The organism is Chryseobacterium sp. (assembly GCF_045629545.1).
Classification (GTDB): Bacteria; Bacteroidota; Bacteroidia; order Flavobacteriales; family Weeksellaceae; genus Chryseobacterium.
The window spans coordinates 1-57671 of the sequence record NZ_JAZQRK010000025.1 but is presented as its reverse complement, the minus strand read 5'-3'; the positions used below and the strand labels follow the sequence as shown (position 1 = coordinate 57671).

Annotated in this window: 53 protein-coding genes, 1 tRNA gene and 2 pseudogenes (1 of these 56 running past the window's edge); 25 read left to right on the top strand and 31 right to left on the bottom strand. The window is 34.3% G+C overall.

From position 1 onward, the window contains the following. The 11 genes from nuoH to ACKI42_RS05230 all read right to left on the bottom strand — a co-directional run. Positions 1 to 537, bottom strand: the 5' portion of a protein-coding gene (nuoH, locus tag ACKI42_RS05280) for an NADH-quinone oxidoreductase subunit NuoH (protein ID WP_407403187.1). Its footprint begins 525 nt before the window's first position; the window shows 537 of its 1062 coding nt (coding positions 1-537); it begins with the start codon at positions 535 to 537; its stop codon lies off the left edge, out of view. 96 nt (positions 538 to 633) lie between these two features. Then, on the bottom strand, positions 634 to 1632 hold the full coding sequence (locus ACKI42_RS05275; protein ID WP_407403185.1) for a 2Fe-2S iron-sulfur cluster-binding protein: 999 nt from the start codon (positions 1630 to 1632) through the stop codon (positions 634 to 636). 57 nt (positions 1633 to 1689) lie between these two features. Continuing rightward, positions 1690 to 2526 carry a hypothetical protein gene (locus ACKI42_RS05270; protein WP_407403183.1) on the bottom strand — a complete coding sequence of 279 codons (837 nt, stop codon included), beginning with the start codon at positions 2524 to 2526 and terminating at the stop codon, positions 1690 to 1692. A 15-nt stretch (positions 2527 to 2541) separates the two neighbouring features. Beyond that, complete coding sequence (gene nuoF / locus ACKI42_RS05265; protein ID WP_407403181.1) at positions 2542 to 3900, bottom strand: NADH-quinone oxidoreductase subunit NuoF; 1359 nt, start codon at positions 3898 to 3900, stop codon at positions 2542 to 2544. A gap of 12 nt (positions 3901 to 3912) precedes the next feature. Continuing rightward, the gene (nuoE, locus tag ACKI42_RS05260) at positions 3913 to 4422 is read right to left on the bottom strand and encodes an NADH-quinone oxidoreductase subunit NuoE (RefSeq protein ID WP_407403179.1); all 510 of its coding nucleotides are present in this window, start codon (positions 4420 to 4422) and stop codon (positions 3913 to 3915) included. Positions 4423 to 4513: 91 nt separating this feature from the next. Then, the gene (gene nuoD / locus ACKI42_RS05255) at positions 4514 to 5737 is read right to left on the bottom strand and encodes an NADH dehydrogenase (quinone) subunit D (protein ID WP_407403177.1); all 1224 of its coding nucleotides are present in this window, start codon (positions 5735 to 5737) and stop codon (positions 4514 to 4516) included. 77 nt (positions 5738 to 5814) lie between these two features. Further along, the gene (locus tag ACKI42_RS05250) at positions 5815 to 6309 is read right to left on the bottom strand and encodes an NADH-quinone oxidoreductase subunit C (RefSeq protein WP_407403175.1); all 495 of its coding nucleotides are present in this window, start codon (positions 6307 to 6309) and stop codon (positions 5815 to 5817) included. A 6-nt stretch (positions 6310 to 6315) separates the two neighbouring features. Next, the gene (locus ACKI42_RS05245) at positions 6316 to 6876 is read right to left on the bottom strand and encodes an NADH-quinone oxidoreductase subunit B (RefSeq protein ID WP_407403173.1); all 561 of its coding nucleotides are present in this window, start codon (positions 6874 to 6876) and stop codon (positions 6316 to 6318) included. 112 nt (positions 6877 to 6988) lie between these two features. Then, positions 6989 to 7360, bottom strand: coding sequence for an NADH-quinone oxidoreductase subunit A (locus ACKI42_RS05240; RefSeq protein WP_407403171.1), 372 nt, complete (start codon positions 7358 to 7360; stop codon positions 6989 to 6991). A gap of 120 nt (positions 7361 to 7480) precedes the next feature. Continuing rightward, a complete protein-coding gene (locus ACKI42_RS05235; RefSeq protein ID WP_407403169.1) occupies positions 7481 to 7657 on the bottom strand; it encodes a hypothetical protein in 177 nt (58 codons plus the stop codon). A gap of 1 nt (position 7658) precedes the next feature. Next, positions 7659 to 8783, bottom strand: coding sequence for a GNAT family N-acetyltransferase (locus ACKI42_RS05230; protein ID WP_407403166.1), 1125 nt, complete (start codon positions 8781 to 8783; stop codon positions 7659 to 7661). A 105-nt stretch (positions 8784 to 8888) separates the two neighbouring features. Here ACKI42_RS05230 and ACKI42_RS05225 point away from each other — a divergent pair, with 105 nt between their 5' ends. Next, positions 8889 to 9599, top strand: coding sequence for a zinc metallopeptidase (locus tag ACKI42_RS05225; RefSeq protein WP_407403164.1), 711 nt, complete (start codon positions 8889 to 8891; stop codon positions 9597 to 9599). Here the strand turns inward: ACKI42_RS05225 and ACKI42_RS05220 are convergent. The 7 genes from ACKI42_RS05220 to rbfA all read right to left on the bottom strand — a co-directional run bounded on the left by ACKI42_RS05220 (position 9596) and on the right by rbfA (position 17396). After that, positions 9596 to 10204 (bottom strand): IMPACT family protein, encoded by a 609-nt coding sequence (locus ACKI42_RS05220; RefSeq protein ID WP_407403162.1) that lies wholly within the window; start codon positions 10202 to 10204, stop codon positions 9596 to 9598. The genes ACKI42_RS05225 and ACKI42_RS05220 overlap by 4 nt on opposite strands. A 5-nt stretch (positions 10205 to 10209) precedes the next feature. Beyond that, positions 10210 to 11238 carry a bifunctional diaminohydroxyphosphoribosylaminopyrimidine deaminase/5-amino-6-(5-phosphoribosylamino)uracil reductase RibD gene (gene ribD / locus ACKI42_RS05215; RefSeq protein ID WP_407403160.1) on the bottom strand — a complete coding sequence of 343 codons (1029 nt, stop codon included), beginning with the start codon at positions 11236 to 11238 and terminating at the stop codon, positions 10210 to 10212. A 66-nt stretch (positions 11239 to 11304) separates the two neighbouring features. Next, a complete protein-coding gene (locus ACKI42_RS05210; protein WP_407403158.1) occupies positions 11305 to 13110 on the bottom strand; it encodes a DUF349 domain-containing protein in 1806 nt (601 codons plus the stop codon). Between the two features lie 71 nt (positions 13111 to 13181). Next, a complete protein-coding gene (locus ACKI42_RS05205; protein WP_407403156.1) occupies positions 13182 to 13919 on the bottom strand; it encodes a shikimate dehydrogenase family protein in 738 nt (245 codons plus the stop codon). A gap of 63 nt (positions 13920 to 13982) precedes the next feature. Then, positions 13983 to 15773: an endonuclease gene (locus tag ACKI42_RS05200; protein ID WP_407403154.1), complete on the bottom strand. Its 1791-nt coding sequence runs from the start codon at positions 15771 to 15773 to the stop codon at positions 13983 to 13985. 51 nt (positions 15774 to 15824) lie between these two features. Beyond that, positions 15825 to 17030 carry an ABC transporter permease gene (locus ACKI42_RS05195; RefSeq protein ID WP_407403152.1) on the bottom strand — a complete coding sequence of 402 codons (1206 nt, stop codon included), beginning with the start codon at positions 17028 to 17030 and terminating at the stop codon, positions 15825 to 15827. Positions 17031 to 17036: 6 nt separating this feature from the next. Beyond that, entirely contained in the window at positions 17037 to 17396 is a 360-nt protein-coding gene (rbfA, locus tag ACKI42_RS05190) for a 30S ribosome-binding factor RbfA (RefSeq protein ID WP_407403150.1), read from the bottom strand. A gap of 90 nt (positions 17397 to 17486) precedes the next feature. Here rbfA and mce point away from each other — a divergent pair, with 90 nt between their 5' ends. The 3 genes from mce to ACKI42_RS05175 all read left to right on the top strand — a co-directional run bounded on the left by mce (position 17487) and on the right by ACKI42_RS05175 (position 19200). Beyond that, a complete protein-coding gene (gene mce, locus ACKI42_RS05185; RefSeq protein WP_407403148.1) occupies positions 17487 to 17882 on the top strand; it encodes a methylmalonyl-CoA epimerase in 396 nt (131 codons plus the stop codon). 64 nt (positions 17883 to 17946) lie between these two features. After that, positions 17947 to 18020 (top strand) — tRNA-Ile (locus ACKI42_RS05180). 103 nt (positions 18021 to 18123) lie between these two features. Beyond that, positions 18124 to 19200: a hypothetical protein gene (locus tag ACKI42_RS05175; RefSeq protein ID WP_407403146.1), complete on the top strand. Its 1077-nt coding sequence runs from the start codon at positions 18124 to 18126 to the stop codon at positions 19198 to 19200. A 47-nt stretch (positions 19201 to 19247) separates the two neighbouring features. Here ACKI42_RS05175 and deoD read toward each other — a convergent pair whose 3' ends face one another. Then, positions 19248 to 19958, bottom strand: a complete 711-nt coding sequence (deoD, locus tag ACKI42_RS05170) for a purine-nucleoside phosphorylase (protein WP_407403144.1) — start codon at positions 19956 to 19958, stop codon at positions 19248 to 19250. 363 nt (positions 19959 to 20321) lie between these two features. On the opposite strand from deoD, the gene ACKI42_RS05165 reads away from it, so the two are divergent. The 12 genes from ACKI42_RS05165 to ACKI42_RS05110 all read left to right on the top strand — a co-directional run bounded on the left by ACKI42_RS05165 (position 20322) and on the right by ACKI42_RS05110 (position 31143). Then, positions 20322 to 21860, top strand: coding sequence for a SulP family inorganic anion transporter (locus ACKI42_RS05165; RefSeq protein ID WP_407403142.1), 1539 nt, complete (start codon positions 20322 to 20324; stop codon positions 21858 to 21860). Positions 21861 to 22070: 210 nt separating this feature from the next. Then, complete coding sequence (locus ACKI42_RS05160) at positions 22071 to 22742, top strand: HAD family hydrolase (protein ID WP_407403140.1); 672 nt, start codon at positions 22071 to 22073, stop codon at positions 22740 to 22742. A 3-nt stretch (positions 22743 to 22745) separates the two neighbouring features. After that, positions 22746 to 23570, top strand: coding sequence for a phosphoribosyltransferase family protein (locus ACKI42_RS05155; RefSeq protein ID WP_407403138.1), 825 nt, complete (start codon positions 22746 to 22748; stop codon positions 23568 to 23570). Continuing rightward, positions 23560 to 24114: a TerD family protein gene (locus tag ACKI42_RS05150; protein WP_407403136.1), complete on the top strand. Its 555-nt coding sequence runs from the start codon at positions 23560 to 23562 to the stop codon at positions 24112 to 24114. Before ACKI42_RS05155 ends, ACKI42_RS05150 begins: the two co-directional genes overlap by 11 nt. A gap of 8 nt (positions 24115 to 24122) precedes the next feature. Then, the gene (locus tag ACKI42_RS05145; RefSeq protein ID WP_407403134.1) at positions 24123 to 25211 is read left to right on the top strand and encodes a toxic anion resistance protein; all 1089 of its coding nucleotides are present in this window, start codon (positions 24123 to 24125) and stop codon (positions 25209 to 25211) included. 15 nt (positions 25212 to 25226) lie between these two features. Further along, entirely contained in the window at positions 25227 to 26171 is a 945-nt protein-coding gene (locus tag ACKI42_RS05140; protein ID WP_407403132.1) for a hypothetical protein, read from the top strand. Positions 26172 to 26184: 13 nt separating this feature from the next. After that, positions 26185 to 26793 (top strand): TerD family protein, encoded by a 609-nt coding sequence (locus ACKI42_RS05135; RefSeq protein ID WP_407403130.1) that lies wholly within the window; start codon positions 26185 to 26187, stop codon positions 26791 to 26793. Positions 26794 to 26904: 111 nt separating this feature from the next. Continuing rightward, positions 26905 to 27936, top strand: coding sequence for a TerC/Alx family metal homeostasis membrane protein (locus ACKI42_RS05130; protein WP_407403128.1), 1032 nt, complete (start codon positions 26905 to 26907; stop codon positions 27934 to 27936). A 397-nt stretch (positions 27937 to 28333) separates the two neighbouring features. After that, the gene (locus ACKI42_RS05125) at positions 28334 to 28795 is read left to right on the top strand and encodes a hypothetical protein (protein ID WP_407403126.1); all 462 of its coding nucleotides are present in this window, start codon (positions 28334 to 28336) and stop codon (positions 28793 to 28795) included. A 601-nt stretch (positions 28796 to 29396) separates the two neighbouring features. Next, positions 29397 to 29882: an FKBP-type peptidyl-prolyl cis-trans isomerase gene (locus tag ACKI42_RS05120; RefSeq protein WP_407403124.1), complete on the top strand. Its 486-nt coding sequence runs from the start codon at positions 29397 to 29399 to the stop codon at positions 29880 to 29882. A 134-nt stretch (positions 29883 to 30016) separates the two neighbouring features. Then, a complete protein-coding gene (locus ACKI42_RS05115; RefSeq protein ID WP_407403122.1) occupies positions 30017 to 30427 on the top strand; it encodes an Rrf2 family transcriptional regulator in 411 nt (136 codons plus the stop codon). 65 nt (positions 30428 to 30492) lie between these two features. Further along, complete coding sequence (locus ACKI42_RS05110) at positions 30493 to 31143, top strand: NAD(P)-dependent oxidoreductase (RefSeq protein WP_407403120.1); 651 nt, start codon at positions 30493 to 30495, stop codon at positions 31141 to 31143. A 55-nt stretch (positions 31144 to 31198) separates the two neighbouring features. On the opposite strand, the gene ACKI42_RS05105 is transcribed toward ACKI42_RS05110, so the two are convergent. Next, positions 31199 to 32227, bottom strand: coding sequence for a M23 family metallopeptidase (locus ACKI42_RS05105; RefSeq protein ID WP_407403118.1), 1029 nt, complete (start codon positions 32225 to 32227; stop codon positions 31199 to 31201). Positions 32228 to 32429: 202 nt separating this feature from the next. Here ACKI42_RS05105 and ACKI42_RS05100 point away from each other — a divergent pair, with 202 nt between their 5' ends. From ACKI42_RS05100 to ACKI42_RS05075, 6 genes and pseudogenes are all read left to right on the top strand, one after another. Further along, positions 32430 to 33470 (top strand): NAD(P)H-dependent glycerol-3-phosphate dehydrogenase, encoded by a 1041-nt coding sequence (locus ACKI42_RS05100; protein ID WP_407403116.1) that lies wholly within the window; start codon positions 32430 to 32432, stop codon positions 33468 to 33470. 244 nt (positions 33471 to 33714) lie between these two features. Next, the gene (gene mqo / locus ACKI42_RS05095) at positions 33715 to 35220 is read left to right on the top strand and encodes a malate dehydrogenase (quinone) (RefSeq protein ID WP_407403114.1); all 1506 of its coding nucleotides are present in this window, start codon (positions 33715 to 33717) and stop codon (positions 35218 to 35220) included. Between the two features lie 82 nt (positions 35221 to 35302). Then, entirely contained in the window at positions 35303 to 35698 is a 396-nt protein-coding gene (locus tag ACKI42_RS05090) for a hypothetical protein (RefSeq protein ID WP_407403112.1), read from the top strand. Between the two features lie 63 nt (positions 35699 to 35761). After that, positions 35762 to 36385 carry a DUF1684 domain-containing protein gene (locus ACKI42_RS05085; RefSeq protein WP_407403110.1) on the top strand — a complete coding sequence of 208 codons (624 nt, stop codon included), beginning with the start codon at positions 35762 to 35764 and terminating at the stop codon, positions 36383 to 36385. A gap of 97 nt (positions 36386 to 36482) precedes the next feature. After that, on the top strand, positions 36483 to 37292 hold the full coding sequence (locus ACKI42_RS05080; protein WP_407403108.1) for a glucose 1-dehydrogenase: 810 nt from the start codon (positions 36483 to 36485) through the stop codon (positions 37290 to 37292). A gap of 139 nt (positions 37293 to 37431) precedes the next feature. After that, positions 37432 to 40101, top strand: a pseudogene (locus ACKI42_RS05075) (MGH1-like glycoside hydrolase domain-containing protein). Positions 40102 to 40734: 633 nt separating this feature from the next. Here ACKI42_RS05075 and recO read toward each other — a convergent pair. The 4 genes from recO to ACKI42_RS05055 are packed head-to-tail and all read right to left on the bottom strand — an operon-like array spanning position 40735 to position 45420. Beyond that, on the bottom strand, positions 40735 to 41421 hold the full coding sequence (recO, locus tag ACKI42_RS05070; RefSeq protein WP_407403107.1) for a DNA repair protein RecO: 687 nt from the start codon (positions 41419 to 41421) through the stop codon (positions 40735 to 40737). After that, positions 41422 to 43713: a T9SS type A sorting domain-containing protein gene (locus ACKI42_RS05065; protein ID WP_407403105.1), complete on the bottom strand. Its 2292-nt coding sequence runs from the start codon at positions 43711 to 43713 to the stop codon at positions 41422 to 41424. It abuts the gene before it with no gap. A gap of 1 nt (position 43714) precedes the next feature. Beyond that, positions 43715 to 44665, bottom strand: coding sequence for a bifunctional metallophosphatase/5'-nucleotidase (locus ACKI42_RS05060; RefSeq protein WP_407403103.1), 951 nt, complete (start codon positions 44663 to 44665; stop codon positions 43715 to 43717). Then, the gene (locus ACKI42_RS05055; RefSeq protein ID WP_407403101.1) at positions 44665 to 45420 is read right to left on the bottom strand and encodes a 5'-nucleotidase C-terminal domain-containing protein; all 756 of its coding nucleotides are present in this window, start codon (positions 45418 to 45420) and stop codon (positions 44665 to 44667) included. The genes ACKI42_RS05060 and ACKI42_RS05055 overlap by 1 nt, the downstream gene beginning before the upstream one ends. Positions 45421 to 45527: 107 nt before the next feature. Here ACKI42_RS05055 and dapA point away from each other — a divergent pair, with 107 nt between their 5' ends. Together dapA and ACKI42_RS05045 are read left to right on the top strand one after the other, a co-directional pair. Next, entirely contained in the window at positions 45528 to 46400 is an 873-nt protein-coding gene (gene dapA, locus ACKI42_RS05050; protein WP_407403100.1) for a 4-hydroxy-tetrahydrodipicolinate synthase, read from the top strand. Between the two features lie 233 nt (positions 46401 to 46633). Further along, positions 46634 to 47131 carry a GNAT family N-acetyltransferase gene (locus tag ACKI42_RS05045; protein WP_407403098.1) on the top strand — a complete coding sequence of 166 codons (498 nt, stop codon included), beginning with the start codon at positions 46634 to 46636 and terminating at the stop codon, positions 47129 to 47131. A gap of 2 nt (positions 47132 to 47133) precedes the next feature. On the opposite strand, the gene recG is transcribed toward ACKI42_RS05045, so the two are convergent. The 6 genes from recG to ACKI42_RS05015 form a co-directional block, all read right to left on the bottom strand. Beyond that, complete coding sequence (gene recG, locus ACKI42_RS05040) at positions 47134 to 49218, bottom strand: ATP-dependent DNA helicase RecG (RefSeq protein WP_407403096.1); 2085 nt, start codon at positions 49216 to 49218, stop codon at positions 47134 to 47136. A gap of 96 nt (positions 49219 to 49314) precedes the next feature. Continuing rightward, positions 49315 to 49848 carry a thioredoxin family protein gene (locus ACKI42_RS05035; protein WP_407403094.1) on the bottom strand — a complete coding sequence of 178 codons (534 nt, stop codon included), beginning with the start codon at positions 49846 to 49848 and terminating at the stop codon, positions 49315 to 49317. Positions 49849 to 49881: 33 nt separating this feature from the next. Then, positions 49882 to 51393 carry a peptide MFS transporter gene (locus tag ACKI42_RS05030; RefSeq protein WP_407403092.1) on the bottom strand — a complete coding sequence of 504 codons (1512 nt, stop codon included), beginning with the start codon at positions 51391 to 51393 and terminating at the stop codon, positions 49882 to 49884. Between the two features lie 78 nt (positions 51394 to 51471). Next, a complete protein-coding gene (locus ACKI42_RS05025; RefSeq protein ID WP_407403090.1) occupies positions 51472 to 52860 on the bottom strand; it encodes a peptide MFS transporter in 1389 nt (462 codons plus the stop codon). 134 nt (positions 52861 to 52994) lie between these two features. Beyond that, on the bottom strand, positions 52995 to 54647 hold the full coding sequence (locus tag ACKI42_RS05020; protein WP_407403088.1) for a peptide MFS transporter: 1653 nt from the start codon (positions 54645 to 54647) through the stop codon (positions 52995 to 52997). Positions 54648 to 54788: 141 nt separating this feature from the next. Continuing rightward, positions 54789 to 56918 carry a DPP IV N-terminal domain-containing protein gene (locus ACKI42_RS05015; RefSeq protein WP_407403086.1) on the bottom strand — a complete coding sequence of 710 codons (2130 nt, stop codon included), beginning with the start codon at positions 56916 to 56918 and terminating at the stop codon, positions 54789 to 54791. Between the two features lie 120 nt (positions 56919 to 57038). On the opposite strand from ACKI42_RS05015, the gene ACKI42_RS05010 reads away from it, so the two are divergent. Beyond that, a complete protein-coding gene (locus ACKI42_RS05010) occupies positions 57039 to 57512 on the top strand; it encodes a hypothetical protein (RefSeq protein ID WP_407403084.1) in 474 nt (157 codons plus the stop codon). 35 nt (positions 57513 to 57547) lie between these two features. On the opposite strand, the pseudogene ACKI42_RS05005 reads toward ACKI42_RS05010, so the two are convergent. After that, positions 57548 to 57671, bottom strand: a pseudogene (locus ACKI42_RS05005) (IS1595 family transposase); the annotation flags it as partial.

Here is a 57671-nt window from a genome sequence, read left to right as displayed (position 1 = left end):
TTTTAGATCTAGACTTCCAGACATCATAATGATAGAAAGTAAAGCTAATCCCATTGCCAATTCGTAAGAAATCATCTGAGATGATGCACGGATAGCACCTAGAAGAGAATATTTGTTGTTAGACGCCCAACCACCTATCATAATACCGTATACGCCAATAGAAGCCATACCAATGATGAATAGTACACCAACATCTATATTGGCAACTTGTAGATCGTAAGAAATACCAGCAATATTCAAAGTTTTACCCCAAGGGATTACAGCTCCTGTAATCAAAGAGATAAACATTACTAATGCAGGCCCTAGTACGAATAAGAATTTTTCTGCGTTGGCAGGAGTAAAATCTTCTTTAAAGAAAAATTTTCCACCATCTGCAAGCGGTTGTAGCAAACCAAAAGGTCCTGCTCTGTTGGGCCCAATTCTATCTTGCATGATAGAAGCCACTTTTCTCTCTGCCCAAGTAGAGTAGGCTGCTATCGTAAGGGAAAGCAAGAAAAGTGCTAATACAAGTATTAATTTAAATGTAAGTAAATCCATTTTCTATAGTAAACATGTTAGATATGAGATGCCAGATACGAGATGTAAGATAAAATCTTGCTGTCTTGATTCTGAAATCTAAAGTCTTTAGATTAATTAATTTTCGTCTTTCTGGCTGATCTCTTTTGCCATAGGGTTATCCAAAACTCTAAGCTGATCTTCAGGTTTTTCGTAATGATTTAGAGAAATTACAGAGTGTCTATCGATATTTCTAGGACCTTCTATATTCCAACTAGATAATTCTTTTCTATCAAAACGGCAAGTATCACAAATAAATTCTTCTACTTCGCCCCATTGGTCTTTTCTAGCAGTTACTCTCACTATTTCTTCACCTTTCATCCAAACCACAGCTTTACCAGAACATTTGTCACACTTGCAAGAAGCGTTCATAGGGTTGGTAAACCAAACTCTACTAGAAAAACGTGCAGTTCTATCCGTAAGTGCACCTACAGGGCAAACATCAATGATATTCCCAATATAGTCATTATCTAATGCTTTGTTTAGGTAAGTTGAAATTTCAGCGTGATCTCCTCTGAAAAGAATACCATGTTCTCTAGATTCTGTAAGCTGATTTGCCGTTAGTACGCATCTTGCACATAAGATACAACGGTTCATATTAAGTTTAATGTTCGGACCTAAATCGTCTGCATCATACGTATTACGCTCAAACTCTGTTCTAGTTTCTAAGTTTCCGTGTTCGTAACCAAGATCTTGAAGGTGACATTCACCTGCTTGGTCGCACACTGGGCAATCTAATGGGTGATTTACCAACAAAAACTCGGTAACGGCTTTTCTACCCTCCTGAGCTTTTTCTGATGACAAGTTTTTCACTTCCATACCATCCATCACACCTGTTCTACAACTTGCTACCAATTTTGGCATTGGACGAGGATCTGCTTCAGAACCTTTAGAAACTTCTACTAGACAAGTTCTACATCTACCACCACTGGCTTCTAGTTTGCTGTAATAACACATTGCAGGAGGAACAGATTTTCCACCAATTTGCCTTGCAGCTTCCAAAATAGATGTTCCTGGCAAAACTTCAGTAGTTTGACCATCTATCGTTATTTTGAATTTTTTAACCTCTTCGCTCATATTTTTTCGCTTTATATGCGGTAAGCAATAGTTCTAATTTTATTAATTAAAATCAAATTACTTTGATTTTTTACTTGTATTAAATGTATATCCAATCCCGAAATTGAACTGTGCAAAAGTAAAGTCTTGCATCGCTTTATCTGGTTTGTTATTGAGTGTAGTTTTCACATCTGGCAAATTAATGTAACCAAGCTTGCCTTCTGCTTGTAGTACAATATGTTTAATGACTACAATGCTTAATGCGGCTCTTACGTCTGCTCCAAAACCAGCTAGATGAAAACGATCACTTCTCTCATTACCCATCAGTTGTACGTTAGACTTTGGTAATATTGCACCTACACCAGCACCATAACTTACAAAAATATCAATATATTTTTTATCCAAAATATTATGATACTTCTGTGCTCCAATGTTGATGTAGTTTAGGCCATCTGTATGTTCGTAGGTAAGAAAATCGTTCCCACTAAGATCTATCTGACCGTTATGTACCATTGCTGCGTACTGAGGATTATCAATATTTCCTTTAATTTCTACGGTTTGGTTTTGGTCCATCACATATTTCATGTGGTCCATTGCCAAAGTAATCCCTAAATTATCTTTTGGAAAATAGGTAATTCTATAATTCACCTGAGGTATTGTAATACTTCCAGGATTGAAATAAGTTCCCCAATCAAATTTGGTTTGTCTATCGTGAGCTACTACATCATTCAACTGAAAATCGTACCCTTCACCCTTAAAGTGAATATCTGATTTTGAGTATTTTGCATTATTCCATCCCCAGAAAATCATAAAGCTTCCTTTTTTGAAAACTTTAGCTTCCTTTTCTTGTTGTTGTCCCTTTACAGACATTATACTGAATCCTGCTATGAGTAATAGAATGGCTAACTTTTTCAATTCTTCAACTTTATTTTAGTTAGTTGGAGTAGCTACAGGAATTGGATCTGCATAGTTTGCCAAACCATAATTCTGCTTCTGAGATAATTCAGGATTTTTCACGTGCCATTCAAACTCATCTCTAAAATGACGAATTGCCGCTGCTACTGGCCATGCTGCTGCATCACCTAAAGGACAAATAGTGTTTCCTTCAATCTTTCTTTGGATATCCCAAAGTAGATCGATATCCTCCATTTTTCCTTCTCCTTTTTCTATTTTTTTTAAGATTTTGTGCATCCAACCCGTTCCTTCACGACAAGGAGTACATTGTCCACAACTTTCGTGGTGGTAAAATCTTGCTAAAGTCATTGTATGCTCTACAATACATTGGTCTTCATCCAACACAATAAAACCTCCAGAACCCATCATCGTACCCGTAGCAAAACCACCGTCAGATAAAGATTCGTAGTTCATGTATCTTGGCTCTCCGTTGATTGTTTTTAATAATAAATTAGCAGGAACAATTGGTACGGAGCTACCACCAGGAATACAAGCTTTAAGCTTTTTCCCATTGGCAATACCACCACAATATTCATCAGAATAGATAAATTCTTCAACTGTAATGGTCATATCAATTTCATAAACACCAGGTTTGTTGATATTACCACAAGCCGAAATCAATTTCGTACCTGTAGATCTACCCACACCAATTTTTGCATATTCTGCACCTCCCATATCAATAATAGGAACGATAGCAGCAATAGATTCTACGTTGTTTACTACTGTAGGTCTTTCCCAAAGTCCTTTCACAGCTGGGAATGGTGGTTTCAATCTTGGGTTTCCTCTTTTTCCTTCTAGAGATTCTAGCAAAGCAGTTTCTTCACCACAGATATAAGCTCCACCACCTCTTTGCACATAGATTTCCAAATCGTATCCTGTACCTAAAATGTTTTTACCTAAAAATCCTGCAGCTTTCGCCTCTTCAATAGCTTCTTCCAAAATATCTGGAATCCAAGAATATTCTCCACGGATGTAGATATAAGAAACATTAGCTCCTAGAGTGTAAGATGAAATAAGCATTCCCTCTATCAAAAGATGAGGAAGATACTCCATCAAATAACGGTCTTTGAAAGTTCCCGGCTCAGACTCATCAGCATTTACTACCAAGTGTCTTGGCACGCCTTCTGGTTTTGCCAAAAAGCTCCATTTTAATCCTGTAGGGAAACCAGCGCCACCACGACCACGAAGCCCAGAAGTTTTCACTTCTTCTAATACTTCATCAGTTGTCATTTTTAGGGCTTTTTCAGCTGCTGTGTAACCTCCTTGTTTGCGGTAAGTCTCAAAGTAGCGAATGCCTTCTATGTGGGCGTCTTTAAGTAAAAGTTTTTTACTCATTATATTTTTTAATTAATCCAAAGCGATTTGTCCTTGTCTGCAAAGATCTAGGATTTCATCTACTTTTTCTATCGTTAATTTTTCGTGAAAGAACTTTCCAAGCTGCAACATCGGAGCGTATCCGCAAGCACCAAGACATTCAGCCGGTTTTAGAGTAAACATACCATCGGCAGTAGTTTCTCCATCTTTAATATTAAGCTTGGTTCTGATGTGATCTAATATTTTTTCGCTTCCGCAGACCATACAAGGACCCGTTCTACATACTTCTAGAACATATTTTCCTACAGGCTTCATATTGAACATGGTATAGAAAGTTGCTACTTCATATACCTCAATTGGGGTAATACTAAGAAGGCTTGCAACATAATCCATTACCGGAACGTCTAACCAACCACCGAATTCCTTTTGTGCTAAATGTAAAACAGGAAGTAAAGCAGATTTTTGTCTGCCTTCAGGATATCTTGCAATAATCTTTTGCACCTGATCTAAACTTTCTTGTTTAAAAGCTATTGTTTCGCTCATTTTATTTTGTTGTAAAATGTACAATGCACTATGTACATCGTACTTTTATTTTTAATCTTTAATACAATTTTGCTTTGTACGAAGTACAAAATTATGCGTCTAGTTCTCCTGCAATAATGTTCATGCTACACATGGTAACAATTGCGTCAGAAATTACAGATCCTGTAATCATTTCAGGGTAAGCTTGATAATAGATAAAACATGGTCTTCTAAAGTGCAATCTGTATGGCGTTCTACCACCATCACTTACCAAATAGAATCCTAATTCTCCGTTTCCACCTTCTACAGGATGATAAACTTCGCCTTTAGGAATTTCTGTTTCTCCCATTACAATCTTGAAGTGGTAGATCAATGCTTCCATTTTTTGGTAAACATCAGCTTTTTCTGGTAAATAAAAATCAGGAACATCTGCATGGAAATCTCCTTCAGGTAGATTATTATAGGCTTGGTTGATGATTTTTAATGATTCCCAGATTTCTTGTTGACGAACCATGAAACGATCATAAGTGTCACCAGCCGTTCCTACAGGGATATTAAAATCGAAATCCTCATAAGAAGAGTAGGGTTGTGCCACTCTCACATCATAATCTACACCTGCTGCACGCAAGTTGGGACCCGTAAATCCATAACTTAAAGCTCGCTCTGCAGATATGGCTCCAGCTCCAATGGTTCTATCCATGAAAATTCTGTTTCTTTCTAGCAACTGTCCAAATTCTGCAAATCTTGCAGGGAAAGTTTTCAAGAAATCTTGTAATAATTCATGGAATTTTGGAGTGAAATCTCTTTCAAAACCTCCAATTCTACCCATATTAGTTGTCATCCTAGCTCCACAGATTTGCTCATACATATCATAAATACGTTCTCTTTCGATAAACATATACGTAAGACCTGTAATGGCACCTGCATCCATTCCTGTAACACCATTACAAATAAGGTGATCACCAATTCTAGCCAACTCCATTAGGATAACACGCATATAATCTACACGTTTTGGTACTTTTATGCCAATAAGTTTTTCTACCGTCATATGCCAACCAATATTATTGATGGGCGCCGAACAATAGTTCATACGATCTGTAAGTGTAGTGATCTGTGAATAATTTCTTCTTTCAGAAATTTTCTCAAAAGCTCTATGGATATATCCCACAGTTTGCTCTGCATGAAGAATTCTTTCTCCATCCATTGTCAAGACATTTTGGAAAATTCCATGAGTCGCAGGGTGAGTAGGACCCAAATTTAGGGTGTATAGCTGCCCATCTATTTGCTCCTTACTTTCGTGCTGGTTTAGTATATTAGATAATGAGTTATCTTTCATAATTTTAAATGCTTTAGGCTTTAGGCTTTAGGCTTTAAGCTTATCGCTTACTGCTTACTGCTTATTGCATTATATTTTTATCTTCCGAACATGCTATCGTTCTTATCTGTTCTAGTACCGTCTTCCAATCGATACTCTTTCAACATAGGATGATATCCAAGGTCTTCCATATTCAGGATGGCTCTAAGATCTGGGTGACCAATAAACTTGATTCCGTAGAAATCAAAAGTCTCTCTCTCCATCCAATTGGCTCCCGCATAAAGCTCAGTTAGAGAATCTACTTCCATATTTTCTCTAGACATAAATACCTTAAGACGAACTCTAAAATTAGCGACCATGTTTTGTAAATGATACACTACACCAATTTCTTTTTCCGGAAATTCCGGGTAATGTATCCCACAGATATCCGTTAAAAATTTTATTTCTAGAGAAGAATCTCTAAGGTAATGTATTACTTTTTTTATATCTTCTTTTTTAATCTCGATTGTCAGCATCCCATAAGGTTCTGAACTAGAAATTACAGTATCTGGAAATTCTCTTGAGATGGCTTCTAGTACAAATTCGTTTGTCATTTCCTATTAGTTGCTAATGTTGTAAGAATCTAGTAAATGCTGATATTCTGGCATATCTCTTCTTCTGATGCTTTCGCTTTCAGCTAAAGCCTGCACCTGCATTACACCTTCTATGATTTGTTCTGGTCTAGGAGGACAACCTGGCACATAGACGTCTACAGGAATTATTTTGTCTATCCCTTGAAGTACAGAATAAGTATCAAAAATACCTCCACTAGATGCACAGGCACCCACAGCAACAACCCATTTCGGTTCTGCCATTTGGGTATAAACTTCTTTTAGTACAGGACCTAATTTCTTTGATATAGTACCACAAACCATAAGCATATCTGCTTGTCTTGGTGAGAAAGAGTTTCTTTCCATCCCAAATCGTGAAGCATCATAGGTGGGATTTAGTGTTGCCATAAATTCGATACCACAACAAGATGTCGCAAATGGCAATGGCCAAAGAGAAAATTTCCTTGCCATCCCTATTACACTACTTAGCTTTGTTGCGAAAAATCCTTCTCCTTCAAATCCTTCTGGAGCCGGAGCATCTGTTTTTATTACTGGTTTTTGATCTGACATTTGGTAGATTTTACGATTTAGAATAATAATTTCATTTAAAGTTAATTCAAATTATGATAATTAAAAAAAAATGAATCTAAATACTGACAATTAAATTAAAAAAAAATGGTGATTATTTATCCCAATCTAGTGCTCCACGCTTCCAAACATAGAAAAATGCTAGGAAAAATATCGCTACGAACGTTAGTACAGCAAAGAATCCTTCCATACCAAATTCTCTAAAGTTTACTGCATATGGATAAAAAAATACGATCTCTATATCGAAAAGTACAAATAGTACAGCGGTCAAGAAATATTTAATAGAAAAAGGAGTTCTCGCATTTCCTTCTGAAGGGACACCACATTCCCAACTTTGATTTTTAACCGAATTTCCTTTTTTTTGTTTTGGACCCAAAAAATGAGCACCTAATAAAGAAACAGCCACAAACGCAATTGCCACAGCTGCTTGTAAAAGAATCGGAATATAACTTTCTGGTAAATTCATTTTTACATTATTATATCAACATGCAAATTTACGGAATAAAGAATAAAGCATGAAATTTATCATCTTAAAAGTCTGATGAAATTGGGATTAATGCATAATTTAGAATCAATAAAAATAATATTACTTTTTCATCTTTTTTAGTACAGAAAATGCCATAAAAGAGATATAACCGAATATTAAACTCGCATATACGATGTTGATAATGGTATTGATTTTATCATCGGCTACTTTGAAAAACAAATTATAACCAATATATCCTACAATGAGGATGGCGAAAACAACTAAATGAGGTTTCATATTAGAATTTTAGGGTATAAGTTCGTCTTCTTTTATGGTTCACAGGATTGTAGTCTTGCCACAAAACTTGTACGCTTTTATTTTCTTCCAGTTCTGGATTGGTCTCTGCAAATTCTATCCCCATGCTTGTAAAGCGCTCGTAGATTTCCTTAAAAATGATCGCGGTAACGCCACGCCTTTGGTATTCTGGATGAATCCCGATAAGGTAAAAATTGGCTCTATCGTTCTTTTTTTCTGCTTGTAAAAAATGCCACCATCCAAAAGGCAATAATTTTCCTTTGGATTTTTGCAAGGCTCTAGAATAAGAAGGCATCGTGATAGCGAAAGATACTAACTGGTTGTTTTCGTCTACTACGCAAATTACATAGTTTTTGGCAATGAGTGGGAAAAACTTTTCTTTATACGTTTTTATTTGTTCTGTAGAAATTGGGGTGTAGGTAGAAAGGTGCTTATAAGTCTCATCCAACAATTCGAACATTGGGTTGATATATGGTAAAATTTCTTCTTTATTTTTAAATTTTAAAACCCTTAGTTTGTACTTCTCAGCAATCAACTTGCTGAATTTTTCTACTTTGGGAGGTAAAACTTTTGGAAAATTCATTTCAAACTCTACCCATTCTTTTTCTTTCACAAGTCCTAGTTTTTCAATATGTTGTGGGTAATATTCGTGATTGTAAATACCAATCATCGTGGCAATTTTATCAAATCCGAAAGTAAGCATTCCAGCCTTATCTAAATTTGTAAAACCCATTGGCCCTTCTATATTATCTATGTTTTGACTTTTTGCAAACTGAATTACGGTGTCGATAAGTGCTTTAGAAACTTCTTCATCATCCACAAAATCTATCCAGCCAAAACGTACTTTCTTAATATTAGATTCTTTTTCTTCTTTTCGATTAATTATTGCAGCAATTCTTCCTACAATTTTATTGTTTTTGTATGCCAAAAATTGCTTCGCTTCAGAATAACTCAGTGCAGGATTTTCTTTAGGACTCCATACATTTATTTCGTCTTTGATAAAAGAAGGTACATAGTAGGGATTGTTTTTGTATAATTCCATAGGAAATTTTACAAAATGCTTTAATTCTTCAGGTTTTTTTACTTCAACAATCGAAACTTTAGACATAGTATTTAAGGGTATTTCAGCACAAATATAATTAATAATAATTAATAGTTTGGCACAATATTTATATCTACTAATTTTAATATTATTTATTAAATTTAATAAAAAATGAGTGGTTATTATCTAATTATAGGGATTTCAATGTTGGTGAGTTGGTTTGTGTCATCCAGGCTGAAATCCAAATTTGAATTTTATTCAAACGTACACCTTAGAAACGGAATGTCGGGAAAGGAAGTAGCAGAAAAAATGCTTAGAGATAATGGTATCAATGATGTACAAGTAATTTCGGTTCCCGGACAATTGACTGATCATTATAATCCTGCAAATAAAACTGTGAATCTTTCGGAAGGTGTTTATATGCAAAGAAATGCAGCAGCCGCAGCTGTTGCCGCACACGAATGCGGTCACGCTGTACAACACGCAGTTGGATATTCTATGTTGCAACTCAGATCCAAATTGGTTCCAGTGGTGCAAATAAGTTCAAATTTAATGCAATTTGTTTTGATTGCTGGTATTGGAATAATGGCGGCTACAAGATCTATAGAAAACCCTACGGGTAACACGATAGTTCTTGCTATAGGTGTTATTATGTTCGCATTTACTACCATTTTTGCTTTCGTTACGCTTCCAGTAGAATATGACGCGAGTAATAGAGCAATGAAATGGCTGAAAGATACAAATACAGTAACAGCAGATGAATTTGTAGGCGTACAAGACAGTTTGAAATGGGCTGCACGTACCTACTTGGTTGCTGCACTAGGTTCTTTAGCTCAACTTTTATACTGGGCAAGTATGCTAATGGGTAGTAGAAGAAGCTAATTTTCATTTATTTTAAAAGAAATATATTGCATCTCAGATAATTTTTCTGAGATGTTTTCTGTTTTAGAAGATTTGATAAAGGCCTTTACAACACAATTTTCATGAGCATCGAATTGCAATACTTTGGCGTCAAATTTTGATAAGAGCGTAAATATTATATTTTGTTGATTAAAATTAAAAGTAATTTCAATCTCAGATTCTAATTCCTTAGTAATAATTAGGCTTTCTTCCAATGTCAATTTGGCAGATTCTTTATAAGCTCTTACCAAACCTGGAACGCCTAATTTTGTTCCTCCGTAATATCGAACTACTATTACCAAGACGTTGGTAATTTCGTGAGCTAGAAGTTGGTTGTAGATCGGCAATCCTGCACTTCCAGAAGGTTCCCCATCATCGTTAGCGCGATAATTTTCTCCATTAATGCCAAGTCTGAAAGCATAACAATGGTGAGTGGCTTTCGGATGTTCTCCACGCACTTTTTCTAAAACAGCTCTTAGTTCTTTTTCATTATTTACCTGATAAGCGAACCCAACAAATTTGCTTCCTTTTTCTTTAATAATGATATTTTCTACCTCGTTACTGATTGTTTTATATTCGTGCAACATAATTTTTACCTCGAAGAATTTTTGTAAAACTCAATATGATTATCTCTAATGATTTCGATGTTTGATGGTTTTTTATTTAAATTGGGAGCTTTGGTTCCGTGGATTAAAATTAAATTCTCGTTTTTAATCACGATTGCTTCATCCCATAGTTCTGCTTCGATAAATTGTTTTAGGATATAGCTTCCTCCTTCAATAATGACCGATTGAATTTGCATGTTGTGTAACGTCTTCATTAATTCGGGAAGGAAGTTTTCTTTATCAATTTGAATGAAAGTTAAATGTCCTTCCACTTTATTTTTAACAGAGTTTACAATAATGGTTTCAGCATCTGTATTGTAAATGTTAGAATCAGTTGCAACCTTCAAATCAAAATCAATCAAAACTCTAATTGGGTTTTTGCCCACTACTTTTCGTACTGTTAAACTTGGATTGTCATTTAATGCAGTGTTTGTACCCACTAAAATAGAATGTTCATTTGCTCTCAATTGATGTACAAACTGATTGACCAAGCTATTGGAAATAAAGTAAGGCTTGAAATCTTTATCCATAAAATGATCTCCAGACTGCGCCCATTTCAATAGAATATAAGGTCTGTGCTTTTGATGGAAGGTGAAAAAACGTTTGTTGAGATCCGTACATTCTTTTTCCAAAACTCCAGAAATCACCTCAATACCTGCATCTTGGATGATTTTTTTGCCTTTCCCATTCACTTTATTATGAGAGTCCATCGCTCCAATAACCACTTTTTTGAAACCAGTTTCAACAATTTTTAAAGCGCAAGGTGGCGTTTTACCATAATGAGCGCAAGGTTCTAGAGATACATAGATGGTAGAATTTGGTAATAAGCTTTTGTTCTTTACAGATTGGATCGCGTTAATTTCTGCATGGTTTTCTCCAGCTTTATGGTGATATCCTTCACCAATTATGATGTCGTTATGTACAATGACACTTCCTACCATAGGATTGGGATAAGTGTTTCCTAATGCCTTCTTAGCTAGATGTATACATCTTCGGATGTAAAATTCGTCTGTCATTTGATAAAAAAGGCGAAGACAAATTTCTTTGCTTCGCCGTACATTTTTAAATTAAAAAAATACCAATTACTCTCCTGCGATAATATGATGAAGACTTTGCTTCAAGTTTTCCAGTTGAGCTTTCTTCGTTTCGATACTAATGTAAGTTTCCTTCAGAAGAGGGTTGTCTTTAGATGGGTTTTTGAAGAACGATAAGTTGTTCTCTAATTTCACAATTTCAGATTCTAGATCAGAAATTTGGCTCTTTATCTTTCTCGCTTTATCCGTCAGTTGATTTTCTGTAAGTCCTTGCTCTTTAAGATCAAACTCATTGATTTTATTCAATTTTAATTTTTCTCTTAAGGTTTTGTTGAACTCAGCGTTGATAGAAATTTTATCTCTCGGTACCTTTCCAATATTGTTCCAAGCTGTTTTTATAGCCTCTATCTTTTCTATACTTCCGTCTTCGTCAGTGATTGTTTTTAGATTTTCTAAAATCTCTTTTTTCTGTTTATAGTTTTCCTTCCAATTATCATTAGATGCATTACTTTTCTCTCTGAAGTTATTAAAGAAAGTATTACACGCCTCACGAAATTCCTCCCATATTTTGTTGGTCATACTTTTAGGTACATGACCGACGTTTTTCCAATCGTCTTGAAGTTTTTTAAACAAGGCCACTGTAACATCCCAATCTTCAGACAACATATTATCTTTAGCAGTTTGTATTAGTTTTAGCTTTTCTTCAAGGTTAGTTTGCTGAGACCCTTTTAAGGATTTGTAGTAATTATTTTTTATGGTATTAAAAGTTCTTAATGTAGATTTGAAATCATTCCAATTGCTATTGGATAATTTTCTTGGTACACTTCCCGTTTTTAAGAATTCTGCACGCAGATCTTCCACTCTTTTAATAGAGTTTTGCCAATAACTATGATTGGTGGCGTCTTTTCCTTCAGATAGGGTTTTTATTTCAGCAATAATTTCATTTTTCTTAGCGAGATTAGCGGTTTGCTCAGATTCTATTGCTGCAGAAAGTTCAGATTTTCTTTCGTGTATTTTATTTGAAATTTCTTTAAACTCGTCCCAAGTTTTCTCACGAAATTCTTCTGCTACAGGCTCTGCTTCTTCCTTCCAAAGTTTATGTAGGTATTGCAATTCATTCAGTGCTTTTTGTACAACGGGTTCGTTTTCCAACTCCTTAGCACGCGCAATAATGTGTTGTCTTTTCTCTAGATTATGATTGAATTCTTGTTCTAGAAATTCCTTATTTAGATCCAACATTTGGTAAAATTGATTCAAATGATGGAAATAATTATTATTTAAAATTTTAAATTCTGATTTTGCAACTTGTCCTGCTTTAGCCCATTCTTCTTTTATTTCTCTGATAGATTTAAAAAGATTCGTGCCTTGTTCAGAATTGGTGTATAGATTTTTTAGCCTATCAATAATGCTTTGGCGCTGATCTAGATTTTTCTTTTGCTCTTCATCTTGCTCTTTCTGGTAAGAATCGTATTTCTCTCTGAAAATATGAACTAATCCGGATAACTTGGATTGCGAGGGATGCTCGTAACTAAAGTTCTCAATCGCATTCCCAGCTTCACTCAATTCGTGCTTTTTATCCTCAATTTCATGATGTATCGCATGATTTGCTGTTTCTTTCAGTGCATTGAATTTTTTGGAATGTTCACCAGCATTGGGCGCATTAATGATGTTTTCCATTTCCTTTAGAACATCCGCTAGAGAAATATCTGTATCGATATGGTCTTCTGAATGATCAGTTTCCTCTTCTATGATATTTTCATCGTGAGAAACTTTGTTTTCTGATGTTTCTGGTTGAGTTCCCTCAGTAGAAATTTTACTTTCTTCGTTTTCAGAAAGATTGTTTTCTGTAGTCATAGCAAATCTTTTATGTGAATGGCGTTATTATCCTAATTGTTGCAAAAAGCCAAATAAAGTACTAATTTATGCTATTTTTTTTTATTATACCAAATTTCCCAAGCTTTTTCTGCTTGCTGTTCTAGCATGTAAAATCCGTTGGCGGTTTTAGCTCCATACTTCGCTGAGTTTAAGATAAATTGCGTATAGTTGGGATTATAAATAAGATCAATCACCAAATGATTGGAAGTAAGTGCGTGGAATGGAAATTTCAAGCAATCTTTAACATTTGGAAATGTACCAACAGGAGTACATTGTATAATTATTGGATGTTGTTTTACTGTTTCTTCGTCTAATGTCTCAAAGGTAATTATAGATTTTCTAGAAATGGTTTGATACTCGATTTCGTTTTTATCCAAAACATATTGTACTGCCTTTGCTGCACCGCCATCGCCTAAAATTAATGCTTTCTTTTGGTGTGGTTTTTTATGAATTTTTAAAGTTTTCTCAAATCCAATTGCATCTGTATTATAGCCCGTTTTTTTTCCATTTTCTATTAAAACGCAATTAACGGCGCCAATTTTGGCAGCTTCATCACTCAAATTATCTAGAAAAGGAATTATTTTTTCTTTGTACGGAATGGTTACATTAAATCCTAATATCTCAGGATCTGAAAACAGATTTTCTACTTCTTCAATCTCTCGAAGGTCTATAATAGAATAAGAATATTCTGTAAGATTTAGTTTTTGAAACTTTTCTTGAAAGTATTTTTTAGAAAAAGAATAAGAGATATTTTTACCTATTAAACCTAATTTTTTGCTAGAACTCATCTATCAAAAATAAAAAAAAAGACCGAAAAATTCGGTCTTTAAATCAAAAAATATAAAAGCTTATTATTGTACGATAAACTTCGTTGTAGTAGCATCAGTTTTAAGGATGTAGTTACCTTTTTCTAGACCATGTACATTTATTTTATTTGAATTGATAAATGGTTTGGTGATGCTTTTTATTAATTTCCCAGATAGATCATAGATTTCTGCTTTAGAAACTTTTTCCAACTGAGTTCCGTTAATGAAAATTTCGTTATTTTTTACTGGGTTAGGATAGATGCTGAAAGATGCTGATTTTTGGGCTTCTGTAGTACCTAGTACAGAATAACATGTCCAACTTAAGTCATCTATAGCGACTCTGTTTGATGTTACAGGGTTTACCAATTTTATGGTAGCATTCCCGGGGATATTAAGATCAGAAAGTGTTGTTGTAGTAATTGTTGCGCTATAAGGAATTACACCTACCAATACATCGTTTACAAGAAGATTTAGATTATTACTTGTACCAGAGTATTTAAGATGTGTAGTTACAGTAAGGTTGCCAACTCCACCAGAAACAGCCGAGCTTTGTAAGTAACCATTTCTAATCGTAATAGCTTTAGCATTGATTACTTCATCTACTCTTGCGTCCGTAGCATTCCAAGTAATTCCGTTACTTGTCCAAGTTCTAGATGTATAAGCAGGATTAGTGCTGGTAGGAATACTTTCAAACGTTTCAGAACCACAATTGCTACCCGCTGGAGCTGCTAAAGTAGTTTCTGAGGCTGTGTTACTTTGAGGAGACTCGTTACCAGATGCATCTTTTGCTATAACATGAAAATTGTAAAGAGTCCCTGCATTTAAACTCTGTACAGTTGTTGATAATGTTGTTCCAGATACTGATGTTTTCAATGATCCGTTTGCGTAGATATCATAGGAAGTTACTCCTGTATTATCAGTAGCTGCTGCCCACGATAAAGAAATGGTATTTGTAGTTGGATTGCTAGCTACAAGGCTAGTAGCTGCCGTTGGCGCTTGGGTATCGATTGGTTGATTTCTCCAGACCAAATCTACAAATGAAGGATTATCAATATAAGGGTTTCTATTTCCTTGGTGCAGGAAGGATTTGTTATTTCTATCAATTTCTGCGGGTGATACAGGGTCTAATGCATCCCAAGCAAGCAATTGGTTAAGTTGCCACATTTGTAATCCAGGATAAGGGGTGCTGCCTAGCATATTTCCCTGAGAAAATGTTGAAAGTTGAGATTCATAACGGGTTACAAAATAAAAAATCATTCGGGCAACATCACCTTTAAATTCGTCAATAGGCTCAAAAACAGTTCCACCATATCCAGATGATACAGAATTACCCAATTTAGAACCGTTAAGAGAGGTGAAATCTGGCGTAGTATTTACTTTTCCAAATGGGAAATTATTTCTCATACCATTCACTTTACCATCTGTAGCTCTGATGAAATGCACGTCATTCTTCATTGGAGAAGCTTCATTGAATAAACTTTGTGGAACTATGTGCTCTCTGTTGTAGCAATCTCCTTCATTTACATACCCAGAACCACCACATTGGTTAGAACTGTATGTGAAATTGTAAGGATCCGTCCCTGTAGGATTCTCAGAATACATGTCAAGTATTGTTCCATCATTCTCGTAGTAGTAATCACGATCTGTAGTTTGATAGGCAGTCCAAAGTCCTCCATATCCCATGTCTTGATGTCCAGCAGTAATGATGGTTTTCAATTGTGTTTTTAGTTGTGCACCCGAAAGTCCAGCCGTACCATTGTAATACGTAGGAGATGCTTGTGAATAGGCATTAATACTGATAACACCTACCAATACAGAACATAGAATTCGCTTCATAATTTATAAATATTTCACAGCGAAATTACTAAAAATAGATATTAAATAATGTTAATTTTTGGTAATATAGTCCTTGCTTATTTTTGAAAAGAACCAAGATATTGAAACTCCGAATATTAAAGCTATTCCAGCTACAATAAGATAGTTTTTTGCAGCAATTTTTACAGGGAAGGCTAGAGATTCTATAGCTTTGAAAAACCCTGTATACAGTTGAAATAAGCATAGTGCACTTCCGATGAGAAGACCTGTGATCACGCCCAATACTACGATTAAGATACCCGTATAAAAATAAGTTTTTCTCAGATGACTTATTGGGAACCCAAGCGATATAAGAGATTTTGCTTGTTGTTTCTTATCCAATTGCAATATAATGATTGCTCCTGCAAGATTGAATGTAGTAATGAAGATAACCAAAGAGAAAATAAGGTAGATAAATAATTTCTCTGTGTTGACCATTTTCCAAAAAGCTGCATTTTCCTGCTCTTTGGTTTTAATGGTAATATTTTTACCCAGCTGAGGTAATAGAGTTTGTTTTATTTGTTCTGTCGTATCTGGATTTTTAAGTTTAATCACAATTTGATAAGCAGAGTTTTTAGGGATATTTAGTAAACCTTCAGACAATTCTATAGGGGCAATGATGTAATTGTTTAGCTGATCATTACCCTGAAAAATCCCCGTAGTGAGAATATCTTTTTTGTTATAAATATCTTCCTCTTTAGAAATAATTCCGGTGCCAGATTTTGGCATAAATACAGTAGAAAACTCGTTGGCACTATCAATAGGTATTGATAATCTAGTGCTTAAGCTATGCTCCATGAATACTTCATTAGAATATTCGAAGCTTGGATATTGACCTACCAATATACTTTTGTAGATAGGATTTACTTTTATATAAGAAGAATCTACACCACGTAGATATCCAATGTCTCCTTTACCATTATAACTAATGTATACTTTTTCTTCAATAATTCTAGAGTAGGCATCTATATCTGCATTATTCTTGAGAACGCTCTCTATTTTATCTAAATTGTTGATGCGCTTACCCGAAGTACTTTCGATGGTAAGATCAGGGTGCAAGTTTGCAATAAGATTTTGATTAAAAACCTCTAAGCCCGAAAAAACCGAAATAATGACAAACATTGCTGCTACAGCAACACTCATAGCACCCACAGCCAACCATGTAATAAAGGTGACTGCAGTGCTTCCTTTTTTAGATAAAAGGTATCTTGATGCTATGTAAAATGCAATGTTTTTCAAGGTGGATTATAGAATTGGGTTGTCTCCGTCTCCTCTTAATTCTTTTTCTAATTTTTCTACATCATCTAATGCTGTATCCAAATAAAAATTAAGTTGAGGAATAATTCGAACTTGCTTGCCCATTTTCTGACCAATAAAATTTCGGTATTGAGGCTTATTTACCTCAATCTCTTTCATTACTGCTTTACGATGCTCCTGTGGGAAAATGCTTAAATATATTTTTGCAATTCCTAAATCTGGAGTTATTTTTACATCTGAAACCGAAACAAGAATACTTTGTTTGCTTTCTGCCGATTGTTTGCGGAATAATTCTGCAAAATCTTCTTGTATAATTTGTGCTACTTTTCTTTGTCTATTACTTTCCATAAGTTCTGCAAATTTACTATTTTTGTTTGAATTGAAGATTTGAAAATGCACGAAAGCATCAAATTTATCTTTTTAAATTAAATTTACCTTATGAAATTAGAACATATTGGCATTGCAGTAAAGTCTCTAGGATTTTCTGATGACCTTTTTGAAAAACTTTTAGGAAAAAAATCTTACAAAACAGAATCTGTAGAAAGAGAAGGTGTGAAAACTTCTTTTTATAATACAGGCGAAAGCAAAATAGAACTGTTAGAAGCGAGTAGGGAAGATAGCCCAATCTCGAAATTCATAGAAAAAAAGGGTGAAGGCATTCATCATTTGGCTTTTGGAGTAGAAAATATATTAGAAGAGATAGAAAGATTAAAAAAAGAAGGATTTATTTTTATCTCCGAAGAACCGAAGGAAGGAGCTGACAATAAATTAGTTGTCTTCCTTCATCCCAAGTGTACCAATGGAGTGTTGGTAGAAATTTGTCAAGAAAAGTAAAAAAATATTTGGTAGTAAGAGAAATTTTACTACTTTTGCAACACAAAATTTAACCAAATTTTGAGGTCCTATAGCTCAGTTGGTTAGAGCACCTGACTCATAATCAGGTGGTCCCTGGTTCGAGCCCAGGTGGGACCACTTTTTGAAAATGAAGCACTTACAGAAATGTAGGTGCTTTTTTTTGTGCTATACTATAATAGTCTAAATTTTCATAATTTGGTAATCTCACAGAATCGTAAAAATGAAAAAACAGAATATTTGCATTTTCTTATTTGTACTGGCACTTTCTTGCAAAAAAGATGTTCCCAAATCTAGTATAATACCTCAACCTGTAAATAGTAAGAACACTATCGCTGCGGCAAATAATGAATCGACTAAAGATTCTTTTGATATTTTGAAATATCTGATGCATCAAGAAATCAAGAAGAACGGAAAGTACAGTGATTTGGATGAGAAAAATTACTCTGTACGTTTTCCCAACGATGGAGATCCATATTCTTACACATTTTCTCAAATTGCTTCAGATGATCTCAATGCTGATGGGATTACAGATTATATTGTAGATAAAACCTCAGAAGGTATGCTAGGTGGTAATGCCAATACCAATGCTGAAATTTGGTATATCATCATGGGTAAGAATAATACAATTAGTCAAAAGCATGAGATTCTTCAATATGCACCATTTTCATACAATCTATTATCAGATTTCAAGTACTACAAAAAAATACTGGAGGCTGAAGTTGCGCCTAATCCTAAGGCTTTTGATGGCAATCAAGAAGAATTTCCTTCTAGTCAGCTTTCATTTATTTATATAGATGGCAACTTATACGAGGAATCTTATTTAGAATATTGCCAATTGGCGAATTGGCAAAATAAAAAAATACTTAATAACAGAACTCAATTTGTTCGTACCATAGAAATGCATAATTACACAGAGGTTCTCAAAGAAACGTATAAAGATAAATCCCAAGAGATAGTAGTGGAGCTTTCAGGTTGTGATAATTTAGTAATAACCCTAGAAGGTAATTACCCAACCAATGACTTTTCGGCTAATACAATTTCCCAAAAGAAAGAAGCATTTTTCAATTATCTAATTCAAAATAGCAATTTAAAATCTGAAATAACAACAGCCAAGCAAATCATCGATCAAAACCCACACCCCAAAAGCATTCTCACATCTGGGAATTTAGAATTCAATTTATTTATCAATGAATACAAAGACGAGAAGAAAATCAATTTTAGACTCAATCTTTCGAAAATCAACAACCCAAATCAGCTAGAAAATTGGGATATCACCACTAGAAAACAAAAAAAATAGGATTTTGCAATCTTGCAAAACCCTATTTTTAGTTTATTTTTAATTTCTTATAACGATTTCAAAGCTGCTTCCAAAGCCAATTCTATCATTGGTTTTAGAGCAGTTTCTCTCTCGTCAGCAGAGATAAATTCTTGGGTTGGGATAATATCAGAAACCGTAAGAATAGTGGCTGCATTTTTACCCAGATGTTTTGCATTCGCAAACAAAGCAAAAGCTTCCATTTCTACTGCAGAACAGTTGTATTTTGTAGCTACAGCAGGCACATTAGGATTTTTTCTGTAGAAAATATCGCTCGTGTGGATATTTGTAATTTTTGTTTTTACGTTTATTTCGTTCGCCGTTGCGTTGATGGTTTCAAAGATGTTTCCTTGGTGAGAAAGCAGATCACCTTCAATTTCCCAAGCGTTAATGGCGTACGTACTTTCGCTCGCTGCATTTTCCACGTTTAAGATATCAAAAAGCTGAAGATCTGTAGAATAAGCTCCACAAGTACCAATTCTAATGATGGTTTCTACTTTATATTCTGTATACAACTCGTAAGAGTAGATCCCGATACTTGGACAACCCATTCCGCTTGCACCCACCGTGATTTCTTTTCCCTTATAAGTTCCTGTATAATAAAAAATGCCTCTTGTTTTGCTTACCAATTTTGCATTCTCCAAAAAGTTTTCTGCAATATATTGCGCACGAAGAGGGTCTCCAGGCTGCAATACTACTTTCGCTATCTCTCCTTTTTTTGCACTGATGTGTACACTCATAATATTGTTATTGAATATCTGCAAAGATACGCACTTTAGATAGATTTTATTTTATCCTTATCATAATTTCTCTTTCTTTCAAAGAGCTTTTTCCCGCTTTCACTACTCGCTTTTTTGCGCCAACGCCTTTCCCAAGCCTACAAAAAGAGCTCAGACACGCCGTTCAATCTGGGCTAGGGTAGCAGTCGTTATTCAATATTTGTTTTTTACAACAAAATTCTTTCCTACCAAAAAATTGGTTTGCTTCCATGGAGTTTCTACCTTTACATCCTCAAATTTTTTTGGCGCATTTTTACCCAAATAAACTTGAATTTTTTCCTCACAAGATGAGGTAGAAATAATTCAAAAATCCTTTTATAATCAATGATTGCAAAACTAAATCTTTTCGATTTTTCAAAAAAAATAAATTACAAAAACGAACTCCTCGCAGGTTTCACCGTTGCCATGACGATGATTCCAGAATCGCTTTCATTTGCTATTCTTGCTGGGCTTTCTCCACTTACAGGTTTATATGCTGCCTTTATGATGGGATTGGTGACTGCCATTTTGGGTGGTCGTCCTGGGATGGTTTCGGGTGGCGCGGGCGCTACTATTGTCGTTTTAATCGCGCTTATAAAATCTCATGGCATCGAATATCTATTTGCAGCCGTTGCAATGGCTGGGATTTTCCAAATTTCCGTTGGCGTTTTCAAATTAGGAAAATTCGTTCGTCTTATCCCTCAACCTGTGATGTACGGCTTCCTGAATGGTCTTGCCGTTATTATATTTATGTCGCAGATCGAGCAATTTAAGGTGATAGATGCCAACGGTACTTATTCTTGGCTTCAAGGTACTTCACTATATATAATGTTGGGACTTACAGCGCTCACTATTGCCATTGTCTACTTTTTTCCAAAAATCACAAAAGTAGTCCCTGCATCATTAGTTGCAATTTTAGCAGTATTTGCCATTGTTGTTGGGTTTAATATTAATACCAAAACCGTTGCAGATATCGCAAGCATTAGCGGAAATTTACCAAGTTTTCATATTCCAAAAGTTCCTTTTACGCTAGAAACTTTACAAATTGTATTTCCTTATGCTATGGTAATGGCAGGAGTAGGACTTATAGAATCTCTGTTAACGCTTTCCATGGTAGATGAAATTACAGATTCTAAAGGGAGCGCAAACAAAGAGTCTATCGCACAAGGTATCGCGAATATGACCAACGGTTTCTTTGGTGGCATGGGTGGATGTGCCATGGTAGCACAAACCTTAGTGAATATCAATGCGGGGTCTAGAGCAAGATTATCAGGCATCATTGCTTCTCTTATGATTCTTGCAATTATCCTTTTCGGAGCACCATTTATAGAGAAAATTCCGATGGCTGCATTAGTTGGCGTGATGATGGTGGTTGCATTGGGTACTTTTCAGTGGGTTTCTATAAGGATTGTAAACAAAATGCCCAAATCTGATATTTTTGTTGGGATTACAGTTGCCCTCATTACTATTGTTCTTCACAATTTGGCTCTTGCAGTCTTGGTAGGAGTTATTATCGCGGCGTTGGTTTTCGCTTGGGACAATGCCAAAAGAATTAGAGCTAGAAAACATACCGATGAAAATGGCGTGAAGCATTACGAGATTTTCGGACCTTTATTTTTTGGTTCTGCTACTACTTTTACAGATAAATTCGATCCTGCAAATGATCCCTCAGAGATTATTATCGATTTCAAAGAAAGCAGAATTGTAGATATGACTGCCATCGATGCCTTGGACAAATTGACCAAAAGGTACCATCAATTAAACAAAAAAGTGACCTTGAAACATCTAAGTGAAGATTCTAGAAAACTCTTGAAAGATGCAAGGGCAGTAATAGATGTGAATATAGAGGAAGATCCAAGTTATAAGGTAATGCCAGATAAATAATTAGCATATGACAAATATTAAATTCATAATAGGGTTATTTTATAAATAATAGTCTTATTTTTTGCAAAAAAATCTTAAAGAATCTTAAAAATATAGACAATGCAAAGAAATATTTTATCTTTGGATATTATTGGATATTTAAATAATTTAATTTAACATAAGCCAACTTTAATTTTTAAAAAAAATAATAAAAATCTTAAGATTTCAATTGTGATAACAACAATAGATACTTCTCACCACAGCCATTTTTCTTTTGATCTTTGGCTTACCCTCATAAAATCTCATCCTGAATTTAAAGCAAAGAGAGTAGAATTGTTTTCTACATTTTTTAATCTTAATCTGCCTTTAGATGAGGTAGCAAATGCCGTGAAATATTACGACGATCTTTGCAATACCATCAACGAAGTTTCGGGTGGTAATATAGATACTTTCGAAATTTATTTAATGATCTTAGGTTCTTTAAAAATAGATATCAAAACTATCAGTAAAAAGAGTTTACAAGAGTTTTACGATAGAAGTGAAGCTTTATTTCTGGAATATAAACCTATGGTAATTTTCGAAAACCTGCATCAGTTTTTTGAGGAAATAAAAAATCAGGGTAAAACCATCAATGTTTTGAGTAATACAGGTTTCATAAAAGGATCTACCATGAGGAAATTCTTGAGTGCAGAAAAACTAGATCAGTATATCGATTTTCAGATTTATTCTGATGAGACGAATTGTTCTAAACCCAATTTAAAAATCTTTCAAGAGGTAAAAAACAAAATGTCAAGAGATTTACCCTTGGATCAAACTTTGCATATTGGCGATAATGAAGTAGCAGATTACAAAGGAGCTAAAGATTTTGGGTTTGATGCTATACTTCTAAAACACACATTTTAACATATGAACACACGTTATAGTTTGCATAAAATAGATTCTGATAAAGAATTTACTTTCTCGCCAGCCGAATACAGTTTTTTTAAGTATGGTGACAAATCTTACGCAGAGAAATTTGCGAAAGAATTATTCGAAGGGTTTATTACCAATCATGCAGATATTTTAGATACAGAAAAAGATATTGTAGTCTTGCCAAGTCCTTACATGGCAATTCCTACTGCTTCTAATTTTTTGTGTTTTTTCTTTAAAAAGCATCTAGATTTTTATCTTTTTAAAAATGGAAAAAAAGCAAGCATCCTATCAAAAATTAATAGGAATCATACGTATATAACAGATTACGGCAATCTAAATTTTGAAGACCGAAAAAAGCTAATATCCAACGATACTTATTATATAGACAAGGAATTTCTGAAAGATAAATTATGTATCTTTATAGACGATATCAAAATTACAGGAAGCCACGAATACACTGTAAATAGAATTTTAAACGAATTTAGCGTAAATGCAGATTTTTTATTTCTCTACTACGCAGAACTTACTAATTTTGAAATAGATCCAAAGATTGAAAACTTCTTCAATTACTATACCGTAAAAGAGGTAGAAGATATAGTAGATGTGATGGAAAAAAACAGTTTCGAATATAATACTCGAATTGTAAAATACATTTTGGGTCTTGATTCAAAAAAATTTGAGTATCTTACCTCAAAAGTAAAAAAACATCTTATTGATAGCTTGCTAGAACTTGCAATAAGTAACAATTATCATCTAATAAAAGAATACAAAAATAATATAAACAGTTTAACAATAACAGAACTTAATTATGGCTATTAACTTACAAAAAGGACAAAGAGAAAATATAAACGCACCAAAATTTACAATCGGTTTGGGTTGGGATATTAATAATACATCAACAGGAGGAGCCTTTGACTTGGATGCGTCTTTATTTCTACTTAATGACAGTAAAAAACTAGTATCAGACCAACATTTTATTTTTTATAATAACTTAGAATCTCCAGACAAATCTGTAATTCATACAGGTGACAACCTTACGGGTGATGGCGATGGTGATGATGAGCAAATCCTTATAGACCTTACAAAAATAGATGCTGCAATACAAGAAATAACAGTAGTAGTAACAATACATGAGGCTGAGATTAGAAAACAAAACTTCGGACAAGTAAGAAATTCTTTCATCAGAATCTTCAATACAGATACTAAAGAGGAAATCTTAAAATACGAATTGGATGAAGATTTTTCTATAGAAACAGCAGTAGAATTCGGTAGAATCTATAATAAAAATGGAGAATGGAAATTTGAAGCAGTAGGAAGCGGACAAAGAGAAGGGCTAGATAAATTTGTATCTCTGTATCAATAAAATTCTCTATGCAAGACATACAACCTAACCAAAATATGGCTCCAGCATTGGTTGATAGAGACGGAAACGTGAATATCAGCCAATTGCAGGGAGAAGAACGTAAGAAGTATGAGGTAATTGCCAATTCTATTGACGAGAGCAACCCTGGATCTATTGTAAACTATGGTGCCGAATTACAAAAAACTTTGGCAAACCAAAGTGATAGTTTTTTAGGAAACGTAAGAAGATCAAACTCTGGTGAAGTGGGCGAGCTAATCAATAATTTGTTGATAGAGCTTAATTATGTTGATGTAGATGAAATTCAGGGGAGTAAAGTAAAAGGCTTTTTGAGTAGACTTCCTTTTATGAAAAAGATGCTGACGCAGGTAGATAATCTGTTTGCTAAATATGATAAAATTACCACTAATATTGATCAGATTTCTCATAAGGTAAATGCTGGTATTATTACGTCTACGAAAGATAATGCAGTTTTGCAAACTATTTTTGATAGTAATGTGAATTCTATAAAAGCCATAGAGGATCTAGTAGTTGCAGGAAACATAAGGATGGAGAAAGCATCTTTAGAATTGGCAAATATGGAAGCTAATATCCAGAATTTTGCTGATTATCAGGTTGCTGACAAAAGAGATTTTATCAACAGATTGGATAGGAGAATGGCAGATCTGAAAGTAGTACGATTGATTATGATGCAATCTCTACCTCAGATAAGATTGGTACAAAGTAATAATGTATCTATTGCAGAGAAAGCACAAACGATACTTACCACTACATTACCAGTTTGGAAAAACCAGCTATCGCTTGCCGTGGCTATGCACAGACAGCAGCAGAATATAGAAGTACAACAAAAAGTATCTTCTACTACTGAAGAAATTTTGAGAAAAAATGCCGAACGTCTCGGACAAAATTCTGTGAATGTAGCTAGAGCCAACGAGCAAACAATAGTATCTGCAGAAACGTTGAAAGAAACTACTGCAATGCTTATCAATACGTTGAATGAAGTGAAACAAATACAAAAACAAGGTACTGAAAATAGAAGAAAACTAGATCAAGATCTACAAACTTTAGAATCAGAATTAAAAGCAAATATTAGAGGTTAATAATACAGTAATATAGTGAGTGATGAGGTTGTAAGTATAATGTCTCAGAGTAGAAGAAGATTAACAAAGCTTAAACTTCTCTCAAATTTTTTTGAAAACATTGATATTATATCTATTTACATAAAAACAGATATTATTCATCAATTATTCAAAGACAATAATACTTTAGATTTTAGCAAATTAGAGCTTTTTCATTTGCAATATACTGATAGTCTGATTGAATTGTTGACCAAATTAAAGAAAAAAAAGGAAAACGATCAGTTGGCTTTTATTAATGAAATTAATATTAATAATCAATATATAAATAGTTTCGAAGAGAGAAAAGTTGATGATTTTGAAACGGATAGGAAAATCTATAGTGGCGTTTTTTCAGAATATTTAAGGAATTTATATCAAGACCTTGCAGAGGATAAATTCTCACAAGATTGGAATGCTGTACTTTATTTTCAAAAAAAATATGCAGTAGAATATTACAGAACAGATGCAGATGAATCTAAGCTTAAATTAGATCCAAAACCATCTTACGAATATCCAGATTTTAGTATAGAAAGAAAACTTTTGGGAAGATTGAATATACAAAATTTTAAAGTTCGGTTTGTGTGTGGCTATCGTATCGGTACTGAAGAATATGAGTTGTTCAGAATTTTTCAATCGAACGATCATTTTATCTTCAATGTGGAAGCAAGAAAATTGTACTTAATTGATATAGAATTGGCAGATCTGGATATTTCAGAAAACCAATCCAACCAAGTATCAATAATCAACCAGCTGAAAAGAAGAAACGAGGATCTTGAAGAAACAATGGAGGAAAACAAAAGATTTTTATCAGAAGATGTACAAAATGTACTCAAAGATTACCTTCGAAATTTAGAAAATATTGATATTATGAGCAAAATATTTGATGTGAACGAAGAGACTAATATTCTTCGTGCAATGCTCAACTTAAATTTAAATAATTAAAAAAGAATAAAAAATGGCTATTAACTTACAAAAAGGACAAAGAATAAACCTTAAAAAGGAAAACGGATCTACCTTGTCGCAAGCTTGTGTAGGTATCAATTGGGGTGCAATTGACAAAAAAGGAATCTTCGGATCCAAAAAGGAAGCAGTAGATTTAGATGGAAGCTGCATTTTGTATGATAGTAATAAAAATGTATCAGAGATTATTTATTTCGGCAATTTAAAATCCAATAATGGTTCTGTACAACATAGCGGTGACGATTTAACGGGCGATGTGAACGGCGATGATGGTTTGGATAATGAAGTTATTACAATAGATTTCAGCAATCTTAATCCTTCAGTAGAGCATGTAGCATTGGTTCTTCATAGTTATCAAGGACAAGATTTTGGTACAATACCTTTCGCTTCAATTCGTATTTACGAAGGTACACCTAAGAATGTAAGAGAAGTTTTTGCTAAATATGATATTGCAAATGATAAATCTTTCAATGGGCATGTAGCAATGGTGATGGGAGTTTTCTACAAAAGAAACGGAGAATGGAAATTCAATGCAATTGGTGATGCGGTTTCTGATAGAAAGCTAGAACAAACGGTAAAAACTGTTCAAGAAAAATATTTATAATAAATCATTGATTTTTAAATAATTAATTCTATTTTTAGAATTAATAAAAATGTATAGCAATATCTGATAAATTCAGCTATTGCTTTTAATTTATAACACAATAATACACAAGTGGATCAACATCAAAGTATTTTAGAACTGCATCCTGGGTTGGTGTGGGGATTTGCGATAACAGTTGTTATCATGTTACTCTTAGATTTAGGAGTTTTTAATAAGAAAAGTCACGAGGTTACTTCAAAAGAAGCCACGATATGGTCTATCGTTTGGATTTCTTTATCAATGATTTTTTCTGGGGTCGTATATTGGGTTTTCAATTCAGATCTTGGAGCGGGAAGTCATGAAGTTGCGATAGAAAAATTTACGCAATATCAAGCTGCTTATTGGGTAGAAAAAGCACTTTCCGTAGATAATCTCTTCGTATTTATCTTAGTTTTTGGATTCTTCAAAGTTCCCAAACATTTGCACCACAAAGTATTATTTTGGGGAATAATTGGGGCATTAATATTCCGAGCAATATTTATTTTTGCGGGAGTAGGTCTTATTAATTTAACGTTTTTACCAGAAATGAACATCTTTGGAAAGATGGTAAAGATAAACGTTGTAATGGTTCTTTTTGGTTTATTCCTAGTTTATGCAGGAATTAAATCTTGGGGAGGCGGAGACGATGGAGATGATGAAGATTTTGGTGATTCTGCAGGTGCAAAATTGGTGAAAAAATTCTGGAAAGTCTCAGATAACTATGATGGAGATAAGTTTTTCACGATTCAGAATGGTATCAAAGTGGCAACACCTCTATTGGTAGTTGTGGCAGTAATAGAATTTACGGATGTACTTTTTGCAGTAGATTCTATCCCTGCAATTTTTGCAATATCAAATGATCCGTTTATCTTATATACCTCCAATATTTTTGCGATTTTAGGACTTAGATCATTGTACTTTTTATTAGCTAATTTCATCCATATGTTTAGCAAATTGCCTTATGGTTTGGCAATAATTTTAGCATTTATAGGTTTTAAAATGTTAATAGCTCCATGGTTCCATATCTCATCGCCAATTTCATTAGGTATTGTAGGTGGAGTATTGGTACTTTCGGTATTAGCATCTATTGCATTCCCAGATAAGGAAGAAGCAGAAAAACAATAAATTTGTTTACCTCATACTATTTAATAAATGGCTTTACAATACTGTAGAGCCATTTTTAATTTTAGATATTAAGATTTACTTGAAGAAAGCGGTACTAATTTTTTATATTTACTAATTTAGAACTTAATAAAAGTAGCATGACTTATCCTACAGGTTTAGTACTCCTAGAATGGTATCGAAATATGAACAACAACAATATAGAATTGAAAGGATACTAATAATGAGATTATTGACGATTGTGAACAATAGGGCAAATGAAAATACTATGAAATTAAATTTCTAAAAAAAGTTAGCTCAAAATTTCAAATAAATAAGACGACAGATCATTTCAAAATCCGCTGAAAAATAAATAAATATTAATATGGACTATTTTGTATATGCACTTGAACACACTTATATGGACGACAATCATACGGCATCTAAATTTTTAGGATACTTTGATGATATGGAGAAGTTGGAAAAAGCAAAAGAAAATGCTCTGAATCTTCCTGGATTTAAAACCTATCCTGATGGATTAATTATTATAAAATATGAATTGAACAAGGTTCACTGGCAAAATGGATTCGATAGTGTTGCTGGAGAAATTGGAAGAGACTATTTACCAGAATATGTTCTAATATCAGAAAGTAGTAAATCAATAAAAGAGCTGAATTTACAGTATATATTTCAAGTAAGTCATATGTATACTATTCATCATTTTTTAGATGATGAAAGGGTTATCGGAGTGTTTTTAGATGAAAATTGGGCTAATAATACTGTCGAAAACCTAAAAGAGAAAAATGGATTTAAAGATTATCCAGATGATTTTATAGTTGGAAGATTCACTCTAAATAACCAATTATGGACTTCTGGGTTTTAATTCTGTAATAATATTTAAGCCTATTCCACTGATCAAAATTTTTAAACCAAGATAAAAAAATGATAATTACTTCATTACAAATAGTTGATTGGTATGATGATATTATTACATCAATTATTTCATTTGATAATGATAAGTTTATATTAAATTGTATTCAAAAAAATTTTGTCAATGGAGAGAAAATTTATTACTGTGTAAAAATAGATGAAGAATCGTTTGAACAAATTGCAACCATGATAAAGAAGAAAAATCTAACTAAAAAAGATTGGAATATTCTAAATTCCAACTTGTGCGAGCTTCTCGCACGTTTTTATTAAAAACTTTTAGTTTAAAAATAAGTACATTTTTATTAATGAAATCTTTAAATTTAGTGAGCATTTCAATATCAATTTGATAGATTGAATATTTGTCTTCAAGAAACTAATCAAATTTAAAAGTTCGTTTAAATATTATTTTTTACTTTAATAATATACCAATTTCAATGTCTAATATGGGGAATTGTTATTAAAGAAAAGTTCAGTTTTGGTGCTAGTTTTAATTTATTTAAAATTTTGTTTAAATCTAAAAATGATAATCTAAAAAATGTAATTCTTCTAAAAAGATGAAATATTCGTCCGTTCAAAAAAACTTATCTTTGCAAAAAAATAAGACAATGGGAGTAGCAGATATGTTATTTAAACGTAAAAAAGAACAAGCTGAAAAAAACCTAAATGATGGTTTGGCTTTCTTAGCAGAAAATGCAAAAAGAGAGGAAGTGGTTACTTTACCGAGTGGTTTGCAGTACGAAATCATGACGGAAGGTAGCGGTGCAAAGCCAAAAGCGAAAGACACTGTAAAATGCCATTACCACGGAACAAACATCAAAGGTCAAGTTTTTGATAGTTCTGTGAAAAGAGGTACTCCAGCATCATTTCCTCTAAATAGAGTAATCTCTGGATGGACAGAAGCTTTACAATTGATGCCAGTTGGCAGCAAGTGGAAATTGTTTTTACCAGCTAACTTAGCATACGGTGAAGAGCAAATAAGCAAAGAAATTGGACCGAATTCTACCTTAATTTTTGAAGTAGAGTTATTAGGAATCAAATAAATATTTTTTAACATTAATCTATAAAATAACTGCCTTACTGTGAGGTGGTTATTTTATTTTAGAATATGAAATTAATTAATATGTAATAGTTTTTGTTACATTAAAAATATTATGTATCTTTGCTAAACAATTATATGAATAACACAAGATTTTCTACCGCATTACACATTATGACGCTCCTAGGACAGTCAGAAGATGAGGTTCTTACGTCCGAATGGATGGCAGGAAGTATCAATATAAATCCTGTCGTGGTAAGAAAAGAATTGGGTTTTCTGAAAGAAGCCGGATTAGTCATTAGCCGAAAAGGTAAAGTAGGAGGAAGCTTGCTATCAAGAAATCCAGAGAAAATAAGTTTGGCAGATATCTACAATGCAGTGAAGAATTCTGAGGTTTTGGGAAAGAAAAACAATCAACCGAATCCTTCTTGTTCTATTGGTAAAAATATAAATTTTCATCTGAATGAATTGTTTGTGGAAACAGATCAAATGGTTATTCAGTTTTTAGGAAAGAAAAACTTAAAAGACTTTATAGATCAATTTGTTTAAATTTTAAATAAAATTTTTTTAATCATAAATGTAACAAAACATATTACAATTAAATTATTATTAGTATGAAAAAAGTAGCAGTAATAGGGGCCACAGGATTTGTTGGTCAGCATGTAGTAAAAGAGTTAGAAAGTAGAGGATACGCAGTGGAAGCAATTGTGAGAAATGCGTCCAAGGTAGCTCAAAATGAGCATGTAGTAGCAAAAAGTTTGGACATTAATAATGTAACCGAACTTTCTGAAGCTCTAAAAGGAAATGATGCTGTAATCAGTGCATTCAATGCAGGTTGGACGAATCCTAATTTGTACAATGATTTCCTAAATGGTTCTAAATACATAGAAAAAGCAGTAGAAAACTCTGGTGTAAAAAGATTGATTACCGTTGGTGGTGCAGGAAGTTTGTACATTGATGGACAGCAGTTGGTAGACGGGCCAGATTTCCCTGCAGATATAAAACCAGGCGCATTGGCTGCAAGAGATTATCTTAACGAAATAAAAAATAATTCTACTTTAGATTGGACGTTTTTCAGCCCGGCGATAGAAATGCATCCTGGTACTGCAGGCGTTAGAGTAGGAAAATACAGAACTTCGTTAGAAAATCCGGTTTTTAATGAGGAAGGTAGAAGCATAATCTCTGTAGAAGATGTTGCAGTAGCTTTGGTAGATGAGCTAGAACAAAACAATCATATCCGTGAGCGTTTTACAGCAGGTTACTAAGATCAATATTTAACAAAAAAAAACTGCAACCCAATAAAGTTGCAGTTTTTTTATTTTATAAATTCATGAATAATTTCGGATTTACGGGTGTATTATTTTTATGAACTTCATAATGTAAGTGAGGTCCCGTAGATCGACCAGAATTGCCAGATTTTGCTATTACTTGCCCTACTTTCACTTTATCGTTGGTTTTTGCAACCAGCTGAGATAGATGCCCATATAGTGTAGCCAAACCATTTCCATGAGAGATAATCACACAAGTGCCATATCCACCTTTCTGACCAGCAAAAATTACGGTTCCTGCAGCGGTAGCAATCACGTTAGAACCATAAGCAACTGCAATGTCCAAGCCTTTGTGATATTGCATTTGATCTGCTTCTGCTGGAGCATTACTTTGTTCTTTTGGCGATGTGTTGACAGCAACACTTTTGGTGTCGCTAGATGAAGGAGTTGGAGTGGCAGGAGTGGCAACGCTAGCAACTTTTGGAGTTACCATTACCTTTACTTCGCGCTTATTCCCATAACTATCTGTAAGTTCTATAATTTTTTCTACTGGTTCAGCCTTTACCGTTGGAGCCGATGCTACGGTAGGTGTAGCAGTAGTTTTAGAAGGAGTTGTAGATTTTACTGTAGCATAAATTTTTTTGTACGGAATAGGGTTTTTTCTTATCCCAAAATTAGAAGAAATATATCCTTCAGAAGGCATTCCCAATGGTACTTGCATGAGTTTATTTTGCAAATCTATTAGATATTTACTGTATCTGTTGGATTGCTTGGCTAGATATACAGAGTTTGAAATACTATCGTTACTAAGAACCATTAGCTTTTCATTTTTAATATCTTTTGATTGTAAGAATGAATTTATTTGGGATATCGTTTGATCTATTATTCCAAGATCATTTTTCATTTTTAGGTAGTCTACACTATCTTTTTCAGTATTGATTTTTACCAGATTGACTTCGTAGTTTTTGTCATCTTTGCCCGAGTATAATTTACCAATAAAAATACTCTGCACAAAGACAATTATTGCAAGAATGGCAATCAGAAGAGTCACCTTTTTTTTGCTTCTAAAGAATCTATTCATTTTTCCTTTTCTTTCTTAGAATTTAACCAATTTTAAGTTGGCAAATTTACTTTATTTTAATCATATTATTACAAATATATAACGAATAATAGTGATATTAATTGTCTCTTGGTGTTAAAATAATGTAAAATTGATATCTAGCCAGACTTTATAAGATACCATCAATCTTTGTTTTAATATATTTGCAGTTCACATTTTAATTATGACAAAAAAGAAAACAATTTTAGAATCTTCAAACTCGAAAATATCGAAGGCTGAAATCTCAGTTGGGGTGGTGGGAAGCGGAAGTTTTGCAACAGCTATTGTAAAGATGCTTGTTGAAAACTGCAAAATTGTACATTGGTGCGTGAGAAGCGAATTTGTGAAGGGTGCCATAGAACTTCGTGGTCACAATCCAAACTATCTCACAGCTGTTAATTTTAACCAAAAAAACCTCAAACTAACCACTGATATCAATGAGCTTGTTTCTGCTTGTGATGTTGTAGTATTGGCAACACCATCAATTTATCTATCTGACGCCATGGAAAAAATGACGTGCGAGTATCAAGGCAAAATATTTGTTTCTGCCATCAAAGGAATTATCCCAAAAGTAAATGATGTTGTAGCAGAATATCTAAAATCAGAATTCAAAATAGGAATCAGAAATCAAGCAGTTATTGCAGGCCCTTGTCATGCTGAAGAAGTAGCGATGGAAAGATTGTCTTATCTTACCATAGCCACTGTGGAAGAAGATGTTTCCAAAAAATTATTACAAGTTTTCAGTTCAGATTTTATCAAAGTAAATCCTAGTAAAGATGTTTTGGGGAACGAGTATAGTGCTATCTTGAAGAATATTTTTGCCATTGGTGCTGGTATTGCTAGCGGATTGGGATATGGTGATAACTTTATTGCGGTATTTGTTTCCAATGCAATTCGTGAGATGGAAACCTTCTTAGAAGCAATATATGAAGCACCTAGAGACGTTAATGAAAGTGCATATCTTGGAGATTTGCTGGTAACTGCGTATTCACTGTTCTCCAGAAATAGAAGTTTAGGTAATCTTATTGGGAAAGGATATACAGTGAAATCAGCCATTCAATCTATGAATATGATTGCTGAAGGATATTATGCGGCAGATTCTATCTACAAAACTGCAAAATCCAAGAATCTAGAGCTTCCAATAGTAGATACAATCTACGGAATTTTATACGAAGGTAAAAATGCTGAAAAACAATTTAAAAAATTAACAGCCAAATTAAATTAATCTCATATTAAATGACGAAATTTTTGCATCAGTATTTTTTTTTACTAATGCTTATATATTGGGATATACAAGTATAATTGGTAAATAAAATAAATTGTAGTAATAGTTATTATAAATAAACTATAGAAATGTAACGATAATCTGTGAGAATTACAAAAATAACGAAAATTTACCTACTTAAAAAACCATAAACACGTGCTTAATTTAAAAGTTTTACGGAAATTTGTAGTATAAAATATACGGTATGCCACATACACTTTTAAGTAGAACGCCAAAACCAAAATACGATGTTGTTTTGATAGGTGGCGGAATAATGAGTACAACTTTAGCTACGATGCTTCATGAGTTCGATCCCAATCTAGAAATCGCAATTTTCGAGAGATTAGGAAGGTTTGCCAAAGAGAGTACGGCAGCTTGGAACAATGCTGGTACAGGTCATTCAGCTTTTTGTGAGTTGAACTATACCCCAGAAAATGAAGATGGAAGCGTAGATATTACTAAAGCTGAAAAAATCGCTGAACAATTTGAAATTTCAAAACAGTTTTGGTCTTATTTAGTTGATAAAAAATATATCGATACGCCTCAAGAGTTTATCAATGCATGTCCACACATGAGCTTGGTTTTTGGTGAGAATGATGCCAAATACCTTAAAACTCGTTTTGATACGATGATCAAGTCTCCACTTTTCAAAGATATGGAGTTCACAATGGATCATGAAAAACTTAAGGAATGGATTCCTTTGGTAATGAGCAAAAGAAATCCTAATGAGGTTTTAGCAGCTTCTCGGTCAGAGTTGGGTACAGATATCAACTTTGGTAGTCTTACTAGAAAAATGGGAAGACACTTACTACAAGATTCTAAAGTAGATGTTTTCTTATACCATGAAGTAAAAGATATCGATGCAAGAGCTAACGGTTCTTGGGATTTGAAAGTGAAAGATAGAACGAAAGGTCACAAGCAACAAGTAAATGCAGATTTTGTATTTATAGGTGCTGGTGGGTATGCGCTACAATTACTAGAAAGTTCAGGGATCAAAGAAAGCGAAGGTTACGGTGGTTTCCCAGTTTCTGGAGAGTGGTTGGTAAGTCATAACCAAGAATTAGTAGAAAAACACCAAGCAAAAGTATATACACAAGCTACAGTAGATGCACCGCCAATGTCTGTGCCTCACTTAGACTTAAGAATTATTGATGGTAAAAAAGCATTGCTTTTCGGTCCATTTGCAGGATTCTCTACCAAATTCCTTAAGGAAGGAAGTTACTTAGATTTACCAGATAGTGTAAACACAAAAAACATCAAATCTCTATTCGGAGCTTGGTGGCACAATATTCCTCTTACCAAATATCTTGTTCAACAAGTTGCAATGACGAAATCTCAGAGACTTCAACACCTTAGAGAATTTGTAAAAGATGCGAAAGACGAAGATTGGGAAATCAAAGTTGCAGGACAACGTGTACAAGTTATTAAAAAAGATGATAAACTAGGTGGAAAGCTAGAATTCGGGACTGAGGTTGTGGTAAACAAACAAGGAACTATTGCTTCACTACTAGGTGCTTCACCAGGAGCTTCTACAGCAGTATACGCAATGCTAGATGTATTGCAAAAATGTTTCCCAGAAAAAATCAATGGAGAATGGAGAGAAAAATTATTACAAATGGTTCCGTCATACGGTCAAAAATTAGCTGATAATCCAGAATTAGCTCAAAAATTAAGAGACTACTCCAAAGAAAAATTAGAATTAAACTACTAAATAAAATAATCTAAGATTTATCGCGAATGATCTTTTGGTAACTTTGCGGTAAATCTTATTTTTTTGTATCGATCCCAACCTCGTGGCTGAAACTATTGTAAAACCCATTATAGAAAAACAACTTCTAGAATCTCTGAAAACGAAGATAGAAGAAGAAAAGCAAGTCATTGTACATTGCTGTTTTCCTGCTTCGCCATTTTTGGGAAACCTTATTAGAATCTGGAACTCTACGGTGCTTATAGACAACAATTCTTCTCACCAGAGCAAACTTATTCATTCAGAAAATATTTCAATCTATCCACAATGGACACCAGTTCCATTCATGAAGGATTTTTGGTTTACTCTTGTATTTACAGGACTTCCCAAAGACTGTACAAGTTTCGATTTCAAGGAAGTGATCCCCGAGGAAGGTGGGTTTTATGTGAAATCTATCAAAAGAAATTCCTCGGATATCTATAGAATCAAAATTTCAGATTAATTTTTCTATACTTTCTTAGAAATTTTATTTTCTACTTTTATTTCCTTTCTTATTCCATTCATTATGAAAAAATATATTCTTTTTCTACTTTTTGCACTTCCTATATTTGCTTTTTCACAAACGAGCAACCCTAAAAATGACCGCAAAATCATTAAGAAATTTCAAAAAGAACTGAATGCAGAATACCGTAATGAAAAGAAAAGCCCACTACGAGGTGATAATTTTACTCATTTCAAGAAACATCCATTTTTTCCAATCAATCTAGATTATAAAGTAACAGCGAAGTTTGTAAAAACAGAAAATCCTCAACCTTTTGATCTGCCTACATCTTCTGGCAAATCCAAAGTGTATCAAGAGTATGGCAAAGCCACATTCGAACTTAATGGACGGACTCATACTCTAACATTGTATCAAAGTTTAGATTTAATAAAAAAAGAAGAATACAAAGATTACCTTTTCTTACCCTTTCGTGATGCTACCAACAACAAAGAAACCTACGGTGGAGGAAAATATTTAGATCTTAAAGTACCTTCTGGTGATACCATCGTTTTAGATTTCAATGTATCATATCATCCTTATTGTGCATACAATGCATTCGATTATAATTGCCCAATTGTACCAGAAGAAAACAAATTGCCGATAGAAATTCGTGCAGGTGTGATGTACGAAGATATTTATCATCATTAGTAGAACTTGAGTTTAATTTTAATAAAAATTTAAACTTTTTTTCCTCTTTTGGAGCGATTATTTCCTTTAACTTTGATGATCACCAAATCAACTTTTTATGGAAATTTCACTCAAAAATCAAGTCGCCATTGTTACCGGAGCTTCTAGCGGAATCGGAGCTGGCGTGGCAAAATCCTTAGCATCTTCAGGTGCTACCGTCGTTGTAAATTATTCATCCGATAAATCGTTAGATAAAGCCAACTCTATTCTCAAAGAAATTACAGATGCTGGTGGCAACGGAATCGTTTATCTATGCGATGTTTCGCAAGAAAATCAGGTGATTTCTATGTTTCAAGATGTCGTTTCCCAGCTTGGGACTGTAGATATTTTGGTAAACAATGCAGGTATCCAAAAAGACGCAAAATTCACAGAAATGACGCTCGATCAATGGAATGCCGTTATAGGGATCAATCTTACAGGACAATTTTTGTGCGCAAGAGAAGCCATCAAAGAGTTTCTTCGCCGTGGGATAGATACCAAACGTTCTGTAGCTTGCGGAAAAATTATTCATATCAGCTCTGTACACGAAATTATTCCTTGGGCAGGACACGCCAATTATGCTTCTAGCAAAGGTGCCATCAAGATGATGATGCAAACTTTGGCACAAGAATATGGAGCCGATAAAATCAGGGTCAATTCTATTTGTCCAGGCGCTATTCAAACGCCAATCAACACCAACGCTTGGAATACGCCCGAAGCACTCAACGATCTCCTTACACTTATCCCTTACAATCGCATTGGGCAACCGCAGGATATTGGGAACCTAGCTGTTTTTCTGGCGAGCGATATGTCAGATTATATCACGGGCGCTAGCATTTTCGTAGATGGAGGGATGACGACATTCGAGAGTTTTTCTACGGGAGGATAGTCTTTTGGCGCGCGATTCCGGCTTTCACTACTCGCTTTTTTGTGCCATTACTTTCTCCAAGCTTACAAAAAGAGCTCAAACACGCCGTTCAATCCGGGGCGCAAGGCAGTCCTCAAAACATTCAACACAAAAAGAAACTATGAGTTCCGAAAAAAACAGACTTCAGGAAATCTCTTGGAAAAAATGGGGATCTTACGTTAGCAACCGAGCTTGGGGAACCGTAAGGGAAGATTATAGCGACAACGGAGATGCTTGGAACTATACCAACCACGATACCGCCGAGGCGAAAACCTACCGTTGGGGAGAAGAAGGCATTGGCGGAATTTGTGACGATTTGCAACAATTGGTCTTTTCATTCGGATTTTGGAACAAGAAAGATCATTTGGTAAAATAAAGATTTTTCGGGCTTACCAATGGCGAAGGCAATCATGGCGAAGATGTGAAAGAATATTTCTATTATCTAGATTCTACGCCTACGCATTCTTATATGAAGATGTTGTACAAATATCCTCAAAATCCGTTTCCCTATGACGACCTTAGGAAAACCAATGCAGAAAGAAGCAAAGAAGAATTAGAATATGAGCTGATAGACACTGGGATTTTTAATAAAGACGACTATTTCGATCTGTTTATAGAATACGCCAAAAACGGACCTAGCGATATCTTAATCAAACTTACTGTTACCAATCATTCTTCGGAGAAAGCGTCTTTGGTAATTTTACCAACGCTTTGGTTTAGGAATACTTGGAGTTGGGGCTATGATGACTACAAACCAAAACTGAGTTCAAAAAATAAAAATACTATTCAAGTTGAACATAAAGATTTAGATATCAAAAATCTATACGCTCATCAGGAAACTGAAATACTTTTCTGTGATAATGAAACCAATAATGAGCGACTTTATCACGCTCCTAATACTTCAAAATATTGCAAAGATGGCATCAACGATTTTGTAATTAATGGTAATTCAAAAGCCGTCAATCCTGAAAAAATCGGGACTAAAGCCTCTTTTTTCAACGATGTAGAATTTAAATCTAAAGAAACAAAAACCTTCGAATTTAGACTTACGGATCAAAATCTCGACAATCCATTTTTAGATTTCGAAGAAATATTTGCCCTTAGAAATAAAGAAGCAGACGAGTTTTATGCTGAAATTCAGAAAGAAATAAAATCTGAAGACGAAAAGTTGGTACAAAGACAAGCTTTTGCAGGCATGCTTTGGAACAAAATGTTCTACCATTATAATGTAGAGAAATGGCTAAAGGGCGATCCTGCACAGATAAAACCTTCTCCAGCCAGAGAAAAAATAAGAAATCACGATTGGAAACACCTTAACAACGAGCATATTATTTCTATGCCCGATAAATGGGAATATCCTTGGTATGCAAGCTGGGATTTGGCGTTTCATACCATTAGTTTTGCCCTTATAGATGCGGATTTTGCAAAACATCAGCTCAAACTTTTTCTTGCCGAATGGTATATGCATCCCAATGGACAATTACCAGCATACGAGTGGAATTTCAGTGATGTAAACCCTCCAGTACACGCTTGGGCGGTATTTCGGGTGTTCAAAATAGACGAATACCTCAATGGCAAACCAGATCTTCAATTTCTAGAAAGTGCTTTCCAAAAACTACTCATGAATTTTACTTGGTGGGTGAACAAAAAAGATGAAAATGGCAACAATATCTTCGAAGGTGGATTTCTAGGTTTGGATAATATTGGCGTTTTCGATAGAAATACAAGATTACCCGACGGCGAACATCTAGAACAATCTGATGGTACAAGTTGGATGGCGATGTTTACTCTCAATATGATGAGGATTTCCCTAGAATTGGCAATGTACAATAAGGTGTACGAGGAAATGGCAACCAAATTTTTCGAGCATTTTCTGTACATCGCGAATGCTTTAGATAATATGGAAGAAGAAAGCTTCAGCCTTTGGGACGAGCTAGATGAGTTTTTCTACGATGCAATTGCTACGGATAATGGCGATCACAAATACCTAAAACTAAGAACTATTGTTGGGCTGATTCCGATGTTTGCCGTAGAAGTGATAGACGATGAAATGATAGAAAAATTACCCAATTTCAAAAGAAGGATGACTTGGGTGCTACAAAATAAACCCGAATTGGCAGCCCTAGTGTCTCATTGGGAAATAAAAGGTGAAAACTCCAAGCATTTGCTATCTCTTCTGAGAGGTCATCGCCTCAAGAAATTACTGAGCAGAATGCTAAATCCAAACGAGTTTTTGAGTGATTATGGGATTCGGGCATTATCCAAAGAATATGAAGAAAATCCGTTTCACCTCAATTTAGAAGGAACAGATTATACCGTTAAATACACACCAGCGGAAAGTGATAGTGGACTTTTCGGAGGTAATAGCAATTGGCGTGGACCGATTTGGTTTCCCATCAATTTTTTAGTTATAGAAAGTATTCAGCGTTTTTATTTCTATTACAGTCCAGATTTTTTGGTAGAATATCCTACGGGTAGCGGTAATTTCTCCAACCTCAACCAAATTGCTGATGCGCTGAGAAACCGTTTATCCAAATTATTTTTAAAAGATAAAGAAGGAAACAGACCGTTTAACGGAGATAATCTGAAATTTCAGACCGATCCAGCGTTTAAAGATTATATTTTATTTTACGAATATTTCCACGGGGACAATGGACGTGGAGTAGGAGCTTCTCATCAAACAGGCTGGACTGGACTTATCGCTAAAATTTTACAACCAAGATTCTCCGAAACTCAAATGGCAAAATCTGAAACCGAAATGCCAAAGGATGAAAATCCATCTCAATCTTGACGAGTTTTAATCTTTTTCACTAAAATTAAATTTACTGTCAAGATCTCCAGTTATTTTAGAAGGAAGCATATCATGTCCAGAACCATGCTGAATATGTTGAAAACCATGGAAACACGTGTTTTACTATGCGTGCATGGTTGTGTAACCATGCGTTAGGCGTCGCGAACTGGTATTTCGACGTCCCGAACCATGCGCTTGACGTTCCGAACGTGTCCGTCTACGTTCCGAACCATGCGCTCCACGTCTTTTACTATGCGTGCATGGTTGTATAACCATGCGTTTGGCGTTCCGGACGGGTATTTGGACGTCCCGAACCATGCGCTTGACGTCTGTTGACCATGCGTACTACGTGCTGAACGTGTATTTCTACGTTCCTTAACCTCTTTGGCTTAGTCTTTTACCATGCGCGCATAGTGTAGAACCATGCGCGCATCCTAAAAAACCATGCAAGTATAGTGCAGAACCAAGTGCGCCTACTATAAAACCATGCGCGCATCCTATGTTACAATGCTCGCATCCTGCAACACGTAGAATACCCTCGTATAAAACGCATTTGTAAAGTGATAATGTGGTTTAATATAAATATAAAAAGAAAAATAAAATTAGAAGAATAACTCCTTTCATGATAAAAATCTATTCGAATATCTGCTGAATAATTTCCAAAGATTGTGGTATTTTGAAATCGGTAAGGTGATACTGATAAAACAAAAGTAAGCTATCCAAAAAGTGTTTCCTCATAGCAGATGGAATTTTTACTTCGTAAGGGTTTTGTGCTTCTAATATTAGTTTCCAAATTTTGCTAATTTCTTCATCAAATAAAGCATTACTACTTTGAGAGGAAAAGGTGCCCGTTTCGGGATTTAGATATATTTCGTCTGCTAAAAGAGGCGCAAAACCCTGAATTTGCAAAATTTTCACCAAAAAAATAAGATGCGCCTGATAATTCTTTTGGTGCAGCTCTGCTACAACTTCTTGTATGGATTGGTAGATGATGCTATTTTTATTTTCTAACCTAACAATTTGATTTAGAAAATCTGCAAGGAAAAAAACTACAGTATTGGATTTTATATCGGTATTGGTTTCATGCTTATCTACCAGCTCAAACTTGGTGGCAGTCTGCATGCTTCCCATCTTGGTAGATCTAATGAAAAGTGTGAGATGATGCAATGGAGATAAAAATGCTTTCTTCTTATTTTTCTTGGTATAGATACCCTTCATAAAATAAGATTGATACCCTTCCTCTTGCGTAAAACAGTGTAGGATAACGTCGTTTTCTCCGTATTTTACAAAAGAAAGCAAAAAAACATTTTGAGAAACCATCTAGTTGACAACTGCAATTTTCGCCGTGGCTTTGTCGCTTCCATCTTCATTGGTCATCAAAACAAAATAGATACCTGATGCTACTCTTTTGCCTTTTTGGTTATTTAGGTTCCACTCATAATATCCAGATCTAGCTACCGCAGAATGTACAATATTACCTGCAACATCCGTAATTCTAATGTTGGTTTTCTCTGCCAAACCTTTGATGGTAACGTTGCCTTTAAACTGTGAAGCTACTACCGGATTGGGATATACCAATACATTGCCGAAGCCAGAGTTTACGTCTGCAACATCACCCTGATAGGTGACAATACCGTCATACGTCACAAAATATACTTTTCCGGTCTTGTTATCTACCTTAATATCCGTCACCGTATTGGTAGGAAGTGGCGAGTTTTCTTTGGTAAAATGTTTCAGTGTTTTTTCTCCAGATGCCGATAGATAATAAACGCCACCACCGTCTACAGAAACCCACTTTTGGTTTCCACCATCGGTTTCTATCTGCAATATCTGTGCATCTCTGAAGAGTTCTTCTGCGATATTGCCTTGGTCTATAACAATTGGTTTTAGCACTGGGCTATTATTGTATTGAGATGCAGCATTAGACAAAATTCTTAGTCCACTATCTGTACCTATCCATGCATCTCCAGATTTGTCCATAGAGAAAGAAAGTGTACCTCCCGAGTTTGCAGGAAAACCATTAGATGAGCCTAAAATGGTAGTGGTATCGTCTGTTATGCTTTGAGAATTTTTGGTATCATAGACCATAAAGTTTTGTGAACGTGGTAATGGAATCCAGAATAAATTATTCGCATAAACGGGCTGTTGCATACCATTGCTGGTAAAACCTGTAATATATTTTATAATAAAATTGTCTGTAGCTCTATCGTAGTACGCAAAACCTGGTGTTGCAGTATTATCTCCCGCAAAAGCAATACTTGCAAAAAGATTATTTTGGTCGTCGGATGCAAATCCTACAGGCCTGTTCATATAATTGTACAATGGGTGTGAGGATGGCACTAATCCTAAATCGTAATATTTAACATAATCAAAATCCTTACTTGTACCATTGTATTTCATTTTATAAATACCATGTCCCGTTGCATTATTATAATTGGTGAAAAATACTTCTTCTGGTTTTGCAGGATCTGCAATAGCATCCAATACATTAAAAGAAGTAGTAGAACCCACGAAATAACTAGAATAGATCCACTCGGTACCATTGAAATAGTAGAAGCCAGGGTTTTTAGGATTATAAAGGTTGAGGTTAAACCCATCTGCTCTTCCTCCAGATGATACCAATAGTTGATTATCATTGAGTAATCTAATCTTATATGAATAATTAAAGTAGGGTCCGTCTGGTTTGTAGATTACATTATCCTCTGTTTTTATCCCAGAAAGTTTTGTTCCGCAGTAGATTTTGGAGCCTATTTTTGTGGCAGTATTACATTCTTCACCTACGGTAACCGTTCCGGCATAAGTTCCGTTGATATTGTAATTGTATATTCTGCTACCATCTGTTACAATAATATTATCTGGATTTACCACAATATCTGAAATATTTCCAAATGTTTGTGGTAGAGCAGTTGCTACACCATTATTATAAATGTAAGCAGAATTGGCATTAGAAAAAACAAGTGCAGATTCCGAATCGATATGATTGAAATTACCTGCTACAGCCGTTGTCCAAGTAGAAAAAACAGGAAAAGTGGTATTCATCTCATGCGTTTTCAAACCCGTATTGGTAACAGCGAAAACTTTATTATCGATAAGGGTAGCTTCTTTACTCGCTTCGTAGACGCCGCCCGCAACAAAGAATGCGGAATCTCCAAATTCTTTCTTTTTTAGATCGAATATAGAAACTCCGTATCCTGATGAAACTACCGCTTTATCGCCTGTAATTGATATATGGTTTATTTTTTTACTTCCATTATAACCTGTTGCGATAGGAATATCTACGATGTAGGTAACCCCCGAAGAGGTGATCACATCCATAGAACCATTTTGGTAGCCTACCAATCCTATTTTTGTTTGAGGATTATAATCGAAAGCAGAAATTTTCACGTCGTGTAAGCCATTGGCTTTAGACAATTTTGTAATCTCCCCTGAAGATAATGTATAATAAAACACTCCGTTTTCTGTAGCGGCAACCACTTTTCCGTTGTCATCCTTCATGGCGAGAACATTGTTGTAGGAAAACAAGTCTGCCCATTTTTTTGAAGAAATATTTTGCGCACTGATCGTTTGAATAGATGCCAAAATACCTAAAGAAAGTAAAGAGAGTTTTTTCATATTATGCTATTATACTGCTATCAATTGCTTGGTTGTTCCAAGTAATATTTTGTACGTTTTTATTAGAATCAAAAAAGAAATCTATTCTGCCTAGAAGAAGACCAGCCCAACCAACTTGGTTTACCAGTACATTTTTGCCTTCTCTGTTTTTAAAGATTTGTGGTGCGGGTAAGAAAGTATGCGTATGACCACCCAAGATAATGTCTATATTTTCTGTTTTAGCAGCCAATATTTTATCGCACAACTTTTCTGGTTCATCTTTATATTGGTAACCAATGTGGGAAAGACAAATTACAAGATCGCATTTTTGCTCTTTCTTTAGGAAGTTAGAGTAGTGCTGTGCTACTTCTACAGCATCGTTATAGATGGTTTCGCCGTATTGTTTTTTTCCTACAAGTCCGTCTAGTTCTATCCCAACTCCGAAAATCCCAACCTTGATTCCGTTTTTATTAAATATCTTATAATTTAAAGTTTTACCGTCTAGTATGGTATTTTTAAAATCATAATTAGAACACAAGAAAGGGAACTGAGCATTGGGTAAGGCTTTTAGAAAACCATCCAAGCCATTATCAAAATCATGATTCCCCATGGTAGAAGCATCATACCTCATCATAGACATCAATTTAAACTCCAATTCTCCACCAAAAAAGTTGAAATAAGGTGTTCCTTGAAAAATATCTCCAGAATCTAGAAGCAAAACATTGTTTTCTTGACTACGGATTTGCTGTATCAAACTTGCTCTTCTAGCAAAACCACCTTGATTAGGGTTTTTCGTATAACTCGCATCGAAGGGTTCAATCCTACTATGCTGATCGTTAGTATGTAGAATAGTTAGTTTATTAGAAGATTTAAATATACTGGTATTCAACTCTTCTGCCATCATCAAATTTGGAGCTAAAGCCATTGCTAAAGTTCCACCACCCACTGTTTTTAAAAAACTCTTTCTATTCATTACTTCTTATTCTTAAAATTGAGACGGATATCTTCACTTGGATTGATATTAGAATTCTTTTTGAAGTATTCTATGAATAATTCTCTGAGTTTAATTCCTGTAGGAATTGCTTCTCCCTTCAAAAAAAACTTCATATTATCACCACCTAAAGCTAGATAATCTGAGGTAGCAATATAATATTCTTTATTTCTATCTACCTCTTTACCGTTCACCAATGTTTTTACAATTTGCTCATGATCTGTCTCTAGGTATAAATGTGAAACAGGATTATTCACTTTGTGTCTAGCATAATATTCGAAAAGGCCATCTAGATCAGAACCTTTCATTTTAATGATAATCACTTCGTTTTCAAAAGGCATCACTTCAAATACATTTTTCAATGTGATATCTCCTTTACCAATGGTAGTACGTATCCCGCCAATATTGATTAAAGCTGCATCTACGTCTTTTTTAAGATTAGTTTTTGCCCAAATATCAGCACCATCAAATGTGTAATCTGCCAAAAGATTTCCCAGATTGCTATTATCACCTTGTTTAGTAAGATCTACTAGGGTAGAAGAGATTTTTTGGTTCATCTCTTTATCTAATTTCTCTTTGTAAGGGATGATGATATTGGCAATTTCCTCGTCATTCTTTAGTTCGCTATTAATAGAAATGTTTTGATGAGGTTGCACATTATTTACATGTAAAGACGATGTTTTGCATGATGTTAGTGCTACCAAAGCAATTCCTAATAACAAGAATCTATTTTTCATAATTTCTTTTAGTATATGCAAATATAATTATATGTATAATAAAACATCAGTAAATATGATAATTTCTTAGTCTAAATTATTAAATTTGAAAAAAAATAATTCTTAAGATGAGCATTTTAAAAGGAGTTGGGGTTGCATTGGTAACACCATTTAATGAAGATTTATCGATAGATTTTGAAAGTTTAACAAAACTTGTAGAATTCAATATCGACAATGGGATCAACTATCTAGTAGTTTTGGGTACAACAGCAGAGGCTGCAACGCTTTCTGATGAGGAGAAGAAACAGGTAGTAAAGCATATCATTAAGGTTAATAATAAACGTTTGCCACTGGTTTTAGGTATAGGAGGAAACAATACGTTGGAGGTTAAAAAACAGATAGAAGAAACAGATTTGTCAGCATTTGATGCGGTATTATCGGTTTCTCCTTACTACAACAAACCAAGCCAAGAAGGACTTTACCAACATTACAAATTGTTGGCTTCTACGGGTAAGAAGATCATTATGTACAATGTACCTTCTAGAACAGGACAAAATATGGAAGCGTCTACTACATTGCGTTTGGCAAAAGAATTTCCAAACCTATGTTTGATAAAAGAAGCAGCACCCAATATTCTTCAGTATTTTGATATTCTAAGAAAGAAACCAGAAGGTTTTTCTCTTGTATCTGGTGATGACGAGTACACACTTCCTGTAACCTTGGCTGGTGGAGATGGTGTAATTTCTGTAATCGGACAAGGATATCCAAAGGAGTTTTCTACAATGGTACAATTGGCTTTTGATGGTAAAGTGAAAGAAGCATATGAAATTCACAATAAATTGGTAGAGATTACTCGTCTTATTTTTGCTGAAGGAAACCCATGTGGTATCAAAGCTGTATTAGCGGAAAAAGGTATCATTAAAAATTATTTAAGATTACCACTTATTCCTGCATCTGATGCGCTTTATGCTAAAATAAAAGAAGAAATGGCAACTCTGTAATTGCTATTTTTAAATACATTTTAAAGTGAAAAGGCGCAGGTCTTTTCACTTTTTTAATTTTAAATATTTTTCTGACACATTAGTCACATTAGTTTTTTAATTAGTATGTCTGAAGATATTTAGAACACATTAGTTTTGAAAATCTTTGATTTTCGCTCAAATACGGTCTGAAATATTTTTAAGAATTGATCTATAATATTTGTGCATCAAGTGTTTAACTCTCATTTAATAATATGAAATTAATTAAAGCAACAGAAGAAAATATTTCTTTAATTCAAGATTTGGCAAGAAGATCTTGGGAAAATGCGTACGCCAATATTCTATCGAAAGAGCAACTAGAATATATGCTGGCTACCATGTATTCTCAGGAGGAACTGCGATATCAATTGTCTCAACTCAATTATCATTATTATTTGGTTTTCGATGAGGCAAATCAATCTTTTGAAGGTTTTGTAGGCTATGAAAATCAGTATGAAACTAACACAACAAAGCTGCACAGAATTTATTTAGTTCCAGAAAGTAAAGGTAAAGGTTTTGGTAAAAAGGCATTAGAGTTTCTTGTTGAAAAAACAAAAGAATTTGGTGATAGTAGAATTATTTTAGCCGTAAATAAAAATAATGCAGCCAAAGAATTTTATCAATCTCAGGGTTTTTCAGTTTACGATGAAGGTGTTTTTGAAATCGGGAATGGTTATGTAATGGATGATTATTTAATGGAAATTAAATTTTAAAATTAAGAAATCTTACTCCACTTATTTTTCCCTTTGTATTGTTGCAAATAGTAACTTCTAATTGTGGAATTTTCAGGTTTGGAGAGATTCACATCAGCTTCTAGAATTTTATCAACAAGAGCTTTTGTATTTTTAATAATATCAGAATCGTGTACCAAATCTAGCTTTTTAAAGTCGATAACACCACTTTGTTGGGTCCCCAAGATATCTCCAGGGCCACGAAGTTGCATATCTACTTCAGATATTTTGAAACCATCATTAGTTTCCGTCATTGTTTTTATACGTGTACGGCTTTCGGTGGTCATTTTATCCGATGTCATCAAGATACAGTAGCTTTGTTCGGCGCCTCTTCCCACACGTCCACGAAGCTGATGAAGTTGAGAAAGCCCGAATCTTTCTGCACTTTCTATCACCATTACAGAAGCGTTAGGAACATTTACGCCCACTTCAATTACTGTTGTAGCTACCATAATTTCTGCATTTCCGGAGGCAAAATAATTCATCGCTGCATCTTTTTCTGCGGGTTTCATTTTCCCATGCAACATGGTTGTATTGTAATCTGGGAAAGATTGCATAACGTGTTCTAGACCTTCTACTAAGTTTTTGTAATCTAAAGTTTCAGATTCGTCTATCAATGGATACACGAAATACACTTGTCTGCCTTTTTGTATTTCTTCTTTGCAAAAATTATATACATAAGCGCGGTCTTTTTCTCTTCTATGTGCAGTGATAATGGGTTTTCTTCCCACAGGCATTTCGTCTATCACAGAAACATCAAGATCCGAATAAAAACTCATTGCCAAGGTTCTAGGAATTGGAGTAGCCGTCATCACCAAAATATGCGGTGGAATGTTATTTTTAGCCCAAAGTTTAGCTCTTTGTGCCACACCAAAGCGATGTTGCTCATCGATAATCGCCAAGCCTAAGTTTTTGAATTTCACCTTATCTTCCAAAATTGCATGTGTACCAACCAAAATGGAGAGTTCGCCGTTTTCCAGTTCTTCGTGGATTATTCTTCTTTGGGCAATTCTAGTAGATCCGGTAAGGATTCTAATGTTGATATTGGTGTTTTCTAAAAGTTCTTTGATGCCCGCATAATGTTGTTGTGCTAGAATCTCAGTTGGAGCCATTAGACAACTTTGAAAGCCATTATCCAAAGCCATCAGCATGGTAAGAAGTGCCACCATAGTTTTCCCAGAACCTACATCACCTTGCAAAAGACGATTCATTTGCGTTGGTTTTCTCATATCCAAACGGAGTTCCTTTAGCACTCTTTTTTGAGCATTGGTGAGTTCAAAAGGGATATGATTTTCATAGAAATCTTTGAACTGATCTCCAATGATGGGAAACGGATTTCCGAAAGATTTTGTCTTCTGATGAATACGTTTTAGCCCAAATCCCAATTGGAAAAAAAAGGATTCTTCGAACTTCAAACGGTAATTTGCCTTCTCTAATATTTCTACATTTTCTGGAAAATGGATATTAAGATAAGTCTGTTGTCTCGACAAAAACTGTTGAGATTGAATAAGATATTCTGGGAAATTTTCTTGTATTAAATTAGGGATTTCTTTACAAATATTTCTTAATATAGTTTGAAAATATTTGTGCGTAAGTCCTCTTTTCGTGAGTTTTTCAGAACTTGGATAGATCGGTCTTAGACGATTGTCTTTTTCCTTGTTCTCATCTAATTCTATCTCTGGATGAGGCATAGAAAACTGATGATTGAAGGCATTAATTTTACCAAAAATAAAAACCTCACGGTTAACGGGAATTTGCTCTTTCAACCATTTTGAATACTGAAACCACACCAAATCTATGCTTCCAGTACTATCATTAAATTTTGCCGAAAGCCTTTTTACTTTCCCAGTGAGGATTTCTTGTACATTACTTATTCTCCCTTTCAATTGAATTTCCACACTCGATTCTTCTAAATTTCCAGCTTGATACACTTTATTCTTATCAATATATCGAGTAGGATAGAAGTGCAAAAAGTCTTCTACAGTAGAGATACCCAACACATTTTTGATGAGTTTGGCGCGATCTGGGCCGATGCCTTTTAGGTATTCTATGGAGGTTTCTAATGTCAAAAAGATAAGTTTTGTTAGAAAGTACGAATTTCGGGAAAATTTACAAATTAAAAAAGCTTTCAATTCTGAAAGCTTTAGTTTTAAAAATAATTGGAATTATTCTTTTATGTTTGATTTAAATTTCTTTTGATAATCTTCCCACTCTAGTCTGGTTTTTATTTTTTTGTACAAATTTTCTGAAATTAAAGATAAATAAGGTTCCAATTCTTTTGCAGATAATTCTCCTTGTAATATCGTGATTGGTCCACCAGCTTCATCTAGAAACACTGTACTTGGCACAGATCCTACGTTCATAAATTGGGTAAAATCATGCAGAGAGTTTCTTCCTTTTTTCTGTGGAGTATTAGGATTTGTAAATTTTCTGCCAAAAATTTCAATGGTCTTTTTTTCTTCAGCATTAAACTTTACAGGATAAAAATTTTGATTTAAAAAATCTGCGATTACGGGATTTCCGTATGTATTTTTCTCCATAGTTTTGCAAGGCGCACACCAATCTGCATAGAAATCTACAAGTATTTTTTTTGGTTGTATTTTTTGTGCATTTACTGCCTCCTCCATAGTCATCCATTTTACTTGCGCAAAACTGAGACTCATAACGAAGAAACATAGAATACTAATTACTTTTTTCATAACGAGATGGTGTTTTTTATTGGGAACTCATTCCTATTTTACTTCTTGCATTAGCTTTTTAACAATAGGAGATATCAAAATCAATACCACACCGGCAATTACTGCATATAATCCAAGTTGCTTGTAACCTTCTGTGTAGGTAAGAAGAACTTCATAGCTAGATGCACCTTCTTTTGCTGTAACCAAACTTGCTCCAATAATACCCGCTACATATTGTCCATAAGCAGAGGCTAGAAACCACATTCCCATCATCATACCTTGTAGGTTTTTGGAAGCTAATTTTGTCATAATAGATAATCCTATAGGAGAGAGACAAAGTTCTCCCAACGTGATAACTAATAATGCTATGGTAAAGAAATTCAATGAAGTAATCCCTTGTAAATCTGAAAATAATCTCGTAGCAAATAATACATAATATCCTAACCCTAAGAATATAAACCCGAGTCCAAATTTGATAATTGTGTTGGGCTCTATTTTTCTTTTACTCAACCAAATCCACAAAAGACCGATGATTGGAGCTAAGAAAATAATAAAGAAGGCGCCGCCAGAATTGTTTACACCATTAGGATCTAACCCTAAGAGATCTTTATTGAGATGTTTTGCAGCAAATATACTTAATGAACCTCCACTTTGCTCATATATTCCCCAAAATACAATAGAAAATAAAATAAAGATAAGCGCTGCCCATAACTTATTTCTCTCGGCAGCCGTCACTTTTGTCATTTCATAAAATAGATAGATCAACGTTAAGGGTCCTACAATCCACATAAAATAATCTGTGTATTCTGGTACTGATACCATTTTCATGATCAGTGGAACAAATAGCAGAGATAAAATATAAATTCCATATTCTAGCCATTTTTCTATGGGTTTTGTTTTGACTTCTGCATCTGGATGTCCAGGCTGCAGACCAATGGTGCCTAAACTTTTTTGAGTGAATAAAAAGTTGATTAAACTAATAATCATTACAATTGCAGCCAAACCAAAGGCTACATTCCATCTTTTATCTTCTGGAATGAGATGAGATAACATTTCTCCTTTACCAATAGTAATACAAAAATATCCACCTAATAACGCTCCTAAGTTGATACCTGCATAGAACAATGAAAAGCCAGCATCTGCTCTGGAGTCATTGGGTTTGTATAATTGTCCGACCATAGAAGAGATATTAGGTTTAAAGAAACCTGTTCCTACTACAGTAAATGCAATACCCAAAAAGAAATAAGTATGAGGATCTGTGGCTAATATAAGGCTTCCGATAATCATTAAAAATCCTCCCCAAAACAAAGATTTCCTAAAGCCTAGAATCTTATCTGCAAATAGTCCACCTACAAAAGTAAATGCATATACAAATGCTTGGGTTGCAGCATATTGTAGATTGGCTTCTTTTTCATGAAAATTAAGTTGAGAAATCATAAAGAACACCAACATTCCGCGCATTCCGTAGAAGCAAAAGCGTTCCCACATTTCAGAAAAGAAAAGACTCCAAATTTGTTTGGGATATTTTCCTTTAAAATTTTGTATTTCGTCTAGGGTAAGGTTCATAAAAGAATTTTAGATGTACGAATGTAAAAAAAACCACCGAATAGTCGATGGTTTTATATAGTATATTTTGCTATGATGTTATTTTACACCATGCATCATTTTTGTAATAGGTTTGCTTAATACAACAAGCAGTAGTCCACATACAATAACAAAACCTGAGATGTAAGTGAAAACTTGTCCTGCTCCTAAAGTTTCTACAACAGAAGCTAGGAAACCTCCGATAAAGTTGGCAATAGAAGAAGAAAGCATCCAAACAGCCATTAAAATAGAAGCTAATTTTGGTGGAGACAATTTTGTAACTACAGATAGACCTACTGGAGATAAACAAAGTTCACCAATTGTGTGGAAAAGATAAGTCATAATCAACCACATGATACCTGCTTTGTTGGCGATGTCTGCAATGTCTCCATTTGCGTTACGTTCTGCCACAGCACCTAGCATAAACCAGAAACCTATTCCTAAGATAATCATACCAACACCCATTTTTACTGGTGTAGATAATTTTTTACCCAATTTTGAACTCCAAAACATAGCAAATAATGGTGCTAATGTCACAATGAATATTGGGTTTACTGATTGAAACCAAGAAGTAGGAATTTCAAATCCGAATACATTTCTATCTATAAATTTATCTGTGTATAGTGATAATGATGAACCTGCCTGCTCGAAGCCTGCCCAAAAGAATACCGCAAATAAGAACAAGATAAAAATCACAGAAATTCTTTGTGTTTCTTCTGGCTTGGTAAGAGTTTTACCCGTAATTGGGTTTACAGAAGTAACAGGAGCATCTTTTGCATCTTCTGTTCCTCCAACAGGTTTTAGACCAAGGTCTCCTAAATATTTTTTTGCTAAACCATTAAAGACTAGCTGACCTATCAGCATACCTATACCGGCAGCCAAGAATCCGTATCTGTATCCGTACGCAATAGAACCATCACTATTGGTAGTAGCAAATAAATTATCAGTGAAATATCCTATGATAAACGGTGCGATAAGTGCACCAAGATTGATCCCCATATAGAAAATAGAGAATGCAGAATCTCTTCTGTCGTCACCATCAGGATATAAGCCTCCTACAAGTGTTGAGATATTAGGTTTGAAGAACCCGTTTCCTATGATTAGTAAAGCCAAACCTATATAGAGTCCGGTATTATTATTCATTCCGAACAATACAAACTGACCAATCATCATGGTGATACCACCAATGGTAATAGCAAGACGTTTGCCTAAATATTTGTCGGCAAGCCAACCTCCAATAAGTGGAGTAAAATAAACCAATCCAGTAAAGTAACCGTATAACAAAGTTGCACTTTGCTCACTCATTCCTAAACCTCCTTCAATTAATTTTTTAGTTAAATAAAGAATTAAAATTGCACGCATTCCGTAGTAAGAAAAACGCTCCCACATTTCTGTGAAGAATAAAAGGTATAGACCTTTTGGGTGCCCCTTTTGCTGAACAGTATCCATATAGTATTGTTAAATTTTTGTTAAGACTAGCAAATATAGTTTTTTTTGAGTTTTTGACAATGTAATAATACTATAATAACGAAAAAAAGCTGCAATCATAATTGCAGCCCTTGGTTTTGTTTAATATTAAAAATCTAGCTTACACCTTTTTCTTTCATGATTTTGTTGAGTCTCTTTAAAATAGACAATCCCAGTAAGGTTGCTAAAAGTAGAAGTCCAAAATTCACAATAAAGAAATTCGCTTTGTTGTCATAATCGTACCAAAAACTTGCTAACACTCCAGAAAGTTTGTTTCCGATAGATGTTGATAAGAAAAATCCTCCCATCATCAATGCAGTAAGTCTTGGCGGAGATAATTTTGATACTAAAGAAAGTCCCATTGGAGATAAACAAAGTTCCCCGATGGTAATCACTCCATAAGCTGCTACAAGCCATAAAGCCGAAACTTTTATCAAACCGTTTTGTCCTGCATACACAGCGCCTACCATAACCAGACACGAAAGTGCAGAAATAAATAATCCTAAAACAATCTTAGATGGTGTACTTGGTTCCTTACCTTTTTTTCTTAACATCATAAAGAAAGCTACTACAATTGGAGTAAGAAGAATCACCCAACCTGGATTGATCGATTGAAATAACTCTGTATTGTATAAACTCACATTTTGAGAAGGCTCAGCCTCCAATTTTGCTCTTTCAACACTTGATACATTTCGGAAATAGATGTCTTTTCCTTGTTCTTTTATGGCATTACCTGAAGCGTTCTTTTGCACTTGATATTGGTTATCATATACAGATACTTCTTTATCTTGATAATCTTTTTTATCTACCAAATACATTGCTTCCAATGGTTTGTCAATGGTAGAAGGCACAGATCTATCGGTGTAATAATTTGCCCAACGCGTCAATGCAGTTCCGTTTTGTTTGAAAACAGCCCAAAACATTAGACTTACTGCAAATATCGCCAACAAAGCTCCAATTGGTTTTTTGTCTTCTGTATTGGCTTTTACATAAAGCATTACGTAAAAATAAATAACCGGAATACAAGCAAAGATAAAAGCATCTGTAGAGTCGCTTCCGAAAATATTATTTGGAATCATCCATCCGATAAGACCGAATATTACTGCTGGTAAAAATACTTTTAGCAAAACATCCGAAATTTTGGTATCACCTTCTTGAGCAGGTTTTAGAACGTTAGCTTGTAATATATGTCTTCTACCAATGGTAAAAACAATCATCCCTACAAACATTCCTACACCAGCAGTCATGAAAGCGGGTCCCCAACCATATTTGTTACGCATAAAAGCGGCAATAATATTACAAACAAATGCTCCAATATTTATTCCCATATAGAAAATATTATACCCAGAATCTTTATTCGCTTTGTAAGGTTCTTCGTTGTAAAGGTTTCCTAGAAGAGTAGAAATACTAGGCTTAAAGAAACCATTTCCTATAATAATTAATGTTAGTGAAGTATAAAACATCGGTAGATCTTTGAAAAATCCAATTCCCAAATACCCTAATCCCATTAGGAAGCCACCAATATATATGGCTTTTATATATCCCAAAACTCTATCTGCTAAAAATCCACCTAAAAATGGAGTCAAATAAGTAAGAGCGATAAAGGTTCCAAAAATATCATCTGCATTTTTATCATCAAATGCCAGTCCTCCATTTTCGCTGTCGATCATGTACAGTACAAAAATTCCGAGGATAAGGTAGTAGCCAAATCTTTCCCACATTTCTGTGAAGAATAAATAGGGAAGGCCTTTAGGATGTTTAGTCTTCATATAGTAAATTTTCAAATTTCTCAAAAATAGGTTTTTAATTTTAAAAACAAAATTTTGATGTGGTATTTGCAAGATTTTAATGCAAAAATCCCTCTCACATGTTCAATTTGAAAGGGATGATTTTGAAATTATTGATGATTTTTAAAGATTATTCAAAATAAAATCGGTCATTTTTTGATACAGCTGTGGTCTAGTTTGTCCACCATAAATTCCGTGGTCTTTATCTGGATAAGCCATAAATTCGAATTGTTTTTTGTTCTGAATTAAAGCTTCAGCGAACTCCATCGAATTTTGGAAATGTACATTATCATCCGCTGTTCCATGAATTAGTAAAAATTTACCTTTCAGAAGATTAGCATAGGTAGTAGGAGAATTGTCATCATATCCAGCAGGATTTTCTTGTGGCGTCAACAAAAATCTTTCAGTGTACACAGAATCATAATATCTCCAATTGGTTACAGGTGCCACAGCAATTCCCGCTTTGAAAACATCTGCTCCTTTAGTCATCGCCAAACTTGCCATATAACCACCGAAACTCCATCCGAAGATACCGATTCTAGATTTGTCGATATACGATTGATTTCCTAACCATTTTGCCGCAGCTATTTGGTCCTCAATCTCATATTTACCCAAATTTTTATACGTTACTTTCTTGTATTTTGTGCCTTTATAACCTGTTCCACGTCCGTCTACACAAACCACGATATATCCTTTTTGTACCAAATGGTTAAACCAAATTGCATTACCATTATCCCAAGAATTGGCAACTTGCTGAGAACCTGGTCCTGAATATTGGAACATGAAAAGTGGATATTTTTTGTTTTTATCAAAGTTTTTAGGCTTCATAATCCACGTATTCATCTGATCTCCCACTTCATTAGGAATCGTCATGAATTCTTTTTCTACAAACTGGTCTGCTTTCAGTTTCTGAAGCTGCTCATTATTGTTTTGAAGCTCTTTTATAGCTTTTCCATTTCCATCTTTTAGCACAAAAGTATTAGGCTTGGATGCTGTAGATGAGGTTTCTATGAAATAATTGTAATTTTTGCTAAAGTTGGCAGAGTTGTTACCTTCGGCATTAGAAATAAGCTGAGATTTTCCGTTTTCTATATTTATTTTAGAAATAACTTTATTGATGCTTCCTTTTTCTGTTGTCTGAACGTAGATTTCTTTAGATTTTGGGTTATACCCATAATAATCTGTGATTTCCCAATTGCCTTTGGTTACTTGCTTTTTCAGTTTTCCTTCTTTATCATACCAATAAAGATGTCTGTTTCCATCGCGCTCGGATGCCCAGAGAAAACTATTGTCATCTAAAAATTCTAGCGTTACATTATCGGTTTCTATCCACTTGTCGTCAGTTTCTGTAAATAATTTTTTAGCGTCTCCTGTTTTTGTATTTACTTTGATGACGTCTGATGCATTTTGAGTTCTTTGCGACGTTACCAAAATCACCTCATCAGCGTTTGCTGTCTGGAAAACGTTCGGGATGTAATAATTTTTAAAACTATTCAGATTAAGCTGTACTTTTTTCTGATCTGCTAAACGGTAGATTTGTGCAGTTGCTACTGCATTTTTTTCGCCAGCTTTTGGATATTTATATCGCATTTCAGAGGGATAAAGCGACTTTCCATAGATCGGGATAAAGATTTCTGGTACTTCGGTCTCTGTAAGTTCTACAAATACCAAGGCGCTAGAATTTTTGGTCCATTCAAATAATCTTGCATGCCCGAATTCTTCTTCATAAACCCAATCAGCAAGACCGTTAAGCACTTTGTTTTTAAGTCCGTTTTCGGTGATTTTTGTTATTTTACCTGAATTTAAATCCTGATAAAACAAATTATTTTCTGCTACGAAAGCCACTTTTGTAGCGTCAGGAGAGAAACGTGGTTCTTGTACAGGATTTCCATCATTTAGGCTAATTGTTTTTCCAGACTTTAAATCTTTTACATCATATTTACCCAAAAATGAACGTCTGTAAATAGATTGACTGTCTTTAAGCAAAAGAATTTTGGATTCATCATCAGAAAACTCATAGCTTTGGAAGTTTCCATCTACCAAGTTTCCCTCTTTTTGTGAAGTTTTATAAGAATACTTGGCTATGCCACTGGGTTCTATCACCAAATAGTTTTCACCATTTTTCATAGAAGCAATACCTGCAATGCCTTTTCCTCGGTAATATCCTGAATATATTTTTTCTAAAGTAATTTCTTGTGCTTGCACGTTTTCTACTAGTGCTAAGATACATAGGGTAAGTAAGAGTTTTTTCATTTTTATCAATAACTATTTCAAAGATAAGTATTTTATCAATTTAATTAAAATAAACCTTAAATATTGCTTTGTGGCAAAAAATTTGAATATATTTATGCTCACTAAAAGATTAAATGAATTATGGAGACAAGCAATTTTGAAGATAAATTGAATAAGTATGATTTGGAAACATACACTTTATATACGGGATTTCCTAGTTTTGCTGCTGCCGAGCAATATGCTACGGAGCAAAATGGAGAATTGGTAGAACTAGGTTTTAAAGATGGAAATGACAATCCACAGTTCGATACGCATGCAGGTCTTGTGGAAAAAAAACTTCATTATCATGTGGAGGCTGGTGCAGAATATAAATTTATTCATTCTTCAGACCCTGGCTTCAAGGATTATGCAGACGAATTACAAAAACTAAAAGCAAGTTTAGACAAAACTGGTCCAGAGGAAAGATATTTGGCAAGTTTTGAGATAGAAAATACAGAAGATCCCATTATCGTAATTAAGAATGATCATTTAGAATCAGTTACTTCAAGAGAAAGATCTAAATATCTAAAACAGGCTAATGTCTATGAGATTGCCGTTAAAATAGTGAAGTCTTAATATTTTTCTTATATAAATTTTTAATGATTGTCCGTTTATTTACCTAATCCTGTAATATTAGCAATAACGAGCCTATCAAACAATTTTTCTCCAAAATATCTTCTATTCAGCTTATAAACAAACTCATTTAAGTACAATTGAAGATATTTTCTTTTTATT

Excerpts from the sequence above, each read along its gene's own strand:
- ACKI42_RS05275 (WP_407403185.1), bottom strand. The coding sequence starts at position 1,632 with ATGAGCGAAGAGGTTAAAAAATTCAAAATAACGATAGATGGTCAAACT.
- nuoF (WP_407403181.1), bottom strand. The coding sequence starts at position 3,900 with ATGAGTAAAAAACTTTTACTTAAAGACGCCCACATAGAAGGCATTCGC.
- nuoE (WP_407403179.1), bottom strand. The coding sequence starts at position 4,422 with ATGAGCGAAACAATAGCTTTTAAACAAGAAAGTTTAGATCAGGTGCAA.
- nuoD (WP_407403177.1), bottom strand. The coding sequence starts at position 5,737 with ATGAAAGATAACTCATTATCTAATATACTAAACCAGCACGAAAGTAAG.
- ACKI42_RS05250 (WP_407403175.1), bottom strand. The coding sequence starts at position 6,309 with ATGACAAACGAATTTGTACTAGAAGCCATCTCAAGAGAATTTCCAGAT.
- ACKI42_RS05245 (WP_407403173.1), bottom strand. The coding sequence starts at position 6,876 with ATGTCAGATCAAAAACCAGTAATAAAAACAGATGCTCCGGCTCCAGAA.
- ACKI42_RS05240 (WP_407403171.1), bottom strand. The coding sequence starts at position 7,360 with ATGAATTTACCAGAAAGTTATATTCCGATTCTTTTACAAGCAGCTGTG.
- ACKI42_RS05235 (WP_407403169.1), bottom strand. The coding sequence starts at position 7,657 with ATGAAACCTCATTTAGTTGTTTTCGCCATCCTCATTGTAGGATATATT.
- ACKI42_RS05230 (WP_407403166.1), bottom strand. The coding sequence starts at position 8,783 with ATGTCTAAAGTTTCGATTGTTGAAGTAAAAAAACCTGAAGAATTAAAG.
- ACKI42_RS05225 (WP_407403164.1), top strand. The coding sequence starts at position 8,889 with ATGAGTGGTTATTATCTAATTATAGGGATTTCAATGTTGGTGAGTTGG.
- ACKI42_RS05220 (WP_407403162.1), bottom strand. The coding sequence starts at position 10,204 with ATGTTGCACGAATATAAAACAATCAGTAACGAGGTAGAAAATATCATT.
- ribD (WP_407403160.1), bottom strand. The coding sequence starts at position 11,238 with ATGACAGACGAATTTTACATCCGAAGATGTATACATCTAGCTAAGAAG.
- ACKI42_RS05210 (WP_407403158.1), bottom strand. The coding sequence starts at position 13,110 with ATGACTACAGAAAACAATCTTTCTGAAAACGAAGAAAGTAAAATTTCT.
- ACKI42_RS05205 (WP_407403156.1), bottom strand. The coding sequence starts at position 13,919 with ATGAGTTCTAGCAAAAAATTAGGTTTAATAGGTAAAAATATCTCTTAT.
- ACKI42_RS05200 (WP_407403154.1), bottom strand. The coding sequence starts at position 15,773 with ATGAAGCGAATTCTATGTTCTGTATTGGTAGGTGTTATCAGTATTAAT.
- rbfA (WP_407403150.1), bottom strand. The coding sequence starts at position 17,396 with ATGGAAAGTAATAGACAAAGAAAAGTAGCACAAATTATACAAGAAGAT.
- mce (WP_407403148.1), top strand. The coding sequence starts at position 17,487 with ATGAAATTAGAACATATTGGCATTGCAGTAAAGTCTCTAGGATTTTCT.
- ACKI42_RS05175 (WP_407403146.1), top strand. The coding sequence starts at position 18,124 with ATGAAAAAACAGAATATTTGCATTTTCTTATTTGTACTGGCACTTTCT.
- deoD (WP_407403144.1), bottom strand. The coding sequence starts at position 19,958 with ATGAGTGTACACATCAGTGCAAAAAAAGGAGAGATAGCGAAAGTAGTA.
- ACKI42_RS05165 (WP_407403142.1), top strand. The coding sequence starts at position 20,322 with ATGATTGCAAAACTAAATCTTTTCGATTTTTCAAAAAAAATAAATTAC.
- ACKI42_RS05155 (WP_407403138.1), top strand. The coding sequence starts at position 22,746 with ATGAACACACGTTATAGTTTGCATAAAATAGATTCTGATAAAGAATTT.
- ACKI42_RS05150 (WP_407403136.1), top strand. The coding sequence starts at position 23,560 with ATGGCTATTAACTTACAAAAAGGACAAAGAGAAAATATAAACGCACCA.
- ACKI42_RS05145 (WP_407403134.1), top strand. The coding sequence starts at position 24,123 with ATGCAAGACATACAACCTAACCAAAATATGGCTCCAGCATTGGTTGAT.
- ACKI42_RS05135 (WP_407403130.1), top strand. The coding sequence starts at position 26,185 with ATGGCTATTAACTTACAAAAAGGACAAAGAATAAACCTTAAAAAGGAA.
- ACKI42_RS05125 (WP_407403126.1), top strand. The coding sequence starts at position 28,334 with ATGGACGACAATCATACGGCATCTAAATTTTTAGGATACTTTGATGAT.
- ACKI42_RS05120 (WP_407403124.1), top strand. The coding sequence starts at position 29,397 with ATGAAATATTCGTCCGTTCAAAAAAACTTATCTTTGCAAAAAAATAAG.
- ACKI42_RS05115 (WP_407403122.1), top strand. The coding sequence starts at position 30,017 with ATGAATAACACAAGATTTTCTACCGCATTACACATTATGACGCTCCTA.
- ACKI42_RS05110 (WP_407403120.1), top strand. The coding sequence starts at position 30,493 with ATGAAAAAAGTAGCAGTAATAGGGGCCACAGGATTTGTTGGTCAGCAT.
- ACKI42_RS05105 (WP_407403118.1), bottom strand. The coding sequence starts at position 32,227 with ATGAATAGATTCTTTAGAAGCAAAAAAAAGGTGACTCTTCTGATTGCC.
- ACKI42_RS05100 (WP_407403116.1), top strand. The coding sequence starts at position 32,430 with ATGACAAAAAAGAAAACAATTTTAGAATCTTCAAACTCGAAAATATCG.
- mqo (WP_407403114.1), top strand. The coding sequence starts at position 33,715 with ATGCCACATACACTTTTAAGTAGAACGCCAAAACCAAAATACGATGTT.
- ACKI42_RS05085 (WP_407403110.1), top strand. The coding sequence starts at position 35,762 with ATGAAAAAATATATTCTTTTTCTACTTTTTGCACTTCCTATATTTGCT.
- ACKI42_RS05080 (WP_407403108.1), top strand. The coding sequence starts at position 36,483 with ATGGAAATTTCACTCAAAAATCAAGTCGCCATTGTTACCGGAGCTTCT.
- recO (WP_407403107.1), bottom strand. The coding sequence starts at position 41,421 with ATGGTTTCTCAAAATGTTTTTTTGCTTTCTTTTGTAAAATACGGAGAA.
- ACKI42_RS05065 (WP_407403105.1), bottom strand. The coding sequence starts at position 43,713 with ATGAAAAAACTCTCTTTACTTTCTTTAGGTATTTTGGCATCTATTCAA.
- ACKI42_RS05060 (WP_407403103.1), bottom strand. The coding sequence starts at position 44,665 with ATGAATAGAAAGAGTTTTTTAAAAACAGTGGGTGGTGGAACTTTAGCA.
- ACKI42_RS05055 (WP_407403101.1), bottom strand. The coding sequence starts at position 45,420 with ATGAAAAATAGATTCTTGTTATTAGGAATTGCTTTGGTAGCACTAACA.
- dapA (WP_407403100.1), top strand. The coding sequence starts at position 45,528 with ATGAGCATTTTAAAAGGAGTTGGGGTTGCATTGGTAACACCATTTAAT.
- ACKI42_RS05045 (WP_407403098.1), top strand. The coding sequence starts at position 46,634 with ATGAAATTAATTAAAGCAACAGAAGAAAATATTTCTTTAATTCAAGAT.
- ACKI42_RS05035 (WP_407403094.1), bottom strand. The coding sequence starts at position 49,848 with ATGAAAAAAGTAATTAGTATTCTATGTTTCTTCGTTATGAGTCTCAGT.
- ACKI42_RS05030 (WP_407403092.1), bottom strand. The coding sequence starts at position 51,393 with ATGAACCTTACCCTAGACGAAATACAAAATTTTAAAGGAAAATATCCC.
- ACKI42_RS05025 (WP_407403090.1), bottom strand. The coding sequence starts at position 52,860 with ATGGATACTGTTCAGCAAAAGGGGCACCCAAAAGGTCTATACCTTTTA.
- ACKI42_RS05020 (WP_407403088.1), bottom strand. The coding sequence starts at position 54,647 with ATGAAGACTAAACATCCTAAAGGCCTTCCCTATTTATTCTTCACAGAA.
- ACKI42_RS05015 (WP_407403086.1), bottom strand. The coding sequence starts at position 56,918 with ATGAAAAAACTCTTACTTACCCTATGTATCTTAGCACTAGTAGAAAAC.
- ACKI42_RS05010 (WP_407403084.1), top strand. The coding sequence starts at position 57,039 with ATGGAGACAAGCAATTTTGAAGATAAATTGAATAAGTATGATTTGGAA.